We start from the raw sequence: 57,671 nt of genomic DNA, 5'->3' as shown, positions 1-57,671 counted from the left end.
TACATCTTGGTCCGGCCGTTCACGTCGTCCGACTTCACGGTCAGCATTTCCTGCAGGGTGTAGGCGGCGCCGTAGGCTTCCAGTGCCCAGACCTCCATCTCACCGAAGCGCTGACCACCGAACTGCGCCTTACCACCCAGCGGCTGCTGGGTAACCAGGCTGTAGGAACCGGTGGAACGAGCGTGCATCTTGTCGTCGACCAGGTGGTTCAGTTTGAGCATGTACATGTAGCCGACAGTGGTCGGACGCTCGAACTGGTTGCCGGTACGGCCGTCAGTCAGGCGCATCTGGCCGCTTTCCGGCAGATCGGCCAGCTTGAGCATGGCCTTGATCTCGCTTTCCTTGGCACCGTCGAATACCGGGGTGGCCATCGGCACACCGCCACGCAGGTTCTTCGCCAGGTCGAGGATCTCGGTATCGGACAGCTCGTTCAGGTTCTCCTGACGACCACCGATCTCGTTGTAGATCTGCTGCATGAACTTGCGCAGCTCGGCGACCTTGCGCTGCTCTTCGAGCATGCGGTTGATCTTCTCGCCCAGGCCCTTGGCCGCGAGGCCCAGGTGGGTTTCGAGGATCTGACCGACGTTCATACGCGACGGTACGCCCAGCGGGTTGAGGACGATGTCGACCGGGGTGCCATTGGCATCGTGCGGCATGTCTTCGACCGGCATGATCACCGAGACCACACCCTTGTTACCGTGACGACCGGCCATCTTGTCGCCCGGCTGGATGCGGCGCTTGATGGCCAGGTAGACCTTGACGATCTTCAGTACGCCCGGAGCCAGGTCATCGCCCTGTTGCAGCTTGCGCTTCTTGTCTTCGAACTTGTCGTCGAGCATCTGGCGACGGTCGCTGATGTAGGCCTGGGCCTTCTCCAGCTGCTCGTTGAGAGCATCTTCCGCCATGCGCAGCTTGAACCACTGACCGCGCTCGAGGCCATCGAGGTAAGCGTCGTCGATCACCGCGCCTTTCTTCAGGCCAGTACCGCCTTCGGCCTTGGCACCCACCAGGGCGGAACGCAGACGCTCGAAGGTGGCGCCTTCGACGATGCGGAACTCTTCGTTGAGGTCCTTGCGGATCTCGTCGAGCTGCGTCTTCTCGATGGACAGGGCACGCGAGTCGCGCTCCACGCCATCGCGGGTGAAGACCTGCACGTCAATGACAGTACCCTTGGTGCCGGTCGGCACACGCAGGGAGGTGTCTTTCACGTCGCTGGCTTTCTCACCGAAAATCGCACGCAGCAGCTTCTCTTCCGGCGTCAGCTGGGTCTCGCCTTTCGGAGTGACCTTGCCGACCAGGATGTCGCCGGCGCCAACTTCGGCACCCACATAAACGATACCGGCTTCGTCCAGCTTGTTCAGCGCAGCTTCACCCACGTTCGGGATGTCCGCGGTGATTTCCTCTGGGCCAAGCTTGGTGTCACGGGCCACACAGGTCAGTTCCTGAATGTGGATCGTGGTGAAGCGATCTTCTTGCACCACGCGCTCGGAGAGGCAGATGGAGTCTTCGAAGTTGTAACCGTTCCACGGCATGAACGCGACGCGCATGTTCTGACCCAGCGCCAGTTCACCCATGTCGGTGGACGGGCCGTCGGCCAGGATGTCGCTGCGCGCAACCTTGTCACCCTTGCTCACCAGCGGACGCTGGTTGATGCAGGTGTTCTGGTTGGAGCGGGTGTATTTGGTCAGGTTGTAGATGTCGACACCGGCTTCACCGGTTTCAACTTCGTCGTCATTGACGCGAACCACAACACGACTGGCATCGACCGAGTCGATCACGCCGCCACGACGAGCCACGACGCAAACGCCGGAGTCACGGGCAACGTTGCGCTCCATGCCGGTACCTACCAGCGGCTTGTCAGCACGCAGGGTCGGTACAGCCTGACGCTGCATGTTCGAACCCATCAACGCGCGGTTGGCGTCGTCGTGTTCGAGGAACGGAATCAGCGAGGCCGCAACAGAAACTACCTGCTTCGGCGACACGTCCATCAGGGTGACGTCTTCCGGCGCCTTGACGGTGAATTCGTTCAGGTGACGAACCGCAACCAGTTCGTCGGTCAGCATGCCCTTGTCGTTCATGGTCGCCGAAGCCTGGGCGATCACGTGATCGGCCTCTTCGATGGCGGACAGGAAGACGATTTCATTGGTGACCAGACCGGCCTTGACCACACGGTACGGGCTTTCCAGGAAGCCGTACTGGTTGGTGCGCGCATACGCAGCCAGGGAGTTGATCAGACCGATGTTCGGACCTTCAGGGGTCTCGATCGGGCACACGCGGCCGTAGTGGGTCGGGTGTACGTCACGGACCTCGAAGCCGGCACGCTCACGGGTCAGACCACCTGGGCCGAGTGCGGAAACACGGCGCTTGTGGGTGATCTCGGAGAGCGGGTTGTTCTGGTCCATGAACTGCGAGAGCTGGCTGGAACCGAAGAACTCCTTCACCGCCGCCGCAACCGGCTTGGCGTTGATCAGGTCCTGCGGCATCAGGCCTTCGCTTTCGGCCATCGACAGACGCTCTTTGACCGCACGTTCAACACGTACCAGGCCAACGCGGAACTGGTTCTCGGCCATTTCGCCGACGCAACGCACACGACGGTTACCCAGGTGGTCGATGTCGTCGACGATGCCTTTGCCGTTACGGATATCGACCAGGGTCTTGAGCACCTCGACGATATCTTCCTTGCTCAGCACGCCCGAACCTTCGATCTCGGTGCGACCGATACGACGGTTGAACTTCATGCGGCCAACAGCGGACAGATCGTAACGCTCGGCGCTGAAGAACAGGTTGTTGAACAGGGTCTCGGCAGCATCCTTGGTTGGCGGCTCGCCAGGACGCATCATGCGGTAGATCTCGACCAGGGCTTCCAGCTGGTTGCTGGTGGAGTCGATCTTCAGCGTGTCGGAGACGAACGGACCGCAATCGATGTCGTTGGTGTACAGGGTCTCGATGCGGACAACCTGCGCCTTGACGATCTTGGCCAGCAGGTCGGTGGTCAGCTCGGTGTTGCACTCGGCAACAATCTCACCGGTCGACGGATGCACGATGGCTTTCGCAGTGGTGCGGCCCAGCACGTAGTCGAGCGGAACCTCCAACTCTTTGATGCCGGCCTTGTCGATCTGGTTGATGTGGCGCGCGGTGATACGGCGGCCTTGCTCAACAATGACCTTGCCCTTCTCGTCCTTGATGTCGAACGCAGCGATCTCACCACGCAGACGCTGCGGCACCAGTTCCAGGTTGAGCGACTCGCCCTGCACGTGGAACACGTTGGTGGCGTAGAAGGCATTCAGCACTTCCTCAGTGCTGTAGCCCAGCGCACGCAGCAGCACGGAAGCCGGCAGCTTGCGACGACGGTCGATACGCACGAACACGCAGTCCTTCGGGTCGAACTCGAAGTCCAACCAGGAGCCGCGGTAAGGAATGATACGAGCCGAGTACAGCAGCTTGCCCGAGCTGTGGGTCTTGCCACGGTCGTGGTCGAAGAACACACCCGGCGAGCGGTGCAGCTGGGAAACAATGACGCGCTCGGTACCGTTGATGATGAAGGTACCGTTCTCGGTCATCAGGGGGATTTCCCCCATGTAGACTTCTTGCTCTTTAATGTCCTTGATCGCTTTGTTCGACGATTCTTTGTCGAAAATGATCAGGCGGACTTTGACCCGCAGCGGTACGGCGAATGTCACGCCACGCAGCACGCACTCTTTGACGTCGAACGCCGGCTCGCCCAGGCGATAGCCAACGTACTCCAGAGCAGCATTGCCGGAATAGCTGATAATCGGGAATACGGACTTGAAGGCCGCATGCAGGCCAACGTCGCGGAACTGCTCCTTGCTCGCTCCCGCCTGCAGGAATTCGCGGTACGAATCCAACTGGATGGCCAGGAGATACGGCACATCCATCACGTCCGGCAACTTGCTAAAGTCCTTGCGGATACGTTTTTTCTCAGTGTATGAGTAAGCCATCAGCGTTCCCCAGCTTGGTCACCTGCTTGTTTGGCTGCTCCCGACGGCAACAGCCAGAAAATCTTGCAAACCCTAGGTTTGCACCGCCCTCGAGCGGGTTTTCACGTTAGGGCGAAGGCCTGCGCACAGCGCCCATAACGGAAAAAGGCCGGTGGCAAAAGCCACCAGCCGCCAGCCTTAAGCGCAATGCTTGGGCTGTTGACGCAAGGTCGTCGCTTACTTGAGCTCGACTTTGGCGCCAGCTTCTTCCAGCTTCTTCTTGGCATCTTCGGCGGCGTCCTTGGACAGGCCTTCGGAGATGATCTGAGGAGCGGTGTCGACTTTCTCTTTGGCTTCTTTCAGACCCAGACCGGTCAGTTCGCGAACAGCCTTGATCACGTTGACTTTCTTCTCGCCAGCTTCGAGCAGAACAACGTTGAACTCGGTTTGCTCTTCAACAACAGCGGCAGCAGCAGCCGGGCCAGCAGCGGCAACAGCAGCGGTAACGCCGAAGGTTTCTTCCATGGCTTTGATCAGTTCAACAACTTCCAGAACGGTTTTCTGGCCGATGGCTTCGATGATTTGTTCGTTAGTCAGAGACATGACTATAAATTCCTGTATTGGGGTGACAGCCTACGCAGCCATCAAATTAAACATATGATTTTGAAAGTACTTTCGATGCCTTAGGCAGCGGCAGCTTCTTTCTGGTCGCGAACGGCCGCCAGAGTACGAGCCAGCTTGCTGGTAGCGCCTTGGATCACGCTCATCAGTCGTGCAATAGCTTCGTCGCGAGTTGGCAGCGAAGCCAACACGTCGATCTGGGTTGCTGCGAGGAACTTGCCCTCGAACGCAGCTGCCTTGATCTCGAACTTGTCGTTACCTTTAGCGAACTCTTTGAACAGACGAGCAGCAGCGCCCGGGTGTTCGTTGGAGAAAGCAATCAAGGTCGGGCCGGTGAAGGCGTCGTTGAGGACACTGTATTCAGTGTCAGCAACGGCACGACGGAGCAGGGTGTTACGTACGACACGCACGTATACGCCTGCTTCACGAGCCTCTTTACGGAGTCCGGTCATAGCGCCTACCGTCACACCGCGGGCATCAGCCACAACAGCAGACAGGGCGACTTTGGCAGCCTCGTTGACTTCAGCGACGATGGCCTTCTTGTCTTCGAGTTTAATTGCCACGGGTAAAACTCCTGCTTGTTACCGTTTCATCTGGCCGAGGCCGGATGTCGTTTTGGTGTCTGATTCGGTAAGGAACCGGGAGCACCATCTGCGTAGGCTTGAGGTTTAAGGCTTGCGCCGCCTACGGTCTTGGATAGCCCCCGCCAGGCAGGGACCCCAATTTTTCCAGGCCGACGAATTGCTCCGCCGGCCAAATCACTTACGCGTCGAGCGATGCCTGGTCGATGACCAGACCCGGACCCATGGTGGTGCTCAGGGTCACGCGCTTGACGTAGATGCCTTTCGAGGTGGACGGCTTCAGACGCTTGAGGTCCGACAGCAGGGCTTCCACGTTCTGCTTCAGGTGAGCGGCTTCGAAGCCGATCTTGCCAACAGAGGTGTGGATGATGCCGTTCTTGTCGGTACGGAAACGCACTTGACCAGCCTTGGCGTTCTTAACGGCAGTGGCCACGTCCGGAGTCACGGTACCGACCTTCGGGTTCGGCATCAGACCGCGCGGACCGAGGATCTGGCCCAGTTGACCGACAACGCGCATGGCATCCGGGGAAGCGATGACCACGTCGTAGTTCAGGTCGCCGGCTTTCATCTCGGCAGCCAGTTCGTCCATGCCTACGCGATCAGCGCCGGCAGCCAGAGCAGCTTCAGCGCCCGGGCCCTGGGTGAACACGGCAACGCGAACAGTCTTACCGGTGCCATTCGGCAGTACGGTAGCGCCACGTACGACCTGGTCGGATTTACGCGGATCAACGCCGAGGTTGATGGCGATATCGAACGACTCGGTGAACTTGACAGCAGACAGCTCAGCCAACAGCTTGGCGGCGTCTTCGAAGCCGTATTGCTTGCCGGCTTCGATTTTTTCAGCGATAGCCTTCTGGCGCTTGGTCAGCTTAGCCATTACACACCCTCCACGTTGAGGCCCATGCTACGCGCGGAGCCGGCGATGGTACGCACGGCCGCATCCAGATCAGCGGCAGTCAGATCAGCCGACTTGGCTTTAGCGATCTCTTCCAGCTGAGCACGGGTAACGGTGCCAACTTTGACGGTGTTCGGACGAGCAGAACCGCTGGTCAGGCCGGCGGCCTTTTTCAGCAGAACCGAAGCCGGGGTGCTTTTGGTTTCAAAGGTGAAGCTGCGGTCGCTGTAAACGGTGATGATCACAGGAGTCGGCAGGCCAGGTTCCATGCCCTGGGTACGGGCGTTGAACGCCTTGCAGAATTCCATGATATTCACGCCGTGCTGACCCAGAGCCGGACCAACGGGCGGCGACGGGTTGGCCTGAGCGGCCTTCACTTGCAGCTTGATATAAGCGGTAATCTTCTTAGCCATGAGCTACTCCAAATACGGGTTCAAGCGCCTAAAGAGGCTCCCCGGTTGATAACGCCTTTATCCCAGTGACGACAAAACCCCGCAGCCAATAGCTGCGGGGTACGGGATGATTTGTCCAGTTATGCCTTCTCGACCTGACTGAACTCCAGCTCCACCGGAGTGGAACGACCGAAAATAAGCACGGCCACGTGGATCCGGCTCTTTTCGTAGTTAACTTCTTCGACAACACCGTTGAAGTCGGCAAACGGACCATCGACAACGCGAACAGTCTCGCCCGGCTCGAACAGTGTTTTCGGCTTCGGCTTGTCACCGCTATCGGCAACGCGACGCAGAATAGCATCGGCTTCTTTTTCGGTAATCGGTGCCGGCTTATCAGCAGTACCACCGATGAAGCCCATGACGCGCGGCGTATTCTTGATCAGGTGCCAAGTCGCCTCGCTCATCTCCATCTGCACCAGCACATAGCCGGGGAAGAACTTGCGCTCACTCTTGCGCTTCTGGCCGTTACGCATTTCCACCACTTCTTCGGTGGGGACCAGAATTTCGCCGAAGACATCTTCCATGCCAGCCAGCTTGACACGCTCAACCAGTGAGCGCATGACATGCTTCTCGTAACCCGAGTAAGCATGCACAACGTACCAACGCTTAGCCACGGGACACCCTTAACCGACAATCATCGAAACAAGCCAGCCCAAGAGGGAATCAAGACCCCACAGAACCAGCGCCATGACCAGGACCACAGCCACCACGATCAACGTGGTCTGAGTAGTTTCCTGACGACTTGGCCATACAACCTTACGGATCTCCGTGCGCGCTTCCTTCGCCAGAGCAAAGAAAGCCTGACCCTTGGCGGTTTGCAGTGCGGCAAAACCAGCCACAACAGCAAGAACCAAGAGAACCAGCACACGATACAGGAGCGGCTCAGCCGAGAAGTACTGATTGCCGACCACGCCAGCGACCACGAGAGCGACAACAACCAGCCACTTCAGCGAGTCAAAGCGCGAGTCTTTAGCTTCAGCTTTGGCATTCATGAGAACAACCCTGTAGAAGAAATGCCAGATCCACTTATTCAGGAATCTGGCAGGCCAGGAGGGAATCGAACCCCCAACCTGCGGTTTTGGAGACCGCCGCTCTGCCAATTGAGCTACTGGCCTAAAACGAAGTCAGGCCGACCATTATGCCGGCCTGACAGAGCTAGATCAACCGATTACTCGACGATCTTGGCAACCACGCCAGCACCGACGGTACGGCCGCCTTCGCGAATCGCGAAACGCAGACCATCTTCCATGGCGATCGGCTTGATCAGGGTGACAACCATTTTCACGTTGTCGCCCGGCATTACCATCTCAACGCCTTCCGGCAGCTCGCACGAACCGGTTACGTCAGTGGTACGGAAGTAGAACTGCGGACGGTAGCCCTTGAAGAACGGAGTGTGACGACCGCCTTCTTCTTTGGACAGCACGTACACTTCAGCTTCGAACTTGGTGTGCGGCTTGATGGTGCCCGGCTTGGCCAGAACCTGACCACGCTCTACGTCGTCACGCTTGGTGCCGCGCAGCAGGACGCCGCAGTTCTCGCCAGCACGACCTTCGTCGAGCAGCTTGCGGAACATTTCAACGCCGGTGCAGGTGGTCTTGGTAGTGTCACGCAGACCAACGATTTCGATTTCTTCCTGAATCTTGACGATACCGCGCTCTACACGACCGGTAACTACAGTACCGCGGCCGGAGATCGAGAATACGTCTTCGATCGGCATCAGGAACGGCTTGTCGATAGCACGAACCGGCTCTGGGATGTAGCTGTCCAGAGTTTCAACCAGCTTCTTAACAGCGCTGGTGCCCATTTCGTTGTCATCTTGGCCGTTCAGAGCCATCAGAGCAGAACCGATGATGATCGGAGTGTCGTCGCCCGGGAAGTCGTAGGTCGACAGCAGGTCACGAACTTCCATCTCAACCAGTTCCAGCAGCTCGGCGTCGTCAACCATGTCAGCCTTGTTCAGGAAGACCACGATGTACGGAACACCTACCTGACGGGACAGCAGGATGTGCTCGCGGGTCTGCGGCATCGGGCCGTCAGCAGCGGAGCAAACCAGGATCGCGCCGTCCATCTGGGCAGCACCGGTGATCATGTTTTTTACGTAGTCGGCGTGGCCCGGGCAGTCAACGTGCGCGTAGTGGCGAACAGCCGAGTCGTACTCAACGTGAGCGGTGTTGATGGTGATACCGCGAGCTTTTTCTTCCGGGGCGCTGTCGATCTTGTCGAAGTCAACGCGAGCCGAACCGAATACCTCGGAGCAAACGCGGGTCAGAGCAGCAGTCAAAGTGGTCTTACCGTGGTCAACGTGACCGATGGTGCCTACGTTGACGTGCGGCTTGTTACGTTCGAACTTTTCTTTTGCCATTTTGACTGTCTCCCACCAATGAATTGAGCGAGTCACGCCGCCATTAAAACAAAGGCAGATATCTGCATATCTGCCTTTGTTGAAGTGGAGCTCTTGAGCGGATTTGAACCGCTGACCTCACCCTTACCAAGGGTGTGCTCTACCAACTGAGCTACAAGAGCGAAACACGTTGCGCAAACAGCAAACTTGGAGCGGGCAGCGGGAATCGAACCCGCATCATCAGCTTGGAAGGCTGAGGTTCTACCATTGAACCATGCCCGCGGAGCCTGCAACTCACGCGAAATTTGGTGGAGGGGGAAGGATTCGAACCTTCGAAGTCGTAGACGTCAGATTTACAGTCTGATCCCTTTGGCCGCTCGGGAACCCCTCCAAAACGAGGCGGCATTCTTAACTCATGCCACCCTACTGTCAAGCAATTTCTCAATAAAAACTTGAGGTTAGCAATTTCTGACAGCAACCCCGCAAGGGCCACCCTGCGAAGCGGGCGCCATTCTATGCAAACTAACGCAGGGTTGCAACGTCTTCGCACGGCATTAATTGATGTTGCAGGCCTTTAAAGTCAGCAGCCAATTGTTGCAGCAGGAAATCGTCAGCCAGACGCCGACTCTGCGGGGCAATCCGCACCCAATAGCTACGCTGGGCGCGGGGCAATTCACGCAACAAAGGCTCATAACCAGCGTCCGCCAAACGGCGCATGACACTCTGCGCGGAGTCGTCACGCGGGAAGATTCCCAGCGAAATACCGTTAGCCAGATCGCCCTGAGTGATGATGTAACTGTCGATCTTGCGCGCCTGCAATTCCTTTAACTGGCGCAGGGACGCCTGACGCGAGGCCAGGGGAGGCAAGTACACCCAATAATCCAGGCCAGCCGCCGCATCGACCGCACGCACATCACCCTGGATATCCAGCGACATCAGGCGCTGCTCAACCTGACGCGCCGCCGCCTCCTGCTGAAAGCTACCCAGGAACAGGCAGGTTTCTGCCACCCCTGCCGGCACCTCAGGCGCCACCACCTCACGTCGAGCTTGCGCCTTATCCGCCTCACTTAGCAGACGAATATTCTGCTGCTGCCCTCGATACAAGGACATCGGCTCGACTTCCTTGACCCGCAAAGGCGCCTGCTGCTGATGCCAGACGTAATAGAAGAGGTTGAGAACCAGCAGAAGCAAAAACAGCCAGCGCATAACGAACCTCAAGACAAGGGGCAGGCCAGCGCCAACCCAACAAAAACCAGATCAGAAACCAGGCGCGCCTGGGGCAGCATCTGGCGTACCAGGGCGGCGTCGCCCCCGGTAAGGAACACGCTAAAGCTCTCACCCCAGCGCTCACGCGCCAATTCCAGCTGCGTCAGCACAAAGCCACGCAACATCAGCGAGCAACCGCGCTCAACCGCCTCTGCTGTGGAGCGCCCTGGCTGCAAACTGTGCAACGCCTGCGCAGCCGCCGCATCGTCATAGCGAATACGCCGGGTATGCGTGCGCAGCTGATTGCGCATCAATGGCACGCCTGGGCAAATATACCCCCCCAGGTGCTCCCCATCGGCAGCCACAAAGTCCGAGGTGACCGCCGTGCCTAGATCGAGCACAAGGCAAGCCTGCCCCGAAAGGCGATAGGCACCGACAAGGGCCAACCATCGGTCCAGCCCCAGGCGCGCAAAGTCGCTATAGCCATTACGCACCCCAGCCAGCTCGCGGACAGGTTGTGCCGAGCACACCTCGACTGCAAACGCCTGCTCGAGACGAAACCGCAGCGCAGCCGTTTCTTCGTCACTGCGCACACTGACCAGGCGACAATACAGAGGGCTCGGAGCATTCACCTGACGTACCGCAGCAAGCAACTGCTCATCAGAATCCACCACCCCACCAGCCAAAGCCGGCTGCGACTCTGCCGCAATCAGGCGCCACTTGATAAAGCTATTGCCGCAGTCCAGCTCAAGAATCATTGCGCAACCTCAGACTCAGCTCGCCACCACTGAACTGGCGCTCTTCGCCAGCCACATCCAGACGTAGCGCACCTTGTTTATCCACACCCAGCACCACTCCTTCGATCTGTTGAGGACCCGCACTGAGGGTCACCGCCCGCCCCTGCCAGAGGTGCTCAACTTCCCACTCAGCCCGCACACCCGCAAAACCCTCGGCCACATGTAGCGCCAGATAATGCGCCAACCAACGGTTCAAACAGAGCACCAGAGCAGTACGATCTACCAGCACACCAGACTGCTCACGCAGGGATGTCCACGCCTGATCAATGGCAATAGAAGCACCGGGCAACATATTCGCATTAACCCCGACACCCACTACCACCTGACAGAGGCCGGCGGGGTCTCCCGACAACTCTAATAAGACCCCGGCAATTTTCCGCCCCGCCACCAGGACATCATTCGGCCATTTCAAACCCACACCAACACAACCAGACTCTTGCAGCGCTCGCAGCACCGCAACCCCCACAGTCAAACTGAGACCGTCGAGAGAATAACTGCCACCCTCAATGCGCAAGCCCAAGCTGTAGTAAAGGTTCTCACCGAACGGACTGACCCAGGCACGCCCACGTCGCCCGCGACCACTCTCCTGCCTCTCCGCAAGAACCAATAGCGGCGCTTGGCTTCCAGCGGCAAGCTGACGCAACGCCTGCGCATTGGTCGAGTCGATAGAGGGGAAGACTTCTGCAGTCCAGCCACAGGCAGAGCAAGCGTCGGCAATCAATGCGGGATCAAGCAGCGACAGCGGCGAGGCCAAGCGATAACCCCGACCACGCACGCGAAAAATATGCAGCCCCAGATCATCCTCCAGGCCCTGCAAACGCTTCCACACCGCACTGCGACTCACACCCAGTACACGCCCCAAGGCCTCACCGGAATGGAATTCGCCATCTTGCAGCAGCTGCAGCACATTCTGCATTCGAGTCTCGCCTAGCAAAGAGGCAGGCATGATAGCCATGCCATTCGCCCTTGCCTAGAAACGCCTGGCCTGAACTTTTCTAGCGCACAAAGCCAAACCCCCAACCCGTTTGCACGGATTGGGGGTTTGGGGATAGGAGCTTGACGATGACCTACTCTCACATGGGGAAGCCCCACACTACCATCGGCGATGCGTCGTTTCACTACTGAGTTCGGGATGGGATCAGGTGGTTCCAACGCTCTATGGTCGTCAAGCAATTCGTTTGCTGTATCGGTGTTTAGTCGCTACAGCTAATTGGGTATGTGATGTCTGTTGGTATTGCGTGTTCAGGCAAATTTTCGGTCTTTGTCGACTTCTGTCGAGACACACAAACAGCAAATTGTTTGGGTGTTATATGGTCAAGCCTCACGGGCAATTAGTATTGGTTAGCTCAACGCCTCACAGCGCTTACACACCCAACCTATCAACGTCGTAGTCTTCGACGGCCCTTTAGGGAGCTCAAGGCTCCAGTGAGATCTCATCTTGAGGCAAGTTTCCCGCTTAGATGCTTTCAGCGGTTATCTTTTCCGAACATAGCTACCCGGCAATGCCACTGGCGTGACAACCGGAACACCAGAGGTTCGTCCACTCCGGTCCTCTCGTACTAGGAGCAGCCCCTCTCAAATCTCAAACGTCCACGGCAGATAGGGACCGAACTGTCTCACGACGTTCTAAACCCAGCTCGCGTACCACTTTAAATGGCGAACAGCCATACCCTTGGGACCGGCTTCAGCCCCAGGATGTGATGAGCCGACATCGAGGTGCCAAACACCGCCGTCGATATGAACTCTTGGGCGGTATCAGCCTGTTATCCCCGGAGTACCTTTTATCCGTTGAGCGATGGCCCTTCCATACAGAACCACCGGATCACTAAGACCTACTTTCGTACCTGCTCGACGTGTCTGTCTCGCAGTCAAGCGCGCTTTTGCCTTTATACTCTACGACCGATTTCCGACCGGTCTGAGCGCACCTTCGTACTCCTCCGTTACTCTTTAGGAGGAGACCGCCCCAGTCAAACTACCCACCATACACTGTCCTCGATCCGGATAACGGACCAGAGTTAGAACCTCAAAGTTGCCAGGGTGGTATTTCAAGATTGGCTCCACGCGAACTGGCGTCCACGCTTCAAAGCCTCCCACCTATCCTACACAAGCAAATTCAAAGTCCAGTGCAAAGCTATAGTAAAGGTTCACGGGGTCTTTCCGTCTAGCCGCGGATACACTGCATCTTCACAGCGATTTCAATTTCACTGAGTCTCGGGTGGAGACAGCGCCGCCATCGTTACGCCATTCGTGCAGGTCGGAACTTACCCGACAAGGAATTTCGCTACCTTAGGACCGTTATAGTTACGGCCGCCGTTTACCGGGGCTTCGATCAAGAGCTTCGCTTGCGCTAACCCCATCAATTAACCTTCCGGCACCGGGCAGGCGTCACACCCTATACGTCCACTTTCGTGTTTGCAGAGTGCTGTGTTTTTAATAAACAGTCGCAGCGGCCTGGTATCTTCGACCGGCATGGGCTTACGCAGTAAATGCTTCACCCTCACCGGCGCACCTTCTCCCGAAGTTACGGTGCCATTTTGCCTAGTTCCTTCACCCGAGTTCTCTCAAGCGCCTTGGTATTCTCTACCCAACCACCTGTGTCGGTTTGGGGTACGGTTCCTAGTTACCTGAAGCTTAGAAGCTTTTCCTGGAAGCATGGCATCAACCACTTCACGTTCTAAAAGAACGCTCGTCATCAGCTCTCAGCATTAAGCGCCCGGATTTACCTAAGCACTCTGCCTACCACCTTAAACTTGGACAACCAACGCCAAGCTGGCCTAGCCTTCTCCGTCCCTCCATCGCAGTAACTAGAAGTACAGGAATATTAACCTGTTTCCCATCGACTACGCATTTCTGCCTCGCCTTAGGGACCGACTAACCCTGCGTCGATTAACGTTGCGCAGGAAACCTTGGTCTTTCGGCGTGCGAGTTTTTCACTCGCATTGTCGTTACTCATGTCAGCATTCGCACTTCTGATACCTCCAGCAAGCTTCTCAACTCACCTTCACAGGCTTACAGAACGCTCCTCTACCGCATCACCTAAGTGATACCCGTAGCTTCGGTGTATGGTTTGAGCCCCGTTACATCTTCCGCGCAGGCCGACTCGACTAGTGAGCTATTACGCTTTCTTTAAAGGGTGGCTGCTTCTAAGCCAACCTCCTAGCTGTCTAAGCCTTCCCACATCGTTTCCCACTTAACCATAACTTTGGGACCTTAGCTGACGGTCTGGGTTGTTTCCCTTTTCACGACGGACGTTAGCACCCGCCGTGTGTCTCCCATGCTCGGCACTTGTAGGTATTCGGAGTTTGCATCGGTTTGGTAAGTCGGGATGACCCCCTAGCCGAAACAGTGCTCTACCCCCTACAGTGATACATGAGGCGCTACCTAAATAGCTTTCGAGGAGAACCAGCTATCTCCGAGCTTGATTAGCCTTTCACTCCGATCCACAGGTCATCCGCTAACTTTTCAACGGTAGTCGGTTCGGTCCTCCAGTTAGTGTTACCCAACCTTCAACCTGCCCATGGATAGATCGCCCGGTTTCGGGTCTATACCCAGCGACTAAACGCCCTATTAAGACTCGCTTTCGCTACGCCTCCCCTATTCGGTTAAGCTTGCCACTGAATATAAGTCGCTGACCCATTATACAAAAGGTACGCAGTCACCCAACAAAGTGGGCTCCCACTGCTTGTACGCATACGGTTTCAGGATCTATTTCACTCCCCTCTCCGGGGTTCTTTTCGCCTTTCCCTCACGGTACTAGTTCACTATCGGTCAGTCAGTAGTATTTAGCCTTGGAGGATGGTCCCCCCATATTCAGACAAAGTTTCTCGTGCTCCGTCCTACTCGATTTCATGACTAAGAGATTTTCGCGTACAGGGCTATCACCCACTATGGCCGCACTTTCCAGAGCGTTCCGCTAATCTCAAAGCCACTTAAGGGCTAATCCCCGTTCGCTCGCCACTACTAAGGGAATCTCGGTTGATTTCTTTTCCTCAGGGTACTTAGATGTTTCAGTTCCCCTGGTTCGCCTCTTGCACCTATGTATTCAGTACAAGATAACCATCTTATGATGGCTGGGTTCCCCCATTCAGACATCTCCGGATCAAAGTCTGTTTGCCGACTCCCCGAAGCTTTTCGCAGGCTACCACGTCTTTCATCGCCTCTGACTGCCAAGGCATCCACCGTATGCGCTTCTTCACTTGACCATATAACCCCAAGCAATCTGGTTACTGCCTCAAACGTGAAGACGACATTCGCCGAAAATTTGCATAGAGAACACGCAAATTTTACCTTGACGCGACATGCTGCCAGTGAAAGCAACACATCGGTCTACTTCTATCACATACCCAAATTTTTAAAGAACAGTTCTGGCGCAAAGACCAGAATTCAATGCTCATCTAGAAGCATTCAATTCTGTGCTTTCAGCGATTTAAGAGTTAATGGTGGAGCCAAGGAGGATCGAACTCCTGACCTCCTGCGTGCAAGGCAGGCGCTCTCCCAGCTGAGCTATGGCCCCATTTACGGACTGGCCACATCCCTTGACAATTGGTGGGTCTGGGCAGATTCGAACTGCCGACCTCACCCTTATCAGGGGTGCGCTCTAACCAACTGAGCTACAGACCCAATCGTCTTACTCTCGGGTAATAACCCAATCGCTTTTCGCAAGTGAATCAAGCAATTCGTGTGGGAACTTATGAAGAAGCTGAAGTCTTCGATTAAGGAGGTGATCCAGCCGCAGGTTCCCCTACGGCTACCTTGTTACGACTTCACCCCAGTCATGAATCACTCCGTGGTAACCGTCCCCCTTGCGGTTAGACTAGCTACTTCTGGAGCAACCCACTCCCATGGTGTGACGGGCGGTGTGTACAAGGCCCGGGAACGTATTCACCGTGACATTCTGATTCACGATTACTAGCGATTCCGACTTCACGCAGTCGAGTTGCAGACTGCGATCCGGACTACGATCGGTTTTATGGGATTAGCTCCACCTCGCGGCTTGGCAACCCTTTGTACCGACCATTGTAGCACGTGTGTAGCCCTGGCCGTAAGGGCCATGATGACTTGACGTCATCCCCACCTTCCTCCGGTTTGTCACCGGCAGTCTCCTTAGAGTGCCCACCATAACGTGCTGGTAACTAAGGACAAGGGTTGCGCTCGTTACGGGACTTAACCCAACATCTCACGACACGAGCTGACGACAGCCATGCAGCACCTGTGTCTGAGTTCCCGAAGGCACCAATCTATCTCTAGAAAGTTCTCAGCATGTCAAGGCCAGGTAAGGTTCTTCGCGTTGCTTCGAATTAAACCACATGCTCCACCGCTTGTGCGGGCCCCCGTCAATTCATTTGAGTTTTAACCTTGCGGCCGTACTCCCCAGGCGGTCGACTTAATGCGTTAGCTGCGCCACTAAGATCTCAAGGATCCCAACGGCTAGTCGACATCGTTTACGGCGTGGACTACCAGGGTATCTAATCCTGTTTGCTCCCCACGCTTTCGCACCTCAGTGTCAGTATCAGTCCAGGTAGTCGCCTTCGCCACTGGTGTTCCTTCCTATATCTACGCATTTCACCGCTACACAGGAAATTCCACTACCCTCTACCGTACTCTAGCTCAGTAGTTTTGGATGCAGTTCCCAGGTTGAGCCCAGGGCTTTCACATCCAACTTGCTGAACCACCTACGCGCGCTTTACGCCCAGTAATTCCGATTAACGCTTGCACCCTTCGTATTACCGCGGCTGCTGGCACGAAGTTAGCCGGTGCTTATTCTGTCGGTAACGTCAAAGTAGCAACGTATTAGGTTACTACCCTTCCTCCCAACTTAAAGTGCTTTACAATCCGAAGACCTTCTTCACACACGCGGCATGGCTGGATCAGGCTTTCGCCCATTGTCCAATATTCCCCACTGCTGCCTCCCGTAGGAGTCTGGACCGTGTCTCAGTTCCAGTGTGACTGATCATCCTCTCAGACCAGTTACGGATCGTCGCCTTGGTGAGCCTTTACCTCACCAACTAGCTAATCCGACCTAGGCTCATCTAATGGCGCGAGGTCCGAAGATCCCCCGCTTTCTCCCGTAGGACGTATGCGGTATTAGCGTCCGTTTCCGAACGTTATCCCCCACCACTAGGCAGATTCCTAGGCATTACTCACCCGTCCGCCGCTCTCAAGAGGTGCAAGCACCTCTCTACCGCTCGACTTGCATGTGTTAGGCCTGCCGCCAGCGTTCAATCTGAGCCATGATCAAACTCTTCAGTTCAATACTGCTTGGGTTTTGAGAAAACCCTAAACTTGGCTCAGCAATCGCAAATAAACTCTTTGAATTCACGAAGAGTTACTTGTGTTGCTGATAATCTTGCGACTAACAGTCTTACTCCACAAGCACCCACACGAATTGCTTGATTCAAGTTGTTAAAGAGCGTTTCGATTAAGTCTTTCGTCTCAACCAAGGCCGCGCATTCTACAGCAGCCTTTCTTTCTGTCAACCAGTTTCGAAGAATTTTTCGTTTCTTCTCAACCGCTTGCGCTTCCGATCTGCTTTCGCTTCACATCGGCGGGAGGCGAATTCTACAGCGTTCAAACTCGCTGTCAACCACCTCTTTCAAGCTTCTTCAGCTCTTTCGAACCGAAGCACCGACAGGATCAAACCACCACCCTGTCAGCCCGGCGCATTCTACTCGAATCCGCCACCGTCGCAACCTTTATTTTCATCTAACCTCTTGTTTAACAAGGAGTTTTCAGATCATGCTGCACCGGAAGAGGTGCGCATTATAGGCCCGCAGATTTCGCCGTCAACGCCTTTCTGAAACTTTTATTCAGCTTTCAGCGAGATACGCGCAAAGGCCTTCTTGCCGGCCTGACAAACATGCGTGGCACCCAGCTTGAACATGAAGCCGCGATCAACCACCTCGCCATCTACCTTCACACCACCGGAACCCAGCAGATCCCGTGCGCCAGCAGCATTCTTCACCAGGCCCGCCTTATTAAGGACGGAAGAGATCGGCATGCCTTCAGCCGCCAGCAGCTCAACCTCAGGCAGATCTTCCGGCAGCTCACCATCCTTCATACGGTTGCCCGCGGAACGGTGCGCAGTAGCCGCAGCATCTTCGCCATGGAAGCGCGCCACAATCTCTTCAGCCAGCTTGATCTTGATGTCACGCGGGTTGGCACCCTTCTCTATATCCACCCTGAACTGCTCGATCTCCTCCATGGAGCGGAAACTGAGCAGCTCGAAGTAACGCCACATCAGCGCATCCGGCATCGACACCAGCTTGTTGTACATGACACCAGGCGCCTCCTGGATACCTATATAGTTACCCAGCGACTTGGACATCTTCTTGAGGCCATCCAACCCCTCAAGCAGCGGCATGGTGACGATGCACTGCGACTCCTGCCCGTAGGCACGCTGCAGCTCGCGCCCCATCAGCAGGTTGAACTTCTGGTCGGTACCACCCAGCTCGACATCCGCACGCAGAGCGACCGAGTCGTAACCCTGCACCAATGGATAAAGGAACTCGTGGATGGCGATCGGCTGATTGCTGCTGTAGCGTTTATCGAAGTCATCACGCTCGAGCATACGTGCCACGGTGTACTGCGAGGTCAGGCGAATGAAATCGGCCGGCCCCATCTTGTCCATCCAGGTGGAGTTGAAAGCTACTTCGGTCTTCGCCGGATCAAGGATCTTGAACACCTGAGTCTTGTAGGTCTCGGCGTTCTCCAGCACCTGCTCGCGAGTCAGCGGCGGACGCGTAGCACTCTTGCCGCTGGGGTCACCGATCATCCCGGTGAAGTCGCCGATCAGGAAGATCACCTGGTGCCCCAGTTCCTGGAACTGGCGCAGCTTATTAATAAGCACGGTATGCCCCAGGTGCAGATCCGGTGCCGTAGGATCGAAACCGGCCTTGATCCGCAGCGGCTGGCCACGCTTTAGCTTCTCAACCAGTTCCGCTTCGACCAGAACCTCTTCCGCACCGCGCTTGATCAGCGCCAGCTGCTCTTCAACCGACTTCATGACAGGACTCGTCGCCACTCAAAAACAAAAGGGAACCAACCATACAAGATCACTGACCAATTACAAGCTCTGCGGCGGGGGCATGCCACTGGGCCGATGCAACGCCTGCAGGGTTGCCTATAGAGAAATTTGATTATATTTTAGTCAGTTAATGCATTCTTCCAAGAAACACCCTTAGCCATGACGCATTCTGTACCCAAAGCCCCGCCCTACCCGAGGAGCCACCTGCTGGCTGCCAGCGGCGTAGCTGCGCTGCTGAGCCTGGCCTTGCTGGTGTTCCCGTCCCGCGAAGTCGAGGCGAAGAAGACCTATTTGAATCTCGAACTGGAGAATGGCTCCGAGCAACTGCTGCAGGAAAAGGTTGATCTTCGACCAGGCCTGTCGACAGGCAATCAAGGCGACTCTCCATTCAATAGCGCCAGCCTGACCGAAAAAAGCAGCACCGAGGATGGTGCGAAGCAGAAAAGCCAGACCAGCCAACTCTCTCTTCCCACCGATCCACTGCAAAAGACCGTGACCGTCGGCAATGGCGATACCTTGTCCACGGTTTTTGCCCGGGTAGGCTTGAGTGCCAACGACCTGCACGAAGCCCTGAGCAGCAGCAAAGATGCCAAGAAATTCAGCCGCCTCAGGATTGGTCAGGTACTGGATTTCAAGCTGACCGCAGATGGCAAGCTGGAATCTGTGCGCAGCAAGCTCAGCGACCTGGAGAGCATTGCCCTGAACCGCACGGACAAGGGCTACAGCTTCAAGCGCGACTTGGTCAAACCAGACGTGCGCACCACTTATTCCCATGGCGTGATCAACAGTTCGCTGTTCCTCTCTGCCAAACGCGCGGGCCTGTCGCATAGCCTGACCATGGATCTGGCCAACGTATTCGGCTACGACATCGACTTCGCCCTGGATATCCGCGAAGGCGACGAGTTCGAAGTCATCTACGAAGAACACGTGGTGAATAACAAACAGGTCGGCAACGGCAATATTCTCGCAGCCCGCTTCACCAACCGCGGCAAGACTTACACAGCGGTGCGCTACACCAGCAAGCAAGGCGTGACCAGCTACTACAACGCCGACGGCAACAGCATGCGCAAGGCATTCATCCGTACCCCGGTGGACTTTGCCCGGATCAGCTCGCGCTTCTCCATGGGCCGTCGCCACCCGATCCTGAACAAGATCCGCGCGCACAAGGGTGTCGACTACGCTGCGCCACGCGGCACACCAATCAAGGCTGCCGGCGATGGCAAGGTACTGCTGGCCGGCCGCAAGGGCGGTTACGGCAATGCAGTGGTAATCCAGCACGGCAACAGCTTCCGCACTCTTTATGCGCACATGCAGGGCTTCGCCAAGGGCGTGCGCACCGGCGGTAGCGTGAAGCAGGGGCAGATCATCGGCTATATCGGCACCACTGGCCTGTCGACCGGCCCGCACCTGCACTACGAGTTCCAGGTCAACGGCCGCCATGTCGACCCGCTGAGCCAGAAGCTGCCAATGGCCGACCCGATTGCCCGCAACGAGAAGCAGCGTTTCATGCAGCTGAGCAAGCCGCTGATGGCGCGTATGGACCAGGAAAAGTCCACACTCCTGGCCCAGAACAAGCGCTAAGCCGATGCCGCGCTACCTGGGGGTGATGTCCGGAACCAGTCTCGACGGACTGGACATCGCCCTGATCGAGCAGAATCAACGTCCCAGCCTGCTCGCCACCCACTACATCCCCATGCCGACCGAACTGCGCAGTGAGCTGCTTGCCCTCTGCGCCCCCGGCCCGGACGAACTGGCCCGTGCCGCCGAAGCGGAAAACCGCTGGGCCAGCCTGGCCGCACAGGGCATCGCCAGCCTGCTGGCCGCAGAAAAGCTCAACCCCAGCGATATCCGCGCCATCGGCAGTCACGGCCAGACCGTGCGCCATGAGCCGGCCCGCGGCTTCACCATCCAGATTGGCAACCCGGCACTGCTTGCCGAGCTGACCGGCATAGACGTGGTCAGCGACTTCCGCCGCCGCGATGTCGCCGCCGGCGGCCAGGGTGCGCCCCTGGTGCCGGCCTTTCACGAAGCCCTGTTTGATGACGGCACACAACGCCTCGCCGTGCTCAATGTCGGCGGCTTCAGCAACCTCAGCCTGCTTGGTCCGGATCAACCCGTGCATGGCTTCGACTGCGGCCCAGGCAATGCGCTGATGGATGCCTGGATCCAGCAGCATCATGGCCAGACCTTCGACCGTGATGGCGCTTGGGCGGCCAGTGGCTGCTGCAATCAGAACCTGCTGAGCGCCCTGCTGGGCGATGCCTTCTTCCAGACTCGTGGGCCGAAAAGCACGGGCCGCGAACTGTTCAACCTGCCCTGGCTGGAGCAGCACCTGCGACACCTGCCTGCAATAGCGCCGGCCGATGTACAGCGCACCCTGCTGGAACTGACTGCACGCAGCATCGTCGACTCGCTGCAACACGCCCAGCAAGGCACAGCGGAACTGCTGGTCTGCGGCGGCGGCGCACACAACGGCGCCCTGATGACGCGCCTGCAGGAGCTGCTGCCCGCCACCCGCGTGGCCAGCACGGCCAGTCGCGGCGTAGCGCCGGACTGGATCGAAGCCATGGCCTTCGCCTGGCTGGCTCACTGCTGCCTGGAAGGGATTCCCGGCAATCGCCCGAGCGTGACGGGAGCCAAGGGCCTGCGCATACTGGGCGCCTGGTACCCGGCGTAAAAACCAGCAGACACAAAAAAGCCCGCGATTGCGGGCTTTTTCTTGGGCGGCGAACTCAGATCGAGAACGAAGAGCCGCAACCGCAGGTGGTGCTGGCATTCGGGTTCTTGATCACGAAGCGCGAACCTTCCAGGCCTTCCTGGTAATCGACTTCGGCGCCGACCAGGTACTGGAAGCTCATCGGGTCAACGACCAGGCTGACGCCTTCGCGCTCGACGATGGTGTCGTCATCCGCCACTTCCTCATCGAAGGTGAAGCCGTACTGGAAGCCCGAGCAACCGCCGCCGGTGACAAACACGCGCAGCTTGAGACGCTCGTTGCCCTCTTCATCGACCAGGCTCTTCACCTTGTTCGCCGCACCCTGAGTGAAGATCAGAGGGGTTGGAGTGAAGGTCTCGACGCTCATCTTGTTACTCTCCCGGCGCCAGGCGCCATGTTACCTACTGCTTGGGCAGCGATTATCCGCTTACCCGAGCAAATTGGTCAATTATTGTGCCGCGCTCTCAGGGCATCAGCCCGGCATGGGCCAGCCCCAAACGCTCATCCAGACCGAAGAGGATGTTCAGGTTCTGCACGGCCTGGCCGGAAGCGCCCTTGACCAGGTTATCGATGGCCGACAGCACCACCACCAGTTCGCCACCCTGCGGCCGGTGCACGGCAATGCGGCAGACGTTGGCACCGCGCACGCTGCGGGTTTCCGGATGGCTGCCGGCCGGCATCACGTCGACGAACGGCTCATTGGCATAGCGTTTCTCGAACAGCGCCTGCAGGTCCACGCCACGATCGACAACGGTCGCGTACAGGGTCGCGTGAATACCGCGAATCATCGGCGCCAGGTGTGGCACGAAGGTCAGGCCGACCGGGCCGCCAGCGGCGCGGCGCAGGCCCTGAGTGATCTCCGGCAGGTGACGGTGGCCCTTGACCGAGTAGGCCATCATGCTTTCGCTGGTCTCGCAGAGCAGCGAGCCGACCTTGGCGCCACGCCCGGCACCGCTGACGCCGGAGGCACAGTTGGCGATCAGGCGGCTGGCATCGGCCAGGCCGGCTTCCAGCAGTGGTAGCAGGCCGAGCTGGGTAGCCGTCGGGTAGCAGCCGGGGACGGCGATCAGGCGCGCGCCCTTGATGGCTTCACGATTGACTTCCGGCAGGCCGTAGACCGCCTCGGGCAGCAGATCCGGCGCGCCATGGGGCTGACCGTACCATTGCGCCCACTCCTCGGCATCCTGCAGACGGAAGTCGGCGGACAGGTCGATCACCTTGGTGCCGGCATCCAGCAACTCGCCGGCCAGGGCATGGGCCACGCCATGGGGGGTGGCGAAGAACACCACGTCACAGGCACCCAGGGTGGCCACGTCCGGCACACTGAAGGCCAGGTTGTCATAGTGGCCTCGCAGATTCGGGTACATGTCGGCAACCTTCACCCCCGCCTCGGAGCGCGAGGTGATGACGGCCACTTCAGCCTGTGGATGCTGGGCCAGCAGGCGCAGCAACTCTACCCCGGTGTAGCCTGTGCCGCCGACGATACCGACCTTGACCATCACTCAACCCTCGAAGCCCACCCAGAAAGGCTGCCGATGATAAAGCCCGCCGGGGCTGCGGCCAACCTCGAGGGTGACGTATGGACAGCGCTTTCTCTACTATCGGCACCATTCAGTCGCTGTCGGGAAGCATTCGATGCTCTATCTCTGGGTCAAAGCCCTGCACATCATCGCCATGGTCTGCTGGTTCGCCGGGCTGTTCTACCTGCCCCGGTTGTTCGTCTACCACGCCATGAGCGAGGACGAGACCAGCCAGCAGCGCTTCTGCGTGATGGAGCGCAAGCTGTACCGCGGCATCATGAACCCGTCGATGATCGCCACCGTGCTGTTCGGCGGCTGGCTGCTCTACCTCAACCCGGCCTGGCTGCAGATGGGCTGGCTGCATGCCAAGCTGCTGCTGGTCGCCGTACTGATCGCTTATCACCACGTGTGCGGCGCCCAGCTCAAGCGCTTTGCGCGCAACGAGAATGCCCGCAGCCATGTGTTCTATCGTTGGTTCAACGAAGCACCGGTGCTGCTGCTGTTGGCCATTGTCATTCTGGTGGTGGTCAAACCCTTCTGAGTCTCCCCGACATAACAACAAGAGGAAAATCCATGTCCCTGCCCGCCCTGCTCGACCAACGCCTGCGCCTGCCCGTGGTGGCTGCGCCGATGTTCCTGGTGTCGACCCCGCCACTGGTAATGGCCTGCTGCAACAACGGCGTGGTGGGCAGCTTCCCCGCCCTCAACCAGCGCGACAGCGGCGGTTTCAAGGCCTGGTTGGAAGAGATCGAGGCAGGCCTGAGCGCCGATGCTGCACCCTATGCGGTGAACCTCATCGTGCATGGCAGCAACCCACGCCTGCAGGCCGACCTAGCGATCTGTGTGCAGCACAAGGTGCCGGTGGTGATCACCAGCCTGGGCGCCGCGAAAGAAGTGGTAGACGCCGTACACAGCTACGGCGGCCTGGTGTTCCATGACGTGACCACCCGCCGCCATGCGGAGAAAGCCGCCGAAGCCGGGGTCGACGGGCTGATCGCGGTGGCTGCCGGGGCCGGCGGGCATGCCGGGACCTGGAGCCCGTTCGCCCTGATCGCCGAGATCCGCCAGTTTTTCGACAAGACCCTGCTGCTGGCCGGCTGCCTCAACAATGGCCATGAAATCCTCGCCGCCCAGCTGCTCGGCGCCGACCTGGCCTACCTCGGCAGCCGCTTTATCGCCACCCGCGAGAGCAATGCCGATGAGGCCTACAAGCAGATGATCCTGGGCGCACGGGCTGCCGACATCGTGCATACCCCGGCAGTCTCCGGGGTGCCGGCCAGCTTCATGCGCCAGAGCCTGGAACTGGCCGGATATGACCTCAAGCGCCTGCAGGACAAAGGTGACATCAACTACGGCGAGAAGCTCAAGCCGATGGACGAGGAAGCCAAGGCCTGGAAGACCGTCTGGTCGGCCGGCCAAGGGGTGGGTGGCATCAGCGACGTGCCAACCACGAGTGAGCTGATCGCCCGCCTGGACACCGAGTACCGGCGTGCCCAGGGCCAGGCTGGACAATTGGCACAACGCTGGCCGCGCTGAGCAACAAATTGCGCACGGGGCGCTTGTTCGCCCCCGTTGAAATACTTAGGCTCAAGGCACTCCAATAAACCGACAGGGACGCACGCATGACCAACGCACGCTACAAGATCGTGTTTACCGGCGAACTGATGCCCGATGCGGCAGCAGACACCGTGAAAGACAATCTGGCCCGCCTGTTCAAGAGCGAGCGCAGCAAGATCGAAGCCCTGTTCAGTGGCGCGGCCGTGGCGCTCAAGCGCGATCTCACGGAAGACGACGCGGACAAATACCTGGCAGCGCTGCAGCAGGCCGGCGCACGCGTGCACAAGGAAAAGGACCTGACTGCCAGCTTGAGTCTGGTGGAAACCGACGATCATCGCCCGGCCAGCGAGCCTGTAGCAGGCGACGCACGCATGAGCTGCCCCAAGTGCGGCCATGAACAGGCCAAGGCCATCGAGTGCACGGCCTGCGGCATCGTCATCGAGAAGTACCTGGCACGCCAGGCACAGCTTGCGGAAAACCCGCCGCCCGCACCTGCCGCCATCGCAGCCGCGAGCAATGCCAGCGAGGCATCGCCCTATGCCACGCCCAAGGCCCAGGTCGCCGAGCAACTGCCGGAGTTCGGTGAGCTGAAGGTGTTCAGCGTCAATGGCCGGATCGGCCGCGTGCGCTACCTGGCCTGGTCGGCAGTGCTGATGTTTGCCGCCTTGGCGCTCTACTTCATCGCCGCTATCGGCCTGGCTTTTGCGCCGGTCTTCGGCTGGATCCTAATGGCAGCTCTGGTTATCGCCATCATCGTGGTCAGCGTACAGATGGGCGTGCAGCGCCTGCATGATATCGGCTGGTCGGGCTGGCTGTGGCTGATCAATCTGGTGCCGCTGGTAGGCAGCGTTTTTGCGCTGATCATGCTGGTGGTGCCGGGCACCCCTGATGCCAACCGCTACGGCCCACCGCCGCCGCCCAACAACACCGGCGTGAAGGTTTTGGCATTTGGCTGGCTGGTTTTTCCGGTGCTGATCGGCATCCTCGCCGCCATCGCAATTCCGCAGTACCAGCAGTACACCCAGCGCGCCGCCGAGGCACAGATGGAAATGCCCAGCGCCGTGGAATCGCAGGAATAACCCGCTCACTGACCAGGACGGCCCATGCCCACCTATGCACTGATTACCGGGGCCTCCAGCGGCCTCGGCCTGGCCTTGGCCGAGGCCCTGGCGCGCAAGGGGCGCAACCTGATCCTGGTGGCCCGCCAGCGTGAAGCGCTGGAAAGCCTCGCCTGTGAACTGAGCCAGCGATTCGGTATCGAAGCGCTGTTCCGCGTCTGCGACCTGGCCGAGCCCATGCGCCTGACCGGCTTGATCCAGGAACTGGAACAGGGCGAGCGGCACATCGATCTGCTGGTGAACAACGCCGGTATCGGCACCGCAGGCCTGTTCGTCGAGCAGGACTGGGGCCGTGAGCAGGAACTGATCGAACTCAACATCCTCGCCCTCAGCCGCCTCTGCCACGCCATCGGCAACAGCATGGTGCAGCACGGTGGTGGGCAGATCCTCAATATCGCCTCGCTGGCGGCCTTCCAGCCCGGCCCGCTGATGAGCAACTACTTCGCCAGCAAGGCCTATGTGCTCAGCCTATCCGAAGGTTTGCGCCACGAACTGGCCCCGTATGGGGTGAAAGTCTCGGTGCTTTGCCCGGGCCCGGTGGCCACGCCGTTCTTTCGCAATAGCCTGTTGCGCAGCGAACCGCTGGCCCGGCACAAGCTGCTGGCAGACCCGGAAGAAGTGGCACTGCTGGCGGTCCGCGGCCTGGAGAAGAACCGTGCGATCATCATCCCCGGCTGGCGCAATCGCCTGATCCCGCTCCTGCTGCGCCTGGCGCCACGCGCCCTGGTGCGGCATATCACGGCAAAAACCATCCGCCCGCTGCTGCCGCGCCAGGCCTGAGCTAGCCGGCTGTTGAAAAACGTTGGCGAGGCAGCCAGCGCAAGGCAAAAACAGGCGAAAAAGCGCAGTTTACGAGCTGTAAATGAGCATTTTGAGCCTGTTTTTAACGCCGCGATGGCAACGCAGGTAGTTTTTCAACTGCCTGCTAGCCGGCGTTGACCGTACGCCCGGCCGCCCAGGCGCGCAGCGCCTCCAGCTTCTCGGCCATCACCACCGAGAGTGGCGCGGTGCTCTGGATGTTGTGCAGCAGCAAGCCCTGATCCACCGTCTGCTGGCGCGCCTGCGCCGCATACAGGGCACTGACCACCACCTGCTCGATCTCGGCACCGGAGAAGCCGGCACAGGCCGCCGCCAGCTCGTTCAGGTCGAACAGTTGCGGATCCAGCTCGCGACGGCGCAGGTGAATGGCGAAGATATCCGCGCGCACCGCCGCATCCGGCAGATCGACGAAGAACAGCTCGTCGAATCGGCCCTTGCGCACCAGCTCCGGCGGCAGGCGGTGGATGGCGTTGGCCGTGGCAACCATGAACACTGGCGCCTTGCGCTCGGCCATCCAGGTCAACAGGGTACCCAGCACACGCTGACTGACGCCTTCGTCGTGATCGCCGGCAGACAAGCCTTTCTCCAGCTCGTCCATCCACAGCACGCAAGGCGCCATCTGCTCGGCCAGCTTGAGTGCCTCGCGCAGGTTGCGTTCGGTCTCGCCGAAGAACTTGTTGTACAGGCTGCCGAAATCCAGACGCAGCAACGGCAAACCCCACAAGCCGGCCACCGCCTTGGCCGCCAGGCTCTTGCCGCCGCCCTGTACGCCGACCAGCAACATGCCCTTGGGCATGTCCGGGCCTTTACCGTTGAGGAAGATATCCTGGCGCTCGCCCAGCCAGCGCTTGAGGTTGCTCAGGCCGCCGACTTCGGCGAACTGCGCGGTGTCGTATTCGAAGCTGAGCACGCCCTCCAGGTCGAGCAGCTGGAACTTGGTCTTGTTCAGCTCCGGCAGGTCTTCCTGGGTGATCGCACCGTCGTCGCAGATCACGTTGCGCGCCAGGGCGCGAGCCTCGGCGTGACTCATGCCGCGCAGGTTCTTCACCACCTGCTGCAGGGTGCGGTTGTCGGTGCGTACCCGTGCGCCGCGATTGAGTTCGCTCCAGCGCGTGGCTTCGTCACGCACGATGGCCAGCAGCTCCTCTTCGCTGGGCAGGGCCAGGGTGAAGCGCGCGGCATAACGCTGCACCTCGGCGGGCAGCTTGAGGGTGTGGGAAACCAGCACCAGGGTTGGCTTATGGCTGGCCTCGCTCATGGCGACTTCCTTGAGCAGGCGTACCAGCTTGGGGTTGTCGGCGAGGAACGGATGCAGGTCGCACATCACATACAGGTTGGGCTGCGGGTCATGCTTGATCAGCTTGAGCGCAATATCCGGCTCGAAGCTCTCGCCGGCACCGACCGGCTCACCACCGAAGCCCAGACGCTGCAGGCCTTCGGTCACCGCCCAGGTGAACAGGCCGAGGCCACGCTTGACCGCCAGGCTGGTGAGCGTCTCCAGCACGCGCTTCTCGTCCCAGGACTCGATGACTACCAGCTTGACCCTGGAATCGAGCACCAAGCCCAGATCATGAATATCGTTCTTCACCCTCACTCCTTGTGACCCCGCCAGGCTGGCCGGGATAAATACGCGCCATTACACTCGCAGAATACCGAAACCCGCAGGAGGAATACCCGTGGACTGTCTGTTCTGCAAGATCGTCGCCGGGCAGATCCCCGCGCGCAAGATTTACGAAGACGATCAGGTGATCGCCTTCCACGATATCGGCCCGCAGGCACCCGTGCATTTTCTGGTGATCCCCAAACGCCATATCGCCACCCTCAATGACCTCGGCGAAGACGACCGCCCACTGGCCGGGCATATCCTCTTCACTGCCCAGCGCCTGGCCAGGGAGCTGGGCTGCGAAGAAGGCTTCCGGGTGGCGATGAACTGCAACGAGCTGGGCGGGCAGACCGTCTACCACATTCATATGCATGTGCTGGGGCAGCGGCAGATGCACTGGCCGCCGGGCTAAGAACCTGCCTACGATCTTTTGATCGTCGGCCATGCTGCGTTGAAATTGGGCTCGGACTGCTCATTTACACCTCGTAAACTCCGCGTCCTCGCCCAATTTCGCCTTGCCTGGCTCTAGCTCAAAAAATCGTCAACAGGTTCTAAGTGCATCCGGCCCCTGGGCTTGTTCCTACACAAACCCGTCACACCTGCCATCCTGCGGCCTCTTGTCGCCGGTCATATTTCTGCCCAAGGGTTCAGGTAAACTGGCCCGCATGCTTTCCGTGGAGGTGGTCATGACCAGCGAACGCCAGTTTTCCCCCGTTGACCGTCTGTTGATGCAGGCCGATGCCGCCATGCGCACCCTGCTGCCGTTCAGCGGCGCGCCGACGCGACCGTCGCCGGCCATCGTGCAGAACGAAGCGGCAATGAGTGAAGAAGACACCCGCCATGTGGCCGGGCTGATGCGCATCAACCACACCGGCGAGGTCTGCGCCCAGGCGCTGTACCAGGGCCAGGCGCTGACCGCCAAGCTGCCACAGGTGCGCAAGGCCATGGAGCATGCCGCCGATGAGGAAGTCGACCACCTGGCCTGGTGCGAGCAGCGCATCCGCGAACTGGGCAGCCACCCCAGCGTGCTCAACCCGCTGTTCTACGGCTTGTCCTTCGGCGTCGGCGCAGTGGCCGGACTGATCAGCGACAAGGTCAGCCTGGGCTTCGTCGCCGCCACCGAGGATCAGGTGGTCAAGCACCTGGACGAGCACCTGGAGCAGATCCCCCACGACGACGCCAAGACCCGCGCCATCCTCGAGCAGATGCGCGAGGACGAAGAGCACCACGCCACCAGTGCCATCGAGGCCGGCGGCCTGCGCTTCCCGGCACCGGTCAAGCTGGGCATGAGCCTGCTGTCGAAAGTGATGACCAAGAGCACCTATCGTATTTAAGCGACAGGTTCGGTATCGCGGACATAAAAAAGGGCGCCCACAGGCGCCCTTTTTCGTTGCAGGTGAATCAACGCGACATATTGCGCGCGTAGAAGATTTCCAGCATCTCGTGACGCACTTTCTCTTCCACCTGTTTACGCTGTTCGGCAGTCAAATTGCTGGCCGCGTCGCCGAACAGGTAGTTGTCCAGCTCGAAGTCCTTGAGCAGCATCTTGGTGTGGAACAGATTCTCCTGGTACACGTTGACGTCCGTCATCTGGTACGCGTCCTGGGTGTCGTCTGAGAGGTAGTTCTGGATCGAGTTGATCTCGTGGTCGATGAAGTGCTTCTTACCTTCCACGTCACGGGTGAAGCCGCGCACTCGGTAGTCGACGGTGACGATGTCCGAGTCGAACTGGTGGATCAGGTAGTTGAGCGCCTTGAGTGGCGAGATCACCCCGCAGGTCGACACGTCGATGTCCACGCGGAAGGTCGCAATGCCCTCGACCGGATGGATTTCCGGATAGGTGTGTACGGTGATGTGGCTCTTGTCCAGGTGCGCCAGGATGGTCTCCGGCAGCGGCCCTGGCGACTCCTCGATCTGGCTGGCGGTGGGCTCCACCGGCTGCTCGGAGATCAGGATGGTCACGCTGGCGCCTTGCGGGTCGTAATCCTGACGGGCGATGTTCAGGATATTGGCGCCGATGATGTCGACAACATCGGTGAGGATCTGCGTCAGGCGCTCGGCGTCGTACTCGGTATTGATGTACTGGACGTAAGCCTGCTGGTCTTCCGGCGTTTCCGCGTAGCAGATGTCATAGATGTTGAAGCTCAAGGTCTTCGTCAGGTTATTGAACCCGTGGAGCTTGAGTTTGCTTTTCACCGTTGGAGATTCTCTTTGTGGATGCGGCTCTGCCGCGTGATCGAGCATGCCCGTCAGCTGCGAACGACTCAGCTGCGTAGGACGGTTAACACCTCTTCGCGATGGCGATTGTGGGTATGGTTTGGGGCACTGTCCGGCCCCGAAAAAGGCCGCGCATTATGCAGAGCGACGGGGTCGACTGCCATAGTTTGCGCGGTCTTTATGATGTGTGGATGTCAGGCACCGAGCTCGACGATCTCGTAATCGTGGGTAATCTCCACGCCGGCACGGCCGAGCATGATCGAGGCCGAGCAGTATTTCTCTGCCGACAGCTCCACCGCGCGCTTGACCTGGGCCTCCTTGAGGCCGCGGCCTTTGACCACAAAGTGCAGGTGAATCTTGGTGAAGACCTTGGGATCTTCGTCGGCGCGCTCGGCTTCGAGGAAGGCTTCGCAGCTCTCCACCGGCTGGCGGGACTTCTTGAGGATGCTGACCACATCGAAGTTGCTGCAACCGCCCAGGCCGATCAGCACCATCTCCATGGGGCGCACGCCGAGGTTGCGACCACCGGCTTCCGGCGGGCCATCCATCACCACCACGTGGCCGCTGCCTGATTCGCCGAGGAACATCGCCTCGCCGGCCCATTGAATGCGCGCTTTCATTGCCAGGACTCCACTGCCAGAAAAGGGCGCGTAGCTTAGCACAGGGCTTTGTGACGCCCGCCTCAGGCGCAATGGCCGAGTTTAGTGACAGCCAGTGTTAGCTACGTCGCAAATCGGCTTGCCGCACCGGTCGGGTCTGTTAAGCTGACTGCGGATAACTGGCACACTTGTTCAGATAACTAATAAAAAAATCGCCTGCTGGACAAAGGCTTACTCTTTTTTTCTTCGGGACTCGAGCATGGTCGCTATTACCCTTACACCGAAAATCAAGAATCTCGACAAGCTCCTCGCACATTGCCATCGCCGTCGCTACACCGCCAAAAGCACCATCATCTATGCGGGCGACCGTTGCGAAACCCTGTTCTTCATCATCAAAGGCTCGGTCACCATCCTTATCGAGGACGATGACGGCCGCGAAATGATCATTGCCTACCTCAACTCCGGCGACTTCTTCGGCGAAATGGGCCTGTTCGAGAAGGAAGGCAACGAGAAAGAACGCAGCGCCTGGGTGCGCGCCAAGACCGAGTGTGAAGTGGCCGAGCTGAGCTACGCCAAGTTCCGTGAGCTGACGCAGCAGGACCCGGAAATTCTCTACGCCCTCGGCAGCCAGATGGCTGACCGCATCCGCAACACCACACGCAAGGTGGGTGACCTCGCCTTCCTCGACGTCACCGGCCGCGTTGCGCGCACCCTGCTCGACCTGTGCAAGCAACCCGACGCCATGACCCACCCGGATGGCATGCAGATCAAGATCACCCGCCAGGAAATTGGCCGCATCGTCGGCTGCTCCCGCGAGATGGTTGGCCGTGTACTCAAGTCGCTCGAAGAGCAAGGCCTGGTCAATGTGAAGGGCAAGACCATGGTGGTCTTCGGTACTCGCTGATCGGGGCGGCTGCGCGTCGGCCCCGCTTCACCAGAAACGAAAAAGCCCGCCAATTGGCGGGCTTTTTTGTGGGTGATGCTCAGTCCGGGTCGGCGCCGAGCACCACCCGCTTACCGTCCGGGAAGAACAGGCGCTTGAGCTCGGCACCCGGTTCCTCGGCGCGCATGAAAGCTTCGCCGACCAGGAAGGCATACACCTCGCTGATCTCCATCAGCTCGACATCGGCGCGGTTGAGGATGCCGCTCTCGGTGACCACCAGGCGGTCACGCGGCACGCGCGGCAGCAGGTCGAGAGTGGTTTCCAGGCTGACTTCGAAGCTGTGCAGGCTGCGGTTGTTGATCCCCACCAGCGGCGTGTCCAAGGTGTTCAGCGCACGTTCCAGCTCATCGCCGTCGTGTACTTCCACCAGCACGTCGAGGCCGACGTCCTTGGCCACGCTGGCCAGCTCGGCCATGCGCACATCGTCCAGGGCAGAGACGATCAGCAGCACGCAGTCGGCGCCCAGGGCGCGGGCTTCGACGATCTGGTAGGGGTCGATCATGAAGTCCTTGCGGATCACCGGCAGGTTGCAGGCGGCGCGGGCCTGCTGCAGGTATTCGTCGGCACCCTGGAAGAAGTCGATGTCGGTGAGCACCGACAGGCAGGTAGCGCCGCCGGCTTCGTAGCTCTTGGCGATCTCCGCCGGAACGAAGTTCTCGCGCAGCACGCCCTTGCTCGGCGAGGCTTTCTTGATCTCGGCAATCACCGCCGGCCGCTTGCGTGCCGCCTGTTCCAGCAACGCACGGGCAAAACCGCGCGGGGCATCGGCGCCCCGCGCCAGCGCCTCAACCTCGGCCAAACTGACGCGCGCGCGACGCTCGGCCACTTCCTCGGCCTTGCGCGCGAGGATCTTCTCCAACACGGTGGGAATACTCACGCTTCGTTCTCCTGCTTGAACACGGCGGTGAAGGACACCAGCTCGTCGAGTTTTTCCCAGGCCAGACCGGTATGCAAGGCGTCCTGCGCCAGCTGCACGCCTTCACGCAAGCTGGTCGCATGGTCGGCGGCATACAGCGCCGCGCCGGCGTTGAGCACGATCATGTCGGCGGCCTTCTGGCCATTCTCGGTCTTGCGCTTGCCCAGCGCATCGCGGATCAGCGCCAGGGACTCTGCGGCATTGTTCACGGTCAGACCGATCAGACTCTGGCTCTTGATGCCAAAATCTTCCGGCTGCACGCGGTACTCGCTGACCACGCCGTCCTTCAGCTCGGCGACATAGGTCGGGGCGGCCAGGCTGACTTCGTCCAGGCCATCCTGGGCATGCACCACCAGCACGTGCTGGCTACCCAGGCGCTGCAGCACTTCGGCCAACGGCCGGCACAGGGCCTGGCTGAACACGCCGAGCACCTGATGTTTGACGCCGGCCGGGTTAGTCATTGGACCGAGCATGTTGAAAATGGTGCGCAAGGCCAGCTCGCGGCGCGGGCCGATGGCATGCTTCATCGCGCCGTGATGGGCCGGGGCGAACATGAAACCGACGCCCACGGACTCGACGCAACGTGCCACCTGTTCCGGCTTGAGGTTGAGGTAGACCCCGGCCGCCTCCAGCAGGTCGGCGCTGCCGCTCTTGCCGGATACCGCGCGATTGCCATGCTTGGCCACCCGCCCGCCGGCCGCGGCGACCACGAAGGCAGCGGCGGTGGAAACGTTGAAGATGTTCATGCCGTCGCCACCGGTACCGCAGGTGTCGACCAGGCGCTCGGCGTTGATCTGCACCGGCGAAGCCAGCTCACGCATGACCTGAGCGGCGCCGACGATCTCGTCGATGGTCTCGCTCTTCATGCGCATGCCCATGAGGAACGCGCCGACCTGCGCATCGGTGCACTGGCCGGTCATGATCTCGCGCATCACGTCCTGCATCTCGGCCGTGTTCAGGTCGAGCTGGTTGACCACCCGGTTGAGGGCTTCCTTGATATCCATGTCAGCGCACCCCGCCGGTCTGTTTGAGGAAATTGGCGAACAGGTCGTGGCCCTGCTCGGTGAGGATGGATTCCGGGTGGAACTGCACACCCTCGATGTTCAGGGTCTTGTGGCGCAGGCCCATGATCTCGTCGACGCTGCCGTCGGCATGCTGGGTCCACGCGGTCATTTCCAGGCAATCCGGCAAGGTGTCGCGCTTGACCACCAGGGAGTGGTAGCGGGTCACTGTCAGCGGCCGGTTGAGGCCGGCGAACACGCCCTTGTCCTCGTGAAACACCGGACTGGTCTTGCCGTGCATCACCTGGCGCGCACGCACCACGTCGCCGCCGAAGGCCTGGCCGATGCTCTGGTGGCCCAGGCACACACCGAGGATCGGCAGCTTGCCGGCGAAATGCAGGATGGCCTCAATGGACACCCCGGCCTCGGTCGGCGTACACGGGCCGGGCGAGACCACGATGCGCTCGGGTTTGAGCGCCTCGATCTCGGCGATGCTCAGTTCATCGTTGCGGATCACATGGACATCGGCACCCAGTTCGCCCAGGTACTGCACCACGTTGTAGGTAAAGGAGTCGTAGTTGTCGATCATCAGCAGCATGGTATGGGCTCCCTTAATCCTTGGCCTGGGGTACGGACTGTTCGGCGAGGCTGACCGCGCGGAACATGGCGCGACGCTTGTTCAGGGTTTCTTCCCACTCCAGGGCCGGCTGCGAGTCGGCAACGATACCGGCGCCCGCTTGAACATGCAGTTCACCGTCCTTGATCACCGCGGTACGAATCGCAATCGCGGTGTCCATATTGCCGTTCCACGCCAGGTAGCCCACGGCACCGCCGTAGACCCCACGCTTGACCGGCTCCAGCTGGTCGATGATTTCCATCGCACGCACCTTGGGCGCACCGCTGAGGGTGCCGGCCGGCAGGATGGCGCGCAGGGCGTCCATCGCCGACAGGCCTTCCTTGAGGTGGCCGGTGACGTTGGAGACGATATGCATGACGTTGGAATAGCGCTCGATCACCATTTTCTCGGTGACCTTCACTGAACCGGTGCTGGCGACGCGGCCGACGTCGTTGCGGCCCAGGTCGATCAGCATCAGGTGCTCGGCGAGCTCCTTGGCGTCGGACAGCAGGTCTTTCTCCAGGTCCAGGTCGGCCTCTTCGGTGGCGCCACGCGGGCGGGTACCTGCGATCGGGCGTACCGTGACCAGGTTGTCCTCGACCCGCACCAGCACTTCCGGCGAGCTGCCGACCACATGGAAGTCGCCGAAGTTGAAGAAGTACATGTAGGGCGTCGGGTTGATGCAGCGCAGCGCGCGGTACAGGTCGATCGGCGCGGCCTGGAAGGGGATCGACATGCGCTGGGAGATCACCACCTGCATGCAGTCGCCGGCCAGGATGTATTCCTTGATCGCCAGCACCGCGGCTTCGTAGTCATCGCGCTTGAAGCTGGAGACGAAGTCCGGCTCGGCGCCCGCCGGCGCGGCCAGGTCGACGCCCAGGCGCGGGGTGATAGGCCTGCGCAGCTGCTCCAGCAGCTGAGCCAGGCGCGCCTGGCCCTGCTCGTAGGCATCGGCCTGGCTGGGGTCGGCGAGAACGATGGCGTGCATCTTGCCGGCCAGATTGTCGAACACCACCACCGCATCGGAGACCATCAGCAGGATATCCGGGGTGCCCAGCGGGTCCGGATTGGGGCTGGCGCCGAGCTTGGTCTCGACGTAGCGCACGCTGTCATAGCCGAAGTAGCCGACCAGGCCACCATTGAAACGCGGCAGACCGCTCAGGGTCGGCACCTTGTAGCGGGCCTTGAACTGCTCGACGAACGCCAGCGGATCGGCGCAGTCGTCATGTCGCTCGACCTCGACCCCATCGACACTGACGCTGACCTGGTGGCCATGGGCGCGCAGCACGGTACGCGCCTGCAGGCCGATGATGGAGAAACGCCCCCACTTCTCGCCGCCCTGCACGGACTCCAGCAGGTAGGTGTTGGGCGCGTCGGCCAGTTTCAGGTAGATCGACAGCGGCGTGTCGAAGTCGGCGAGGGTTTCGAAGGCAAGCGGAATGCGGTTGTAGCCGTCGGCGGCCAAACGCAGGAATTCGTCGCGGGTCATGATGGAATCAGCCTTGTGGCCGGAAGCCCGATGGCCTCCGGAAATCAAACAGTAGGGGTACGCAACACACGCCGGCGGGCCGGCCACACTCGATCAGGCGCGCCAGCGCCAACGGGCCAGGGCCTTGAGGATCTTCATGTTGGCTCGGCCGAGCCAGTGTTTGCGGGGAGCCACCACGGTGCGATCTCTTGGCTGCGGGTGTGCGGAAGGATTAGCCGACATTAGCCTAGCGTCCGCCTCGAAGCAACCGTCGGGCAGCAGCTGGCGCAGATCGTCGAGCACCGCCGCCGGGCCTTCCTCGGCAATCGGCCGGCCGTGGTTGTAGCCATAACTCAGCGCCACGCAGGGCACGCCCGCCGAGCGGGCGGCCAGCACGTCGTTGCGCGAGTCGCCGACAAACAGCGCCTCATGGGCGCCGACTCCGGCCAGGCGCATGACATGCAGCAGCGCCGCCGGGTCCGGCTTCTGCTGCGGCAGGGTGTCACCGCCGATGATCCAGCGGAAGTAATGGCCCAGCTTCATCTCATCCAGCAGCGGGGCGACGAAGCGCTCCGGCTTGTTGGTGATCAGCGCCAGCTCCACGCCCTGCTTCTTCAGCCACTTGAGGGTGGCGCTGACGCCGGGATAGACACTGCTGAGCTGATGGCTGCCGGCATAGGCCTGGTTGAACAGCTCCAGTGCCTGCTCGGTCTCGGTTTCACCGACAGCGGCATGCTCGATGTCGCCGGCCAGGGCGCGGCGCACCAGCACCCGCGCGCCATTACCGACCCAGTCACGCACCCGCTCGATGCCCGCAGCCGGGCGGCCGAGGCCGTGCAGCATCTGGTCGATCGCGGCCGCCAGGTCCGGCACCGAGTCGACCAGGGTGCCGTCCAGGTCGAACATCACCAGACGCGGTAGCTTGCCGTCGAACAGCCCGTGGAGCAGGGTCACCCACGCACCTTGGCCAGCTCGGTACGCATGGCGTCGATCACGGTCTTGTAGTCCGGCTGGTTGAAGATCGCCGAGCCGGCGACGAAGGTGTCGGCGCCTGCAGCGGCGATGGCGCCGATGTTCTGCACGTTGACCCCGCCATCGATCTCCAGGCGAATCTCGCGGCCGCTGGCGTCGATCAACGCACGGACTTCTTTCAGCTTGTCCAGGGTGCCGGGGATGAACTTCTGCCCGCCGAAACCCGGGTTGACGCTCATCAGCAGGATCATGTCGACCTTGTCCATCACGTACTTGAGCACGTCCAGCGGGGTAGCCGGGTTGAAGACCAGGCCGGCCTTGCAGCCGCCGTCGCGGATCAGCTGCAGCGAGCGGTCGATATGCTCGCTGGCCTCCGGGTGGAAGGTGATGTAGCTGGCGCCGGCTTCGATGAAGTCGCCGATGATGCGGTCGACCGGCTTGACCATCAGGTGCGCGTCGATCGGCGCGGTGATGCCGTACTTGCGCAGCGCCGCGCAGACCATCGGGCCGATGGTCAGGTTGGGCACGTAGTGGTTGTCCATCACGTCGAAGTGGACGATGTCGGCGCCGGCGGCGAGCACCTTGTCGACTTCCTCACCCAGGCGGGCGAAATCGGCGGAGAGAATCGACGGGGCGATGGCGAAGGGTTGCATGACGACCTCAGGGCATGAATCACGGTGGCGCGATTGTAGCCTGAGTCGTCGTGCGAGGCAGTTGTCGTATGTCAGGCCGTGGCTTCGACCTTGGTCGCAGGCGCTTTCAGCTGGGGTTGGCGGTGCGCATCTTCTCGCTGCGCCCACGCAGCCACTCCAGAGTCAGCAGCATGACGATGGAGAAACCGATCAGCAGGGTCGCTGCGGCGGCAATGGTCGGCGACAGGTTCTCGCGGATACCGCTGAACATCTGCCGTGGCAGGGTGGCCTGCTCGGGGCCGGCAAGAAACAGGGTCACCACCACTTCGTCGAACGAGGTGGCGAAGGCGAACAACGCACCGGAAATCACCCCGGGCGCGATCAGCGGCAGGGTCACCCGGCGGAACGTCGTCAGCGGTGAGGCGCCCAGGCTGGCCGCGGCGCGCACCAGGTTGTAGTTGAAGCCCTGCAGGGTCGCCGACACGGTGATGATGACGAACGGCACGCCGAGCACGGCATGCACCAGGATCAGCCCCAGGTAGCTGTTGCCAAAGCCCATGGGGGCGAAGAACAGATAACTGGCGACCCCGACTATGACCACCGGCGCCACCATCGGCGAGATCACCAGGCTCATCACCAGCGCCTTGCCGCGGAACTCGCCGCGGGTCAGGCCAATCGACGCCAGGGTGCCGAAGACCATGGCCAGCACAGTGGCAGCCGGGGCGACGATCAGGCTGTTGGTCAGCGCACGCATCCACTCGGCCGAAGTGAAGAAGTCCTCGTACCAGCGCAGGGAAAAACCCTGCAGCGGGTAGACCAGGAAGCTGCCGGAGTTGAACGACAGCGGGATGATCACCAGCACCGGCAGGATCAGGAACAGCAGCACCAGCGCGCACAGGCTGCGATGGGCCCAGAACCAGGCACGTTCGATGGGGGATTTGTAGGGGCTCAGCATCTGCGTTCTCCAATCATTCTCTAGCGGGGCACCGCCCCTCTCCCGCCCTGCGGGCACCCTCTCCCCGGAGGGGCGAGGGTCATCAGCTGGCCTGCTGCGCAGGCGTTTATTTATCCCAGTCGCAGGCGGCTCGCGCCCACCAGCCAGCTGTACACCACGTAGAGCAGCATGGTGGCCAGCAACAGCAGGCCGCCGAGGGCCGTGGCCATGCCCCAGTTGATGGTGGTGTTGGTATAGAAGGCGACGAAGTAGCTGATCATCTGGTCGCTCGGGCTGCCCAGCAGCGCCGGGGTGATGTAGTAGCCAATCGACAGGATGAACACCAGCAGGCAACCGGCACCGACGCCGGCCAGGGTCTGCGGGAAGTACACCCGCCAGAAGCTGGCGAAGGGGTGGCAGCCCAGCGAAATGGCGGCGCGCATGTAGGTGGGCGAAATGCCCTTCATCACGCTGAAGATCGGCAGGATCATGAACGGCAGCATGATGTGCACCATGGCCACATAGACCCCGGTGCGGTTGAACACCAGCTGCAACGGTTCGTCGATGATGCCCATGGCCATCAGCGCGCCGTTGATCAAGCCGCCCGACTGCAGCAGCACGATCCACGCCGCCACCCGCACCAGGATCGAGGTCCAGAACGGCAGCAGCACCAGGATCATCAGCAGGTTGCTGGTACGGGTCGGCAGGTTGGCCAGCAGGTAGGCCAGCGGATAGGCCAGTACCAGGCAGATAGCGGTGATCACCAGACTCATCCAGAAGGTACGGGCGAAGATGTCCAGGTAGATGGCCTGATCCGGGGTGGCCGGGGCCAGTTCGCCGAGGTCGTCGATGCGATGATCGAGGGCCGCCAGCAGGTAATAGGAGGTAAAGGCACTGTCGTTGCGGCGGATCACCTGCCAGTAGGCCGGGTCGCCCCAGCGCTCGTCGAGGCTCTCCAGGGCATCCTTGTAGGACGCCGGCTCCTGCTTGAACGGCAGCGCACGGCCGGTCTTGGCCATCAGGCTGCGGTAGCCGGCCAGCTCCATGTTCAGGCGCTTGGACAGGTCACCGATGGTCTGCTTCTTGCGCGCCTCGCCCAGGTCCAGGCTGAGGGCCTTGTAGGCAGCCTCTTCCGGCAGGCCACGGCCATCCCAGGCGGCAATCGCCTCCACGGTACGCGGCAGGCTACGCACCACTTCCGGGTTCTCCACGCTTTTGTAGAGCAGGATGCCGATCGGCAGGATGAACACCACCACGAGGAACACCAGCAGTGGCAGGATCAAGCCCTGCGCCTTGAGGCGATTGATCCGCTCGGCACGCGCCAGCTTCTGCTTCAACGTGAGGCCGGCGAATTGGGTGAGGGAGATGGTTTCGGCCATTGCTAGCTCCGCGAAATCTGGCCGCGCGAGGCGGCAGGAAAAAAGAGATGAGGGCGCGCACCGGGCACCGGCCTCATCCCCAGCCCCGCACCACAGTGCGGGGAGTCACGCAGTTGCTTGGCATCGACCAGGGGCGAGGTGCCCCGGCCGATAGCCTGGCCAGCCTTACTTGGCGGCCCAGGCGTTGAAGCGCTGTTCCAGCTGCTCGCCGTAGTCGGCCCAGAAGGTCACGTTCATGGCCACCTGGTTGGCGATGTTTTCCGGGGTGGTCGGCATGTCGACCAGCAGGCCCTTGTCGAGCAGCGCCACGGCGTTCTTGTTGGCCGGGCCGTAGGCGATGTTCGACGAGTAGACCTTCTGCTGCTCAGGCTGCACGCTGAAGGCGGCGAAGGCCTTGGCCGCATCGAGGTCCTTGGCACCTTTGGGGATGGCCCAGGAGTCGAAGTCGTAGACGCCACCGTTCCACACCACTTTCAGGTTGCTCTCCTTCTGCACGGCGGCGATGCGGCCGTTGTAGGCGGAGCTCATGACCACGTCACCGGAGACGAGGAACTGCGGCGGCTGGGCACCGGCTTCCCACCACTGGATGTGCGGCTTGATCTGGTCGAGTTTCTTAAAGGCGCGGTCCTGGCCTTCCTGGGTGGCGAGCACGCTGTACACGTCTTTCGGCGCCACGCCGTCAGCCATCAGGGCGAATTCCAGGGTGTACTTGGCACCCTTGCGCAGGCCGCGCTTGCCCGGGAACTTGGCCACGTCCCAGAAATCGGCCCAGCCGGTCGGCGCTGCAGCGAGCTTGTCGGCGTTATAGGCGAGCACTGTCGACCAGACGAAGAAGCCTACGCCGCAAGGCTGCACGGCGCCGTCGATGTAGTTGGCGGCATCGCCGAACAGGGCCGGGTCGAGTTCCTCGAACAGACCTTCGTCACAACCGCGCGCCAGTTCCGGCGATTCCACTTCCACCAGATTCCACGACACGCTGTTGGTGTCGACCATGGCTTTGACCTTGGCCATCTCGCCGTTGTATTCGCCGGCGATCACCTTGCCTTTGCCGGCCGCTTCCCAGGGTTGATAGAAGGCCTTGGCCTGGGCTTCCTTGTTGGCGCCACCGAAGGAAATCACCGTCAGATCGGCGGCCGCCGCCTGGCCGGCGCACGCCAGGCCGAGGGCCAGGGCGCCGAGACGAAGGTTGCTGTGCAGTTTGCTCATTGTTGTTTTCTCCACTGTGCAGGTTTTTTAAACAGGCCCTAGGGCGCTACAGCACTCACTCCGCCATCAGCGGATCGAGCGCGCGAACGTGTTCCACATGCCAGCCAAGCGGCACCACATCGCCCACGCCCATGGCGGGATCGAGCTCGGCAATCGGCTGTTTGACGAAGAAGTCGGGTTTGCCACACACCTCCATGCGGATGCGCACGTGGTCGCCCAGGTAGATAAATTCCACCACCCGCCCGGAGAAGCGGTTGGCGCACTGCTCGCTGGCACCGTTGAGGCGCACGCGCTCGGGACGGATCGACAGGGTCACCGGCTCGCCGGGGCCGCCGACGTTGACCGCCAGCGCCTCGATCTTCTCGCCACGCGCCAGACCGACCACGCAACGCTCGCCGTCGCGGCTGAGCAGCTGGCCGCTGATGCGATTGTTCTCGCCGATGAAGTTGGCCACGAAGGTGTTCTTCGGCGCTTCGTAGAGGTCACGCGGCGGGGCGATCTGCTGGATCTCGCCCTGGTGGAACACCGCCACCCGGTCGGACATGGTCAGCGCCTCGCCCTGGTCGTGGGTCACGTAGACCACGGTCACGCCCAGGCGCTGGTGGATGTGCTTGATCTCCATCTGCATGTGCTCGCGCAGCTGCTTGTCCAGCGCACCGAGCGGCTCATCCATCAGTACCAGCTGCGGCTCGAACACCAGCGCACGGGCCAACGCCACGCGCTGCTGCTGGCCGCCGGAGAGCTGTGCGGGGTAGCGGTTGCGGAACTTGTCGAGCTGCACCATGGACAGTGCGCGCTTGACCCGCTCGCTGCAGTCGGTCTTGTTCATGCCGCGCACGGTCAGCGGGAAGGCCAGGTTCTCGGCCACCGTCATGTGCGGGAACAGCGCGTAGTTCTGGAACACCATGCCGATGTCGCGCTTGTGCGGCGGCACGTTGTTGATCGCCCGGCCAGCGAGCAGGATCTCTCCGGCGGTCGGCGTCTCGAAGCCGGCCAGCATCATCAGGCTGGTGGTCTTGCCCGAGCCGGAGGGCCCGAGCAGGGTGAGGAATTCGCCTTTGCGAATATCCAGGTTGAGGTCTTTGACGATCAGGTTCTCGCCATCGTAGCTCTTCTGCACACCACGAAAACTGACCAGTACATCGTTGCAAGCATTCTCGGCCATCACCACACCCGTGTTCTTGTCTGCCATGGCTACAGACTAGAGAGGCCGGGGCATCGCGCAAATCGGGCGGTATGACTGATTGCTATAAGGCGAGGGGAAAGCCTGCTGTAGGGCTCGCCCTACACAAAACACGGGTAGCCCGGATGCAATCCGGGAAGCGCTCCCACCCGGATTGCATCCGAGCTACAGCAGCTTGTGCTCCATCGCATACTTCACCAGATCGGCCACCGAATGGCTGCCGAGCTTCTGCATCAGGCGCGCCTTGTGGGTGCTGACGGTCTTGCTGCTGATCGACAGGTGCAGGGCAATCTCGTTGACCCCCTCACCCTGCACCAGCCGCTCGAACACCGAGAACTCGCGCTCGGAGAGCTGCGCATGGGGCGGCCGCGAATCGGTCAGGCCGACCTCGAAGACCATGCGGTCGGCCAGGTCCGGGTCGATGTAGCGGCCACCCGCGGCGACCTTGCGGATGGCGGTGAGCAGCAGCGCCGGGTCGCTGTCCTTGGTCGCATAACCGGCCGCGCCGATCTTCAGCGCGCGGGCGGCCATCTGCGCCTCGTCGTGCATGGACAGCACCAGCACCGCCGGCGGATTGCTCAGCGCGCGGATCCGCGGAATCGCCTCCAGGCCGTTGACCCCGGGCATGGAGATATCCAGCAGCACCACTTCGCAGGGCGTGTGACGCAGGGTCTCCAGCAGTTGCTCGCCGTTGCAGGCCTCACCCACCACCAGCAGGTCCTTGGCCAGGCCGATCAGTTGCTTGATGCCCTCGCGGACGATGGTGTGGTCTTCGGCTACCAGTACTCGAATCACGCGATTTCCTCTTGTTCATCCAGGGCCACCCGCACGCTGAGGGTCACGCCCTCGCCCGGCTGGCTGTCGATCTGCAGCGTACCGCCGAGCATCAGCACCCGCTCGCGCATGCCGACCAGGCCGAACGATTGTGCGCGCGCCGCCTGCGGATCGAAGCCGCGACCATCGTCGCTGACGCTCAGGCACAGCTGGTCGCCCTCCACGCTCAGGCGCACGGCCACAGTATGCGCCTGGGCGTGGCGCAGCACGTTGGTCAGCGCTTCCTGCAGCACGCGGAACAGGCCGATCGCCTTGGCGTCGGACAGCGCTGGCAACTGCTGCTCGGGCACTTCGACCAGGCAGGGGATCTGGCTGCGCGCCTCGAAACGCCGCGCCTGCCACTCGATGGCCGAGGCGATGCCGGCATCCAGGATCGGCGGGCGCAGCGCGGTGGCCACGTCGCGCACCAGCTGGAACAGGTTGGCGATCAGCTTCTTCATACTCTCCAGACGCTCGCGCAGGCCGCCGTCCAGCTCGCCGTAGGCCAGCTCGCACATCGAGGTTTCCAGCTTGAGCACGGTAAGCACCTGGCCCAGCTCGTCGTGCACCTCGCGGGCGATGCGCGCCTTCTCCTCCTCGCGCACGCTCTCCAGGTGTGCCGACAAGTCGCGCAGCTGGGCCCGCGACTCGGCCAGCTGCAGCTCGATCTGCTTGTTCTCGCTGATGTCCCAGACCATGCCGTCCCACACCACGTGTTCGCCATCCAGGTGGCGGGCCCGCGCCTTGATGTCGGCCCAGCGCTGGCGACCATCACGGGTGAGGATGCGCCCTTGCCACTGCCAGTCACTGGCCGCCGCGATGGCCGAGTCCTGGGTGGCGTGGTAGAGCGCCCGGTCGTCCGGGTGGACCAGGCTGCGAATGCCGAAATCGGCGGCCATGATCTGCACCGGCGGATAGCCCACCAGCTGCTCACTGCCTTCGCTGATATAGGCGAAGTCCACCGGCGCCCCAGGCAGCGGGCGCTCCAGGCGGAACACCAGGCCCGGCACGTTGCTGGCGATGCCCTTCAGGCGCGCCTCGCTTTCCTCCAGCGCCGCATGGGCGCGGCGGCGCTCGGTGACATCGGTGATGTACACCACCAGGTACTCGGCGTCGCGAAAACGCAGGAAACTCAGCGACACATCCGCCGGCATCAGGCTGCCGTCGGCGCGCAGGCAGTTGCTCTCGAAACTCAGCGCGGCCTCGTCACGCGAGCGCACCCGGCGCCACAGGTTGAGCCAGCGATCCATGCTCAGGTTCGGCTCGATCAGTTCCAGCGGCCGTTCGACCAGCGCCTCGCTGCTGTAGCCGAGCATCTGCGCCACCGCGCGGTTGGCGTAGCGTATGTGGCTGTCCCAGTTGACCCAGAGGATGCCCACGGTGCTGTGGTCGATGGAGAACTGGGTCAGGCGCAAGGCCTCTTCCGCCGCTTCGCGCAGGGCCAGGGCCTGGCGTGCATCGAGCAGGCGATGCTCCAGACGCGAACGCTGGCGGCGCAACACGGCCAGCAGGGCCAGGCTGACCAGCAACAAGGTGCCGAGCAGCAGGCTGAGATTGCGCCAGAAGCGCGGCGAGTCCTTGATGCCCGGTTTCTGCGCGGTCAGCCAGCGGTTCTGCAACTGTTCCAGGGTCTGCGCCGGCAGGGCACGCAGGGCCGCATCGATGATCGTTGCCAGTTGCGGCCAGTCGCGCCGGGTGCCGATGCGCAGCAGTTGCGGCAGACCGACATCGCCGACCACCTGCAAAGTGGCGAACTCGCTTTCCTGGCTCAGGCGGCTGAGCTGCGCCTGATCGACCACGGCGAAGCGCGCCTGCTGTTCCAGCACCGCCTGCAGCGCCTGGCGATCAGACGGCTGCGCTAGCAGCTTGAGGTTGAAATAGTTGCTGCGCAGGTAGTCGGCCACGCTGCTGGGCATACGCGTGGCGATCACATCCGTGGCGCCGAGCTGCTCCAGTTCGATGGCCACGGTGCCCAGGCGCTCGCCCACCAGCAGATGCGGAATGCGCAGGTAAGGGTCGGAATACAGCCACTGGCGCAGCCCCGCCGGAGTCTGGCTGAGACCGGGGGCGAGATCGACCTTGCCGGCGCGCAGGGCCTCCTCCAGCGCCTGCTGATCGGGATAGCCACGCCAGCTGAACTGCACCGGAAGGCTCTTGCCCAGCGCCTCGAACAGCTCGATATTCAAGCCACTCAGTTGCTGCTGGCGGCGAGTGAACTCGGCATAGGGCGCCTGCAGCACGACGCCGACACGCAGGCGCGGGTGCTCGGCCAGCCAGGCCCGCTGGCTCTCATCCAGCGCCACACCATCGCCCGCCGCTGCCGCCCATAGCCAGGGTGACAGCAACACCAGCAACCCACCGAACAGCACTTGCCTCATTCGCACATCAATCGTCCGTCAGCCGAGCTTTCATCGCCATACCTTACTCCGGAGCCACGGTTGCCAGGCAAGCCACACCTGACAAATTCCGGGCGAGCGCTTAGTCTGCTGGAACCCGCCGCCATTCAGATGTCTGTGATGCCCAACCTCCTGCGCCCGACACTTATCGCTGCCGCCTTTGGCCTTAGCCTGACTCTTGCCGATCCCGTGCTGGCCGAAGAAGCCCCGGCGACAACAGCGCCAGCCGCTGAAGAAACAGCTCCGGCGACAGACTCTGCAACTTCCCCCGCCGACGCTCCGGCGGCCGAGCGGGCGCCCCTGGAAGAACGCAGCGTCGAAGCGGCCAGCGGCCTCGAGCGCCAGCTGCCGCAAGACGAGCAACAACAACTGAAGGCGGGCGACGAGACATTCCTGGCGCTGTGGAAACCCGCCAATGTCGGCGAGCCGACGGGCGTGGTGATCCTGCTGCCCGCCAGTGGGGAGAGTGCAGACTGGCCGCAGGCCATCGGCCCATTGCGCAGCAAACTGCCAGATGCCGGCTGGAGCAGCCTCAGCCTGACCCTGCCGGATCTGCCGCAGCTCGCGCCGGCAGTGGCCCCGGCGACAGTCGACACCGCCACGCCGCCCAGCGCTGCCAGCGCGCCGGCGGATGCAGCCGCAACGGATAGCCAGGAGGCCGCAGATAGCGCCAGCGCAGATGCGGCGGCAGATGCCACTACGCCGCCGGCCACCCCGGACAGCAGCGCCACAGCGCCGAGCCCGGCGATTGACCCGGCGCCGCGCATCTTCGCCCGCATCCAGGCGGCCATCGCCTTTGCCGAACAGCAGCAGGCGAAAGCCATCGTCCTGCTTGGCCATGGCGACGGTGCTTACTGGGCCGCCCGCTTCATCGCCGAGCAGAAGCCGCCACAGGTAGAGCATCTGCTGGTGGCCGCACCGGCCTTGCCGGAAGGAATGACGCCGCCACTGGAAGAACTGCTGCCCGGGCTGCAGCTACCTACCGGCGACTTCTACTACAAGGACCAGAGCAGCGACCGCAGCGCCGCCACCCGCCGCCTGCATGCGAGCAAGCGCCTGCAGCACAAGGCCTACACCCAGATAGCGCTGAAGGCCCTGCCGGGCAATCCGAGTGCGGAGCAGGAACAGCTGTTCCGGCGTATTCGTGGCTGGCTGGACAAGGCGTTGCCGGCGAAGAAATAGGGCTGAGCCTTTAGAACCTGTTTACGATCTTTTGGACTAGAGCCAGACAAGGCAAAAGTAGCCGAGGAAGCGCAGTTTACGTGCTGTAAATGAGCATTCCGAGGCTGCTTTTAACGCCGTATGGCCGACGGCCAGGAGATCGTAAACAGGTTCTTAGCGAAAGCCGCGCCGCGAGCGAATCAGCTCATAGGCCTGGTGCAACTCACCAGTGCGCTCGGTGGCCGCGCGAATCTGCGCGGGGCTGGCGCCACCACCGGCCAGCTTGTCCGGGTGATGCTGACTGAGCAGCTTGCGGTAGGCCCGCTTGATCGCCGCCGGCTCACTGCTGTTCTTTACCCCGAGCAGGCGCAAGGCCGCCTGGTAGTCGCCGGGAACCGGATCGACCACCCGCCGGTTCGGCTCGTACTCATCGGCCAGAGTATTCAGGTCGTCACGCGCCCAGCCCAACCAGCTGCCCCATTGCTGGATCAGCTCATACTCCTGCTCGCTGACCCGGCCATCAGCCCAGGCCATGCGCCAGCAACTGCGCAGCAGCACTTCGGCCCGCTCGGGGCGCCGACGCAGCCCCAGCAGAGGTTCCTCGAAGCTATCCGTCATCTGCTTGCCCCGCGCGAAGGCAGCCATCGCCCGCTGCCGCGCCGTCTCGCCCAGACGCAGACGTTGCATCTCCTGGCGTGCCGCGTGGATATGCACCTGCAGCACGCGACCATCGCACTTGGCCAGACGCCCGAGGAGCATGAACAGCAGCTCATCGTCATCCAGTCGCGGCGGCCAGAACAAGGCGCGCAGGCTGGCCCAGGACTGCAGTTTGAGGCGGCGATCGAGCACCTGGCCGAGCAGGCCACCGAGCAAGGCGCCCGGAATGCTGGCCAGCGCCCAGCCCGCCAGCACCCCGAGCACGGTTACCGGCCAGAACATATCAGTGCCCCGCCGCCAACAGCTGCTCGACCTCGGCCAGGCGCTCGTGGGTGCCGACATCCACCCAGCGCCCGTGGAAGTGTTCGCCCGTCACCTGGCCATCCGTCATCGCCCGACGCAGTAAAGGCGCCAGTTTGAATGTACCGGGCTGGCAACCGGCAAACAGCTGTGGATGCAGCACGGCGATACCGCTGTAGGTCAGGCTGGGCTGGTCGGCGACGGCATCGCTGACGCGCCCCTCATGCAAGTGGAAGTCGCCAGTCGGATGATGGGGCGGGTTATCCACCAGCAGCAGATGGGCCAGGCCCGCCAGCGGTTGGCGCACCCGGGCGAAGTCGAAATCACTCCAGATATCGCCATTGACCACCAGGAACGGCTCGTCACCCAGCAGCGGCAGGGCGCGGAAGATGCCGCCGCCGGTTTCCAGCGGTTCACCTTCGGCGGAGTAGCGGATGCTCAGGCCGAAACGTGCGCCATCACCCAGGTAGTCCTCGATCTGCTGGCCCAGCCAGGCGTGATTGATCACCAGTTCACGAAAGCCGGCCGCCGCCAGGGCGCGCACATGGAACTCGATCAGCGGCACGCCGCCGGCGCGCACCAAGGGTTTGGGGGTGTGCAGGGTCAGCGGACGCAGGCGCTCGCCCTTGCCGGCAGCCAGGATCATCGCCTTCATGCCGGCTGGTTCTCCCGCTGCGGCAGGCTGGCGAGCAGCTCGCCGAGTACCGCCAGTTCGGGACGGCGCGCCAGCACCGCTTCTATATAAGTGAAGAAGCGCGGCACATCGCCCAGGTACTTGGGCTTGCCGTCGCGGTGGCAGATGCGCGCGAAGATGCCGATGACCTTGAGGTGACGCTGCACGCCCATCAGGTCGCTGGCGCGGTGAAAGGCCGCGAAGTCCGCTGGCAGTTCGATGCCGGCCTCGCCCGCCAGTTGCCAGTAGCGCTGCAGCCAGCTCAGCACGCGCTCTTCCGGCCAGCTGAGGAAGGCATCCTTGAACAGGCTGGTCACGTCGTAGCTGACCGGGCCATGTACCGCGTCCTGGAAATCCAGCACGCCCGGATTGGGCGCACTGAGCATCAGGTTGCGCGGCATGTAGTCGCGATGCACCAGCACCCGCGGCTGGGCCAGGGCGCTATCGACCAAGAGGTCGCACACTTGCTGCCACTGCGCCTGCTGCGCGGCATTCAGCTCGACGCCCAGGTGCCGCTGCAGGTACCAGTCGGGGAACAGTTGCAGCTCGCGGCGCAGCAAGGCGTCGTCATAAGGCGGCAGCTGGCCGTCGACCGGCAGTTTCTGCAAGGTCACCAGCGCCTGCAGGGCCTGCTCGAACAACCCATCGGCATTGTCCGCATTGAGCACTTCCAGCCAGGTCTGCCGGCCGAGGTCGTCGAGCAACAGGAAGCCGCGCTCGACATCGGCAGCGAGAATCCGCGGCACATTTACCCCGGCCGCGGCCAACATGCCGGCCACCTTGACGAAGGGTCGGCAGTCTTCCTGGGGTGGCGGCGCATCCATGACGATCAGCGTGCGCCCGGCCCCCTGCCAGCGGAAATAACGGCGAAAACTGGCATCGCTGCTGGCCGGGGTCAGCTCGGCATTGGGCACAGGGCCCCAGCCTTCGGCAGCAAACAACGCGGGCAAACACTGCTCCAGCCAGCCCTGCAGCAGCTGGAAGCGTACATCTTGATCAGGCATTACAAGGGTCTCCGACGGCGCTAGCCGTTGCGCGGGTCATGCTTTATTATCCAGCATCTTTTTTCGCCCATCGAGAGGCGTGCGGCCCCCGCGGGTCGAAGGCGCGCAGGAAGCCCGGACTAACAAGATGGCAGTAAAAATCCCCGTGTTCCGTAAAAAATTCCCACTGCTGGTCACCGGCAGCCTGCTGGCCATGCAGCCAGTAGCCACTCCGTTGGTTATTGCCGCCGAGCAGTTCGACTGCCAGGCCTCCACCTCCGGTGGTTGGGCCTGTGCGCCAAAAGCCGACAGCAGCGCCCAGTTGCCGCGCCCGCAGCATACCGCGACTGCGGTCAGTGCGGTCTCCGGTTCCGCGAAGTCTGCCGACGGCGAAAGCGCTGGCGAGCAGTCGCAGGCCGTACTGGTTACCGAAAGCGAGGGCAAAGGCCTGAGCAGTCGCAGTGCGGACTACAGCCATCTCGACTGGGTGCCGCGCGACAAGCTGTCCGCGGCCCAGCTGGCCGAAGTCGGCCCTTACTGCGCCGGTTCCTATGTCGAACCCCTGCGCCCGGGCATGAGCGACGACACGCCGATGGATGAGGCGCCGATGTTCGTCTCCGCCAAAGCCTCGCGCTACGCCCAGGAAACCCAGACCGCCACCCTCGCCGGTGACGTAGTGATCCGTCAGTCCGGCATGCAGATCGAGGCCGACGAAGCCAAGCTGCACCAGACCGAGAACCGCGGCGAGCTGCTCGGCAACGTACGCCTGCGTGACCAGGGCACCCTGGTGGTCGGCGACCGCGCAGAGATCCAGCTGGACAATGGCGAAGCCAAGGTCGAGAACGCCGAGTACGTATTGCACAAAGGCCACGTGCGCGGCAGCGCGCTGTACGCCAAGCGCGAAGACAGCGCAATCATCCGCCTCAAGGATGGCACCTACACCCGCTGCGAACCGGGCAGCAACGCCTGGAACCTCAAGGGCAACAACATCAAGCTGAACCCGGCCACCGGCTTCGGCACCGCGACCAATGTGACGTTGCGGGTGAAGGACATTCCGGTGTTCTACACCCCGTACATCTATTTCCCGATCGACGATCGCCGCCAGTCCGGCTTCCTCGCTCCGAGCATTGGCTCGTCGGACGACACCGGCTTTCTCCTGGCCACCCCGTACTACTTCAACCTGGCGCCGAACTACGACGCGACCCTGTACCCCACCTACATGAGCAACCGTGGCTTGCTGCTGGAAGGTGAAGGGCGCTACCTGACCAAGAGCAGCGAAGGCCAGATCGGCGGCGCCTGGCTGGATGACCAGGAAGACGAGCGCAAGCTGCAGTCCGAGTATGAAGACCAGCGCTGGATGTACAACTGGCAGCACAAGGGCGGCCTCGATTCGCGCCTGCTGGCGGAAGTCGACTACACCGACATCAGCGATCCGTATTATTTCCAGGACCTCGACAGCGACCTGGAAGTCAGCCGCAGCACCTTCGTCAACCAGCAGGGTGCGCTGACCTACCGTGGCGACAGCTTTACCGCCCGCCTCAATGCCCATGCCTACGAACTGGCCACGGTCACCGACATCACGCCCTATGACCGCCTGCCGCAGATCACTTTCAACGGCGCGCTGCCGTTCCAGCCGGGCGGCCTGAACTTCGCCTACCAAACCGAGTTCGTGCGCTTCGATCGCGACCTGCGCAGCGGCAACTTCAGCGATGAAGATGGCAACCTGGAACCCTGGTACGACACCCGAATCAAGGGCCTGGCCCGTGCCAACGGCGACCGCGTCCACCTGGAGCCAGGCGTCAGCCTGCCGCTGAACTGGACCTGGGGCTACGTCAAACCGACCATCAAGTACCTGCAGACCAACTACGATCTGGATCTGGATCAGCGCGGCGAAGACACCCTGCTCGCCGAGCAGGAGTTCAGCAGCAGCCAGAACCGTGGCGTCGGCCTGTTCAGCCTGGACAGCGGCCTGTACTTCGACCGCAATACTTCACTGTTCGGCACCAACTACCGCCAGACCCTGGAGCCACGCCTGTTCTACCTCTATGTTCCTGAGGAAGACCAGACCGATATCCCGGTCTTCGACACCGGCGAGTCGACCTTCAACTATTCCGCGCTATTCCGCGAGAACCGCTTTACCGGCAGGGATCGCATCGGTGACGAAAACAAACTGTCGCTGGGCGTGACCAACCGCTGGATCGAATCGAACGGCTTCGAACGGCAGCGTTTCAGCATTGGCCAGGCCATCTACTTTGCCGACCGCGAAGTGCAGCTGCCGGGCATCGACTTCAGCACCCGTGACGATGCGCAGGCCAATGTCTCGCCGTACGCACTGGAATACCTGTACCGTTTCAACCGCGACTGGCGCTTCTCGTCTGACTTCAACTGGGATCCGGATAGCAGCAGCACCCGCTCCGGCAGTGCGATGTTCCACTACCAGCCAGAAGCCAACCCGAACAAAGTGGTCAACGTCGGCTATCGCTACCGCAACGATGCCGTGCGTTATGACCAGTCCACCGGTGAGTGGAATGTCGGCGGCGGTGACTTCGGCAGAGAAGAATATGAAACCGATGGCAACCCAAATACTGTTTTCATCAAGGACTACTACAAGGTCGACCAACACGACTTCTCGATCATCTGGCCAGTCATCCCGCAGTGGAGCGCTATCGCACGCTGGCAACATGACTACAACCAGAACCGTACTCTCGAGGCCTTCGGTGGCTTCGAATACGACAACTGCTGCTGGAAACTGCGCCTGATCAACCGTTACTGGATCGACTACGACGAATACAGTCTGAACCCGAGCCAGAATGATCAACCCGACCGCGGTATCTTCCTGCAGATCGTCCTGAAAGGGCTCGGTGGCGTGGTAGGTAACAAGGCGGAAAGTTTCCTCGACCAAGGTATCCAGGGTTATCGTCAACGTGAAGATCAAGCTTTCTGATTGCCTGCGCCCGCTGCTGCTGGGCGCCGTTTTTCTCGGTTCTGCAGTACAGGCCGAGATCCAGTCCCTCAACCGTGTAGTCGCCATCGTCGATAACGATGTGATCATGCAAAGCCAGCTGGATGCCCGTGCCCGTGAGGTGCAACAGACCATCGCCAAGCGTGGCGCGCAGCTGCCGCCCACCGAGGTTCTCAACCAACAGGTACTCGAACGCCTGATCGTCGAAAACCTGCAACTGCAGATCGGCGACCGTTCCGGCATCCGCATCACCGACGAAGAACTGAACCAGGCGATGGCCAGTATTGCCCAGCGCAATAACCTGACCCTCGAGCAGTTCAGCGCCGCTCTCCAGCGCGACGGCCTGTCCTACAATGATGCGCGCGAGCAGATTCGTCGCGAGATGGTCATCAGTCGCGTACGTCAGCGCCGCGTGGGTGAGCGCATCCAGGTCACCGACCAGGAAGTGAAGAACTTCCTCGCCTCCGACCTCGGCAAGATGCAGCTGTCGGAAGAGTTCCGCCTGGCCAACATCCTGATTCCGCTGCCCGAGGGTGCCTCTCCGGAAGCCATCCAGGCGGCTGCACGCAAGGTCAGCGAAGTCTATGACCAGCTGCGTAGCGGTGCCGACTTCGCCCAGTCGGCCATCAGCCACTCGGCCAGTGAAAACGCCCTGGAAGGCGGTGAGATTGGCTGGCGCAAGGCGGGCCAGCTGCCACCGCCACTGGATGGTCTGATCAGCGCGCTGGCGCCTGGTGAGATCACCGAACCGATTCGTACGCCCAACGGTTTCATGATCATCAAGCTGTTGGAAAAACGTGGCGGCAGCAGCGTGGTGAGCGATGAGGTGCATGTGCGCCACATCCTGATCAAGCCCAACGAGATCCGTAGCGAAACCGAAACCCGTCGCCTGGCCGAGCGCCTGTATGAGCGCATCGTTTCCGGTGAAGATTTTGCCGAGCTGGCGAAGAATTACTCCGAGGACCCAGGCTCTGCACTGAATGGCGGCGATCTCAACTGGATCGACCCCAGCACCCTGGTACCCGAGTTCCGCGACGTGATGGCCAAGACCTCCAGCGGCGAGCTGTCCAAGCCGTTCAAGAGCCAATACGGCTGGCACGTTCTGGAAGTGCTCGGCCGCCGCGCCACCGACAACAGCGAGAAGTTCCGCGAGCAGCAGGCGATGAACGCCCTGCGCAATCGCAAGTACGACGAAGAGCTGCAGGCCTGGCTGCGCCAGATCCGCGACGAAGCCTACGTCGAGATCAAGCTCTAACTGGGCTTGCTGTAACACCCAAGCCCGGCACCGCCGGGCTTTTTTTCGCCACTAGCTTTCAGCGTAAAGTGTTGGCTTGCCTCGCTACCACCGCCCAGAAGAGAACCTGCCGATGTCCACCGCCCAGCTTTTCGCCCTGACCCCTGGTGAGCCTGCCGGCATCGGCCCTGATCTGTGCCTGTTGCTCGCGCGCACCGTCCAGCCTCACCCCCTAGTCGCCATCGCCAGCCGTGAGCTGCTGAGTGAACGAGCAGTAGAATTGGGTCTGCACATCGAACTGCTGAGCGCCTCCCCCGGCAACTGGCCAAGCCTACCCGCGCCGGCCGGCAGCCTGTATGTCTGGGATACCCCACTGCAGGCAACGGTCCAGCCCGGCCAGCTTGACGCCGTCAACGCCGCCTATGTCCTGCAGACCCTGACCCGCGCCGGCCAGGGCTGCCTGGATGGCGACTTCGCCGGCATGATCACCGCCCCCGTACACAAAGGCGTGATCAACGAAGCGGGCATTGCCTTCTCAGGGCATACCGAATTCCTCGCCGAACTGACCCACACCGAACAAGTGGTGATGATGCTCGCGACCCGCGGCCTGCGCGTGGCCCTGGTGACCACCCACCTGCCGCTCAAGGATGTCGCCGCCGCCATCACCGCCGAGCGCCTGACACAGGTCGCGCGCATCCTGCACGCCGACCTGGTGGAGAAGTTCGGCATCGCCCAGCCACGCATCCTGGTCTGCGGACTCAACCCCCATGCCGGCGAAGGCGGCCACCTGGGCCGCGAGGAAATCGAGGTGATCGAACCGACCCTCGAACTGCTGCGCGGCGAAGGCCTGAACCTGATTGGCCCGCTGCCGGCCGACACCCTGTTCACCCCCAAGCACCTCGACCACTGCGATGCGGTACTGGCCATGTACCACGACCAGGGCCTGCCGGTACTCAAGTACAAGGGCTTTGGCGCGGCGGTCAACGTCACCCTGGGCCTGCCGATCATCCGTACCTCGGTCGACCACGGCACCGCCCTGGACCTGGCCGGCAGCGGCCAGATCGACAGTGGCAGCCTGCAAGTGGCCCTGGAAACCGCCTACATGATGGCCTCCAGCAGGAGCTGAACCGGGCAGGCAGCCCGGCTTGCCTACGGCCTGCCCCGGCAATGCTGTTAAACTGCCGCTCTTTGCATTCGCTTCAAGCGTGCGGCTTGAAGCCTGGAGCTGTCCCGATGTCCGAATACCAACACCGCGCGCGCAAGCGCTTTGGCCAGAACTTCCTGCATGACGCCGGGGTGATTCACCGCATCCTGCGCGCTATCCACGCCCGCGAAGGCGAGCGCCTGCTGGAGATCGGCCCAGGCCAGGGCGCCCTGACCGAAGGCCTGCTGAGTAGCGGCGGCCAGCTCGACGTGATCGAACTCGACCTCGACCTGATCCCGATCCTGCAGGGCAAGTTCGGCCACTTGGCCAACTTCCGCCTGAACCAGGGCGACGCGCTGAAGTTCGATTTCAACCGTCTCGAAGCCGCACCGCACAGCCTGCGCGTGGTCGGCAACCTGCCTTACAACATCTCCACGCCGCTGATCTTCCACCTGCTGGACAACGCCCCGCTGATCCGCGACATGCACTTCATGCTGCAGAAGGAAGTGGTCGAACGCCTGGCCGCCGAGCCGGGTGGTGGCGACTGGGGCCGTCTGTCGATCATGGTGCAGTACCACTGCCGCGTGGAGCATCTGTTCAACGTCGGCCCCGGCGCGTTCAATCCGCCGCCCAAGGTTGACTCAGCCATCGTCCGCCTGGTGCCGCACGACGTGCTGCCATTCCCGGCCAAGGACCATCTCCTGCTCGAACGCGTGGTGCGCGAGGCCTTCAACCAGCGCCGCAAGACCCTGCGCAATACGCTCAAGGGCCTGCTCAGCAGCGCCGAAATCGAAGCTGCCGGTGTCGATGGCAGCCTGCGCCCGGAGCAACTCGACCTGGCCGCCTTCGTGCGCCTGGCCGATCAGCTCGCCGCGCAACCCAAGGTCCAGACCCAGGACTAAACTGCTTTACAGCTTCCCGAGTTGCCGCCCATGCCCGATTCGCGCTACCAGGTCGACGTCAGCGTCGCCACCCGCTATCTGCCGGAGCAATCCAGCCCGGAGCAGAACCGCTTCGCCTTCGCCTACACGGTGACCATCCACAACAACGGCACGGTGGCCGCCAAGCTGCTCAGCCGCCACTGGATCATCACCGACGGCGATGGCCGCGTGCAGGAAGTCCGCGGCGCCGGCGTGGTCGGCCAGCAGCCGCACCTGCAGCCAGGCGAGAGCCACACCTACAGCAGCGGCACAGTGATGGCGACCAAGGTCGGCAACATGCAAGGCAGTTACCAGATGCTCGCCGACGACGGCAAACGCTTCGACGCCACCATCGCCCCCTTCCGCCTGGCCATGCCTGGCGCCCTGCACTGATGGCCACCTACGCCGTCGGCGACCTGCAGGGCTGCCTGCAACCGCTCAAGTGCCTGCTCGAACGCGTCGCCTTCGACCCGGCCAAGGATCGCCTGTGGCTGGTCGGCGACCTGGTCAACCGTGGCCCGCAGTCGCTGGAAACCCTGCGCTTCCTCTATACCATGCGCGACGCGCTGGTCTGCGTGCTGGGTAACCATGACCTGCACCTGCTGGCCGTGGCCCACAACATCGAGCGCCTGAAGAAAAACGACACCCTGCAGGAAATCCTCGACGCGCCCGATCGCCAGAATCTGCTCGATTGGCTGCGCCAGCAGAAGCTCATGCACCACGACGCCGAGCGCGATATCGCCCTGGTGCATGCCGGCATCCCGCCGCAGTGGACCGTGGAGAAAGCCCTCAAGCGCGCCGCCGAAGTCGAGGAAGTCCTGCGCGACGATGCCCGCCTGCCGCTGTTCCTCGACGGCATGTATGGCAACGAGCCGGCCAAGTGGGACAAGGACCTGCATGGCATTCCCCGTCTGCGGGTGATCACCAACTACTTCACGCGCATGCGTTTCTGCACGGCCGACGGTACCCTCGACCTGAAGAGCAAGGAAGGCGTCGGCACCGCCCCACCCGGCTACGCCCCCTGGTTCAGCTACCCGCAACGCAAGAGCCGCGGGCGCAAGATCATCTTCGGCCACTGGGCGGCGCTGGAAGGCCAGTGCGACGAGCCCGGCCTCAGCGCCCTGGACAGCGGCTGCGTGTGGGGCGGCGCCATGACCCTGATGAACATCGACAGCGGCGAACGTCTGCGCTGCGACTGCCCGGAGAACCACCCATGAGTGAATTCAAACGTATCCCGCCAGAGCAGGCCCAGAGCCTGCGCGAACAAGGCGCCGTGGTGGTCGATATCCGCGACCCGCAGAGCTTTGCCAACGGCCATATCAGCGACTCGCAGCATCTGGACAACCACTCGCTGGCCGACTTCATCGCCAAGGCCGACTTCGACCAGCCGCTGATCGTCACCTGCTACCACGGCAACTCCAGCCAGAACGCGGCTGCCTATCTGGCGCATCAGGGCTTCGCCGAGGTCTACAGCCTGGATGGCGGCTTCGAGCTGTGGCGCAGCCAGTACCCGGATCAGGTCGCGCGCAGCGACGCCGAATAATTTTTTACACAGGGCGCAAAGCCGCGCCCCACGCCGCCCGCAGGGCATATGCCGACAAACGGTAATAGCTTGTAACCCCAGCATCACGCTTGACGCTGCCGAATCCGAACTACTCTTAGGTCGAGGCCATCCAAAAGGGAGAGCCGGCACACCGGTTCCGGGCCATCGGTAGCGTTTTTAGGTGTTCTGGGGGTTTTCTAACGGCCGACGCGTCGACCGCCTCTGCACCCGCCCGAATGACCCTTGCCGGCTCCATGCAGCGAGCGAGGTGCAGTTATGAGTATATTCAGCCACTTCCAGCAACGCTTCGAATCGACCCGCCAGGAGGAATATTCGCTTCAGGAATACCTCGAACTGTGCAAAGCGGATCGCAGCGCCTACGCCACGGCATCCGAGCGTCTGCTGATGGCTATCGGCGAGCCGGAGCTGATCGATACTTCGAGCAACTCTCGGCTGTCGCGCATCTTTTCCAACAAGGTGATCCGTCGCTACCCAGCCTTTGCCGACTTCCACGGCATGGAAGAGTGCATCGACCAGATCGTCTCCTACTTCCGCCACGCCGCTCAGGGCCTGGAAGAGAAGAAACAGATCCTCTACCTGCTCGGTCCGGTCGGCGGCGGCAAGTCGTCACT

Annotated in this window: 50 protein-coding genes, 6 tRNA genes and 3 rRNA genes (2 of these 59 only partly in view); 18 read left to right on the top strand and 41 right to left on the bottom strand. The window is 61.5% G+C overall.

What is annotated here, in order from left to right; translation table 11 throughout:
* From rpoB to tyrS, 21 genes are all read right to left on the bottom strand, one after another.
* On the bottom strand, positions 1-3,959 hold the 5' portion of the coding sequence (rpoB, locus tag HNE05_RS02485) for a DNA-directed RNA polymerase subunit beta (protein ID WP_173203024.1). It extends 115 nt beyond the left edge of the window; 3,959 of the gene's 4,074 nt are visible here — the first part of the coding sequence; the start codon lies at positions 3,957-3,959; the stop codon falls past the left edge of the window.
* A gap of 216 nt (positions 3,960-4,175) precedes the next feature.
* Entirely contained in the window at positions 4,176-4,541 is a 366-nt protein-coding gene (gene rplL, locus HNE05_RS02480) for a 50S ribosomal protein L7/L12 (protein ID WP_173203022.1), read from the bottom strand.
* 80 nt (positions 4,542-4,621) lie between these two features.
* Positions 4,622-5,122, bottom strand: a complete 501-nt coding sequence (gene rplJ / locus HNE05_RS02475; protein ID WP_173203020.1) for a 50S ribosomal protein L10 — start codon at positions 5,120-5,122, stop codon at positions 4,622-4,624.
* A 199-nt stretch (positions 5,123-5,321) separates the two neighbouring features.
* Positions 5,322-6,017: a 50S ribosomal protein L1 gene (gene rplA, locus HNE05_RS02470; protein WP_173203018.1), complete on the bottom strand. Its 696-nt coding sequence runs from the start codon at positions 6,015-6,017 to the stop codon at positions 5,322-5,324.
* Entirely contained in the window at positions 6,017-6,448 is a 432-nt protein-coding gene (gene rplK / locus HNE05_RS02465) for a 50S ribosomal protein L11 (RefSeq protein WP_173203016.1), read from the bottom strand. The genes rplA and rplK overlap by 1 nt, the downstream gene beginning before the upstream one ends.
* 119 nt (positions 6,449-6,567) lie before the next feature.
* Positions 6,568-7,101, bottom strand: coding sequence for a transcription termination/antitermination protein NusG (gene nusG / locus HNE05_RS02460; protein WP_173203014.1), 534 nt, complete (start codon positions 7,099-7,101; stop codon positions 6,568-6,570).
* A 9-nt stretch (positions 7,102-7,110) separates the two neighbouring features.
* The gene (gene secE / locus HNE05_RS02455) at positions 7,111-7,479 is read right to left on the bottom strand and encodes a preprotein translocase subunit SecE (protein ID WP_173203012.1); all 369 of its coding nucleotides are present in this window, start codon (positions 7,477-7,479) and stop codon (positions 7,111-7,113) included.
* Positions 7,480-7,526: 47 nt separating this feature from the next.
* Positions 7,527-7,602 (bottom strand) — tRNA-Trp (locus tag HNE05_RS02450).
* 53 nt (positions 7,603-7,655) lie between these two features.
* Complete coding sequence (gene tuf / locus HNE05_RS02445; RefSeq protein ID WP_173203010.1) at positions 7,656-8,849, bottom strand: elongation factor Tu; 1,194 nt, start codon at positions 8,847-8,849, stop codon at positions 7,656-7,658.
* An 85-nt stretch (positions 8,850-8,934) separates the two neighbouring features.
* A tRNA-Thr gene (locus HNE05_RS02440) sits at positions 8,935-9,010 on the bottom strand.
* Between the two features lie 26 nt (positions 9,011-9,036).
* A tRNA-Gly gene (locus HNE05_RS02435) sits at positions 9,037-9,110 on the bottom strand.
* Between the two features lie 24 nt (positions 9,111-9,134).
* Positions 9,135-9,219, bottom strand: a tRNA-Tyr gene (locus HNE05_RS02430).
* A gap of 131 nt (positions 9,220-9,350) precedes the next feature.
* Positions 9,351-10,034, bottom strand: a complete 684-nt coding sequence (locus tag HNE05_RS02425; RefSeq protein ID WP_173203008.1) for an SPOR domain-containing protein — start codon at positions 10,032-10,034, stop codon at positions 9,351-9,353.
* A gap of 8 nt (positions 10,035-10,042) precedes the next feature.
* A complete protein-coding gene (locus tag HNE05_RS02420; protein ID WP_173203006.1) occupies positions 10,043-10,792 on the bottom strand; it encodes a pantothenate kinase in 750 nt (249 codons plus the stop codon).
* A complete protein-coding gene (gene birA, locus HNE05_RS02415) occupies positions 10,782-11,747 on the bottom strand; it encodes a bifunctional biotin--[acetyl-CoA-carboxylase] ligase/biotin operon repressor BirA (RefSeq protein ID WP_173203004.1) in 966 nt (321 codons plus the stop codon). The genes HNE05_RS02420 and birA overlap by 11 nt, the downstream gene beginning before the upstream one ends.
* 138 nt (positions 11,748-11,885) lie before the next feature.
* Positions 11,886-12,001: ribosomal RNA gene (gene rrf, locus HNE05_RS02410) — 5S ribosomal RNA — on the bottom strand.
* Positions 12,002-12,141: 140 nt separating this feature from the next.
* Positions 12,142-15,033 (bottom strand): 23S ribosomal RNA (locus HNE05_RS02405).
* Positions 15,034-15,268: 235 nt separating this feature from the next.
* Positions 15,269-15,344: transfer RNA gene (locus HNE05_RS02400), tRNA-Ala, on the bottom strand.
* Between the two features lie 30 nt (positions 15,345-15,374).
* Positions 15,375-15,451, bottom strand: a tRNA-Ile gene (locus HNE05_RS02395).
* A gap of 93 nt (positions 15,452-15,544) precedes the next feature.
* Positions 15,545-17,081 (bottom strand): 16S ribosomal RNA (locus HNE05_RS02390).
* The 16S, 23S and 5S rRNA genes sit together here with 2 tRNA genes alongside, the layout of an rRNA operon.
* Before the next feature lie 552 nt (positions 17,082-17,633).
* Positions 17,634-18,833: a tyrosine--tRNA ligase gene (tyrS, locus tag HNE05_RS02385; protein WP_173211581.1), complete on the bottom strand. Its 1,200-nt coding sequence runs from the start codon at positions 18,831-18,833 to the stop codon at positions 17,634-17,636.
* 180 nt (positions 18,834-19,013) lie between these two features.
* Between tyrS and HNE05_RS02380 the strand changes: the two genes are divergently transcribed.
* Both HNE05_RS02380 and HNE05_RS02375 read left to right on the top strand, forming a co-directional pair.
* Entirely contained in the window at positions 19,014-20,435 is a 1,422-nt protein-coding gene (locus HNE05_RS02380; protein ID WP_173211580.1) for a peptidoglycan DD-metalloendopeptidase family protein, read from the top strand.
* Between the two features lie 4 nt (positions 20,436-20,439).
* Entirely contained in the window at positions 20,440-21,531 is a 1,092-nt protein-coding gene (locus HNE05_RS02375) for an anhydro-N-acetylmuramic acid kinase (protein ID WP_173211579.1), read from the top strand.
* A 55-nt stretch (positions 21,532-21,586) separates the two neighbouring features.
* On the opposite strand, the gene erpA is transcribed toward HNE05_RS02375, so the two are convergent.
* Positions 21,587-21,937, bottom strand: coding sequence for an iron-sulfur cluster insertion protein ErpA (erpA, locus tag HNE05_RS02370; protein WP_173211578.1), 351 nt, complete (start codon positions 21,935-21,937; stop codon positions 21,587-21,589).
* A 97-nt stretch (positions 21,938-22,034) separates the two neighbouring features.
* Entirely contained in the window at positions 22,035-23,069 is a 1,035-nt protein-coding gene (argC, locus tag HNE05_RS02365; RefSeq protein ID WP_173211577.1) for an N-acetyl-gamma-glutamyl-phosphate reductase, read from the bottom strand.
* 136 nt (positions 23,070-23,205) lie between these two features.
* On the opposite strand from argC, the gene hemJ reads away from it, so the two are divergent.
* The 4 genes from hemJ (at position 23,206) to HNE05_RS02345 (ending at position 26,545) form a co-directional block, all read left to right on the top strand.
* Complete coding sequence (gene hemJ / locus HNE05_RS02360; RefSeq protein ID WP_173211576.1) at positions 23,206-23,631, top strand: protoporphyrinogen oxidase HemJ; 426 nt, start codon at positions 23,206-23,208, stop codon at positions 23,629-23,631.
* A 32-nt stretch (positions 23,632-23,663) separates the two neighbouring features.
* The gene (locus HNE05_RS02355; protein WP_173211575.1) at positions 23,664-24,626 is read left to right on the top strand and encodes an NAD(P)H-dependent flavin oxidoreductase; all 963 of its coding nucleotides are present in this window, start codon (positions 23,664-23,666) and stop codon (positions 24,624-24,626) included.
* Positions 24,627-24,712: 86 nt separating this feature from the next.
* Positions 24,713-25,726, top strand: a complete 1,014-nt coding sequence (locus HNE05_RS02350) for a DUF805 domain-containing protein (protein WP_173211574.1) — start codon at positions 24,713-24,715, stop codon at positions 25,724-25,726.
* A gap of 24 nt (positions 25,727-25,750) precedes the next feature.
* Positions 25,751-26,545 (top strand): SDR family NAD(P)-dependent oxidoreductase, encoded by a 795-nt coding sequence (locus HNE05_RS02345; protein ID WP_173211573.1) that lies wholly within the window; start codon positions 25,751-25,753, stop codon positions 26,543-26,545.
* A gap of 145 nt (positions 26,546-26,690) precedes the next feature.
* Here HNE05_RS02345 and HNE05_RS02340 read toward each other — a convergent pair whose 3' ends face one another.
* A complete protein-coding gene (locus tag HNE05_RS02340) occupies positions 26,691-28,172 on the bottom strand; it encodes an AAA family ATPase (RefSeq protein WP_173211572.1) in 1,482 nt (493 codons plus the stop codon).
* Positions 28,173-28,260: 88 nt separating this feature from the next.
* On the opposite strand from HNE05_RS02340, the gene HNE05_RS02335 reads away from it, so the two are divergent.
* Positions 28,261-28,599, top strand: coding sequence for a histidine triad nucleotide-binding protein (locus HNE05_RS02335; RefSeq protein ID WP_173211571.1), 339 nt, complete (start codon positions 28,261-28,263; stop codon positions 28,597-28,599).
* 274 nt (positions 28,600-28,873) lie between these two features.
* Positions 28,874-29,521 carry a 2-polyprenyl-3-methyl-6-methoxy-1,4-benzoquinone monooxygenase gene (gene coq7, locus HNE05_RS02330; protein WP_173211570.1) on the top strand — a complete coding sequence of 216 codons (648 nt, stop codon included), beginning with the start codon at positions 28,874-28,876 and terminating at the stop codon, positions 29,519-29,521.
* 67 nt (positions 29,522-29,588) lie between these two features.
* Here coq7 and speD read toward each other — a convergent pair whose 3' ends face one another.
* Together speD and HNE05_RS02320 are read right to left on the bottom strand one after the other, a co-directional pair.
* Complete coding sequence (gene speD, locus HNE05_RS02325; protein ID WP_173211569.1) at positions 29,589-30,383, bottom strand: adenosylmethionine decarboxylase; 795 nt, start codon at positions 30,381-30,383, stop codon at positions 29,589-29,591.
* A 215-nt stretch (positions 30,384-30,598) separates the two neighbouring features.
* The gene (locus tag HNE05_RS02320; protein WP_173211568.1) at positions 30,599-31,024 is read right to left on the bottom strand and encodes an OsmC family protein; all 426 of its coding nucleotides are present in this window, start codon (positions 31,022-31,024) and stop codon (positions 30,599-30,601) included.
* Between the two features lie 238 nt (positions 31,025-31,262).
* Between HNE05_RS02320 and crp the strand changes: the two genes are divergently transcribed.
* On the top strand, positions 31,263-31,907 hold the full coding sequence (gene crp / locus HNE05_RS02315; protein WP_173211567.1) for a cAMP-activated global transcriptional regulator CRP: 645 nt from the start codon (positions 31,263-31,265) through the stop codon (positions 31,905-31,907).
* A gap of 79 nt (positions 31,908-31,986) precedes the next feature.
* On the opposite strand, the gene trpC is transcribed toward crp, so the two are convergent.
* The 12 genes from trpC to HNE05_RS02255 all read right to left on the bottom strand — a co-directional run bounded on the left by trpC (position 31,987) and on the right by HNE05_RS02255 (position 45,444).
* The gene (trpC, locus tag HNE05_RS02310; protein ID WP_173211566.1) at positions 31,987-32,823 is read right to left on the bottom strand and encodes an indole-3-glycerol phosphate synthase TrpC; all 837 of its coding nucleotides are present in this window, start codon (positions 32,821-32,823) and stop codon (positions 31,987-31,989) included.
* Positions 32,820-33,866 carry an anthranilate phosphoribosyltransferase gene (gene trpD, locus HNE05_RS02305; protein ID WP_173211565.1) on the bottom strand — a complete coding sequence of 349 codons (1,047 nt, stop codon included), beginning with the start codon at positions 33,864-33,866 and terminating at the stop codon, positions 32,820-32,822. Before trpD ends, trpC begins: the two co-directional genes overlap by 4 nt.
* Before the next feature lies 1 nt (position 33,867).
* Positions 33,868-34,461, bottom strand: a complete 594-nt coding sequence (locus HNE05_RS02300) for an aminodeoxychorismate/anthranilate synthase component II (RefSeq protein WP_173211564.1) — start codon at positions 34,459-34,461, stop codon at positions 33,868-33,870.
* Between the two features lie 13 nt (positions 34,462-34,474).
* Positions 34,475-35,968 (bottom strand): anthranilate synthase component I, encoded by a 1,494-nt coding sequence (gene trpE / locus HNE05_RS02295; protein ID WP_173211563.1) that lies wholly within the window; start codon positions 35,966-35,968, stop codon positions 34,475-34,477.
* Between the two features lie 93 nt (positions 35,969-36,061).
* The gene (locus tag HNE05_RS02290) at positions 36,062-36,853 is read right to left on the bottom strand and encodes a phosphoglycolate phosphatase (RefSeq protein WP_173211763.1); all 792 of its coding nucleotides are present in this window, start codon (positions 36,851-36,853) and stop codon (positions 36,062-36,064) included.
* Between the two features lie 44 nt (positions 36,854-36,897).
* Complete coding sequence (gene rpe / locus HNE05_RS02285; RefSeq protein WP_173211562.1) at positions 36,898-37,572, bottom strand: ribulose-phosphate 3-epimerase; 675 nt, start codon at positions 37,570-37,572, stop codon at positions 36,898-36,900.
* A gap of 106 nt (positions 37,573-37,678) precedes the next feature.
* On the bottom strand, positions 37,679-38,506 hold the full coding sequence (locus HNE05_RS02280; protein WP_173211561.1) for an ABC transporter permease: 828 nt from the start codon (positions 38,504-38,506) through the stop codon (positions 37,679-37,681).
* A 110-nt stretch (positions 38,507-38,616) separates the two neighbouring features.
* Positions 38,617-39,864 (bottom strand): ABC transporter permease, encoded by a 1,248-nt coding sequence (locus HNE05_RS02275; RefSeq protein ID WP_173211560.1) that lies wholly within the window; start codon positions 39,862-39,864, stop codon positions 38,617-38,619.
* Positions 39,865-40,029: 165 nt separating this feature from the next.
* Positions 40,030-41,070: an ABC transporter substrate-binding protein gene (locus HNE05_RS02270; protein ID WP_173211559.1), complete on the bottom strand. Its 1,041-nt coding sequence runs from the start codon at positions 41,068-41,070 to the stop codon at positions 40,030-40,032.
* Between the two features lie 55 nt (positions 41,071-41,125).
* Entirely contained in the window at positions 41,126-42,235 is a 1,110-nt protein-coding gene (locus tag HNE05_RS02265) for an ABC transporter ATP-binding protein (protein ID WP_173211762.1), read from the bottom strand.
* 183 nt (positions 42,236-42,418) lie between these two features.
* Positions 42,419-43,048 carry a response regulator gene (locus tag HNE05_RS02260; protein ID WP_173211558.1) on the bottom strand — a complete coding sequence of 210 codons (630 nt, stop codon included), beginning with the start codon at positions 43,046-43,048 and terminating at the stop codon, positions 42,419-42,421.
* Positions 43,045-45,444: a PAS domain-containing sensor histidine kinase gene (locus HNE05_RS02255; protein ID WP_173211557.1), complete on the bottom strand. Its 2,400-nt coding sequence runs from the start codon at positions 45,442-45,444 to the stop codon at positions 43,045-43,047. Before HNE05_RS02255 ends, HNE05_RS02260 begins: the two co-directional genes overlap by 4 nt.
* 138 nt (positions 45,445-45,582) lie before the next feature.
* On the opposite strand from HNE05_RS02255, the gene HNE05_RS02250 reads away from it, so the two are divergent.
* Positions 45,583-46,644 carry an alpha/beta hydrolase family protein gene (locus tag HNE05_RS02250; RefSeq protein ID WP_173211556.1) on the top strand — a complete coding sequence of 354 codons (1,062 nt, stop codon included), beginning with the start codon at positions 45,583-45,585 and terminating at the stop codon, positions 46,642-46,644.
* A gap of 153 nt (positions 46,645-46,797) precedes the next feature.
* On the opposite strand, the gene HNE05_RS02245 is transcribed toward HNE05_RS02250, so the two are convergent.
* From HNE05_RS02245 to HNE05_RS02235, 3 genes are read right to left on the bottom strand one after another with little or no spacing between them, the layout of a single operon-like run.
* Positions 46,798-47,562 carry a TerB family tellurite resistance protein gene (locus tag HNE05_RS02245; RefSeq protein ID WP_173211555.1) on the bottom strand — a complete coding sequence of 255 codons (765 nt, stop codon included), beginning with the start codon at positions 47,560-47,562 and terminating at the stop codon, positions 46,798-46,800.
* 1 nt (position 47,563) lies between these two features.
* The gene (gene murU / locus HNE05_RS02240) at positions 47,564-48,235 is read right to left on the bottom strand and encodes an N-acetylmuramate alpha-1-phosphate uridylyltransferase MurU (protein ID WP_173211554.1); all 672 of its coding nucleotides are present in this window, start codon (positions 48,233-48,235) and stop codon (positions 47,564-47,566) included.
* Positions 48,232-49,257: an aminoglycoside phosphotransferase family protein gene (locus HNE05_RS02235; protein WP_173211553.1), complete on the bottom strand. Its 1,026-nt coding sequence runs from the start codon at positions 49,255-49,257 to the stop codon at positions 48,232-48,234. The genes murU and HNE05_RS02235 overlap by 4 nt, the downstream gene beginning before the upstream one ends.
* Positions 49,258-49,384: 127 nt before the next feature.
* Between HNE05_RS02235 and HNE05_RS02230 the strand changes: the two genes are divergently transcribed.
* The 8 genes from HNE05_RS02230 to HNE05_RS02195 all read left to right on the top strand — a co-directional run.
* Entirely contained in the window at positions 49,385-52,180 is a 2,796-nt protein-coding gene (locus tag HNE05_RS02230) for an LPS-assembly protein LptD (protein ID WP_173211552.1), read from the top strand.
* Positions 52,161-53,453: a peptidylprolyl isomerase gene (locus HNE05_RS02225; protein WP_173211551.1), complete on the top strand. Its 1,293-nt coding sequence runs from the start codon at positions 52,161-52,163 to the stop codon at positions 53,451-53,453. The genes HNE05_RS02230 and HNE05_RS02225 overlap by 20 nt, the downstream gene beginning before the upstream one ends.
* A 112-nt stretch (positions 53,454-53,565) precedes the next feature.
* Positions 53,566-54,558, top strand: a complete 993-nt coding sequence (pdxA, locus tag HNE05_RS02220; RefSeq protein WP_173211550.1) for a 4-hydroxythreonine-4-phosphate dehydrogenase PdxA — start codon at positions 53,566-53,568, stop codon at positions 54,556-54,558.
* A 107-nt stretch (positions 54,559-54,665) separates the two neighbouring features.
* Positions 54,666-55,478: a 16S rRNA (adenine(1518)-N(6)/adenine(1519)-N(6))-dimethyltransferase RsmA gene (rsmA, locus tag HNE05_RS02215; protein ID WP_173211549.1), complete on the top strand. Its 813-nt coding sequence runs from the start codon at positions 54,666-54,668 to the stop codon at positions 55,476-55,478.
* A 30-nt stretch (positions 55,479-55,508) separates the two neighbouring features.
* The gene (gene apaG, locus HNE05_RS02210) at positions 55,509-55,889 is read left to right on the top strand and encodes a Co2+/Mg2+ efflux protein ApaG (protein ID WP_173211548.1); all 381 of its coding nucleotides are present in this window, start codon (positions 55,509-55,511) and stop codon (positions 55,887-55,889) included.
* A complete protein-coding gene (locus HNE05_RS02205) occupies positions 55,889-56,713 on the top strand; it encodes a symmetrical bis(5'-nucleosyl)-tetraphosphatase (protein WP_173211547.1) in 825 nt (274 codons plus the stop codon). Before apaG ends, HNE05_RS02205 begins: the two co-directional genes overlap by 1 nt.
* Complete coding sequence (gene glpE / locus HNE05_RS02200; protein WP_173211546.1) at positions 56,710-57,039, top strand: thiosulfate sulfurtransferase GlpE; 330 nt, start codon at positions 56,710-56,712, stop codon at positions 57,037-57,039. The genes HNE05_RS02205 and glpE overlap by 4 nt, the downstream gene beginning before the upstream one ends.
* A 276-nt stretch (positions 57,040-57,315) precedes the next feature.
* A protein-coding gene (locus HNE05_RS02195) for a PrkA family serine protein kinase (RefSeq protein ID WP_173211545.1) crosses the window boundary here: on the top strand, positions 57,316-57,671 show its start. It continues 1,567 nt past the right edge of the window; the window shows 356 of its 1,923 coding nt (coding positions 1-356); its start codon is at positions 57,316-57,318; the stop codon falls past the right edge of the window.

Source organism: Pseudomonas campi, from assembly GCF_013200955.2.
Taxonomy (GTDB): Bacteria; Pseudomonadota; Gammaproteobacteria; order Pseudomonadales; family Pseudomonadaceae; genus Aquipseudomonas; species Aquipseudomonas campi.
This window is presented reverse-complemented; position numbering and strand designations above follow the sequence as displayed.

Coding starts and splice junctions, on each gene's coding strand:
- pdxA (WP_173211550.1), top strand. CDS start 53,566: ATGTCCACCGCCCAGCTTTTCGCCCTGACCCCTGGTGAGCCTGCCGGC.
- HNE05_RS02320 (WP_173211568.1), bottom strand. CDS start 31,024: ATGAAAGCGCGCATTCAATGGGCCGGCGAGGCGATGTTCCTCGGCGAA.
- rplK (WP_173203016.1), bottom strand. CDS start 6,448: ATGGCTAAGAAGATTACCGCTTATATCAAGCTGCAAGTGAAGGCCGCT.
- tuf (WP_173203010.1), bottom strand. CDS start 8,849: ATGGCAAAAGAAAAGTTCGAACGTAACAAGCCGCACGTCAACGTAGGC.
- HNE05_RS02420 (WP_173203006.1), bottom strand. CDS start 10,792: ATGATTCTTGAGCTGGACTGCGGCAATAGCTTTATCAAGTGGCGCCTG.
- HNE05_RS02280 (WP_173211561.1), bottom strand. CDS start 38,506: ATGCTGAGCCCCTACAAATCCCCCATCGAACGTGCCTGGTTCTGGGCC.
- rsmA (WP_173211549.1), top strand. CDS start 54,666: ATGTCCGAATACCAACACCGCGCGCGCAAGCGCTTTGGCCAGAACTTC.
- HNE05_RS02345 (WP_173211573.1), top strand. CDS start 25,751: ATGCCCACCTATGCACTGATTACCGGGGCCTCCAGCGGCCTCGGCCTG.
- HNE05_RS02245 (WP_173211555.1), bottom strand. CDS start 47,562: ATGTTCTGGCCGGTAACCGTGCTCGGGGTGCTGGCGGGCTGGGCGCTG.
- HNE05_RS02380 (WP_173211580.1), top strand. CDS start 19,014: ATGACGCATTCTGTACCCAAAGCCCCGCCCTACCCGAGGAGCCACCTG.
- argC (WP_173211577.1), bottom strand. CDS start 23,069: ATGGTCAAGGTCGGTATCGTCGGCGGCACAGGCTACACCGGGGTAGAG.
- HNE05_RS02350 (WP_173211574.1), top strand. CDS start 24,713: ATGACCAACGCACGCTACAAGATCGTGTTTACCGGCGAACTGATGCCC.
- hemJ (WP_173211576.1), top strand. CDS start 23,206: ATGCTCTATCTCTGGGTCAAAGCCCTGCACATCATCGCCATGGTCTGC.
- rpe (WP_173211562.1), bottom strand. CDS start 37,572: ATGCAACCCTTCGCCATCGCCCCGTCGATTCTCTCCGCCGATTTCGCC.
- rplL (WP_173203022.1), bottom strand. CDS start 4,541: ATGTCTCTGACTAACGAACAAATCATCGAAGCCATCGGCCAGAAAACC.
- HNE05_RS02230 (WP_173211552.1), top strand. CDS start 49,385: ATGGCAGTAAAAATCCCCGTGTTCCGTAAAAAATTCCCACTGCTGGTC.
- trpD (WP_173211565.1), bottom strand. CDS start 33,866: ATGGATATCAAGGAAGCCCTCAACCGGGTGGTCAACCAGCTCGACCTG.
- HNE05_RS02270 (WP_173211559.1), bottom strand. CDS start 41,070: ATGAGCAAACTGCACAGCAACCTTCGTCTCGGCGCCCTGGCCCTCGGC.
- coq7 (WP_173211570.1), top strand. CDS start 28,874: ATGACCAGCGAACGCCAGTTTTCCCCCGTTGACCGTCTGTTGATGCAG.
- erpA (WP_173211578.1), bottom strand. CDS start 21,937: ATGAGCGTCGAGACCTTCACTCCAACCCCTCTGATCTTCACTCAGGGT.
- HNE05_RS02235 (WP_173211553.1), bottom strand. CDS start 49,257: ATGCCTGATCAAGATGTACGCTTCCAGCTGCTGCAGGGCTGGCTGGAG.
- HNE05_RS02205 (WP_173211547.1), top strand. CDS start 55,889: ATGGCCACCTACGCCGTCGGCGACCTGCAGGGCTGCCTGCAACCGCTC.
- HNE05_RS02355 (WP_173211575.1), top strand. CDS start 23,664: ATGTCCCTGCCCGCCCTGCTCGACCAACGCCTGCGCCTGCCCGTGGTG.
- HNE05_RS02290 (WP_173211763.1), bottom strand. CDS start 36,853: ATGTTCGACCTGGACGGCACCCTGGTCGACTCGGTGCCGGACCTGGCG.
- trpE (WP_173211563.1), bottom strand. CDS start 35,968: ATGACCCGCGACGAATTCCTGCGTTTGGCCGCCGACGGCTACAACCGC.
- HNE05_RS02255 (WP_173211557.1), bottom strand. CDS start 45,444: ATGAGGCAAGTGCTGTTCGGTGGGTTGCTGGTGTTGCTGTCACCCTGG.
- HNE05_RS02300 (WP_173211564.1), bottom strand. CDS start 34,461: ATGCTGCTGATGATCGACAACTACGACTCCTTTACCTACAACGTGGTG.
- rplA (WP_173203018.1), bottom strand. CDS start 6,017: ATGGCTAAGCTGACCAAGCGCCAGAAGGCTATCGCTGAAAAAATCGAA.
- glpE (WP_173211546.1), top strand. CDS start 56,710: ATGAGTGAATTCAAACGTATCCCGCCAGAGCAGGCCCAGAGCCTGCGC.
- apaG (WP_173211548.1), top strand. CDS start 55,509: ATGCCCGATTCGCGCTACCAGGTCGACGTCAGCGTCGCCACCCGCTAT.
- murU (WP_173211554.1), bottom strand. CDS start 48,235: ATGAAGGCGATGATCCTGGCTGCCGGCAAGGGCGAGCGCCTGCGTCCG.
- HNE05_RS02250 (WP_173211556.1), top strand. CDS start 45,583: ATGCCCAACCTCCTGCGCCCGACACTTATCGCTGCCGCCTTTGGCCTT.
- secE (WP_173203012.1), bottom strand. CDS start 7,479: ATGAATGCCAAAGCTGAAGCTAAAGACTCGCGCTTTGACTCGCTGAAG.
- tyrS (WP_173211581.1), bottom strand. CDS start 18,833: ATGAAGTCGGTTGAAGAGCAGCTGGCGCTGATCAAGCGCGGTGCGGAA.
- HNE05_RS02265 (WP_173211762.1), bottom strand. CDS start 42,235: ATGGCCGAGAATGCTTGCAACGATGTACTGGTCAGTTTTCGTGGTGTG.
- crp (WP_173211567.1), top strand. CDS start 31,263: ATGGTCGCTATTACCCTTACACCGAAAATCAAGAATCTCGACAAGCTC.
- HNE05_RS02425 (WP_173203008.1), bottom strand. CDS start 10,034: ATGCGCTGGCTGTTTTTGCTTCTGCTGGTTCTCAACCTCTTCTATTAC.
- HNE05_RS02275 (WP_173211560.1), bottom strand. CDS start 39,864: ATGGCCGAAACCATCTCCCTCACCCAATTCGCCGGCCTCACGTTGAAG.
- birA (WP_173203004.1), bottom strand. CDS start 11,747: ATGCAGAATGTGCTGCAGCTGCTGCAAGATGGCGAATTCCATTCCGGT.
- HNE05_RS02375 (WP_173211579.1), top strand. CDS start 20,440: ATGCCGCGCTACCTGGGGGTGATGTCCGGAACCAGTCTCGACGGACTG.